The sequence below is a fragment of the Erwinia sp. INIA01 genome, assembly GCF_025947915.1.
In the GTDB taxonomy this organism is placed as follows: domain Bacteria; phylum Pseudomonadota; class Gammaproteobacteria; order Enterobacterales; family Enterobacteriaceae; genus Erwinia; species Erwinia coffeiphila.
Genome location: NZ_JAPDNC010000002.1, coordinates 173014 through 230684, shown reverse-complemented (window position 1 = coordinate 230684; position 57671 = coordinate 173014). Strand labels below are relative to the sequence as shown.

47 protein-coding genes (2 of these 47 only partly in view) are annotated in these 57671 nt (G+C 57.1%); 34 read left to right on the top strand and 13 right to left on the bottom strand.

Going from position 1 to position 57671, the window contains the following annotated elements; all coding sequences use genetic code 11:
- Positions 1 to 656 carry the 3' end of an MFS transporter gene (locus tag OMR58_RS02940; RefSeq protein WP_105592153.1) on the top strand. 763 nt of this gene lie to the left of the window's left edge, so 656 of the gene's 1419 nt are visible here — the last part of the coding sequence; its start codon lies off the left edge, out of view; its stop codon occupies positions 654 to 656.
- Positions 657 to 798: 142 nt separating this feature from the next.
- Entirely contained in the window at positions 799 to 1425 is a 627-nt protein-coding gene (locus tag OMR58_RS02935) for a LysE family translocator (RefSeq protein ID WP_123331769.1), read from the top strand.
- Positions 1426 to 1586: 161 nt separating this feature from the next.
- Here the strand turns inward: OMR58_RS02935 and OMR58_RS02930 are convergent, their stop codons facing one another.
- Both OMR58_RS02930 and OMR58_RS02925 read right to left on the bottom strand, forming a co-directional pair.
- On the bottom strand, positions 1587 to 2132 hold the full coding sequence (locus OMR58_RS02930) for a LeuD/DmdB family oxidoreductase small subunit (RefSeq protein ID WP_105592155.1): 546 nt from the start codon (positions 2130 to 2132) through the stop codon (positions 1587 to 1589).
- On the bottom strand, positions 2129 to 3439 hold the full coding sequence (locus OMR58_RS02925; protein ID WP_264545245.1) for a 3-isopropylmalate dehydratase large subunit: 1311 nt from the start codon (positions 3437 to 3439) through the stop codon (positions 2129 to 2131). The genes OMR58_RS02930 and OMR58_RS02925 overlap by 4 nt, the downstream gene beginning before the upstream one ends.
- A gap of 138 nt (positions 3440 to 3577) precedes the next feature.
- Here OMR58_RS02925 and OMR58_RS02920 point away from each other — a divergent pair, with 138 nt between their 5' ends.
- Complete coding sequence (locus OMR58_RS02920) at positions 3578 to 4474, top strand: LysR family transcriptional regulator (RefSeq protein WP_105592157.1); 897 nt, start codon at positions 3578 to 3580, stop codon at positions 4472 to 4474.
- A 162-nt stretch (positions 4475 to 4636) separates the two neighbouring features.
- Here the strand turns inward: OMR58_RS02920 and OMR58_RS02915 are convergent, their stop codons facing one another.
- The gene (locus OMR58_RS02915) at positions 4637 to 5416 is read right to left on the bottom strand and encodes an L-threonylcarbamoyladenylate synthase (protein WP_105592158.1); all 780 of its coding nucleotides are present in this window, start codon (positions 5414 to 5416) and stop codon (positions 4637 to 4639) included.
- A 365-nt stretch (positions 5417 to 5781) separates the two neighbouring features.
- On the opposite strand from OMR58_RS02915, the gene OMR58_RS02910 reads away from it, so the two are divergent.
- Positions 5782 to 7119 (top strand): MFS transporter, encoded by a 1338-nt coding sequence (locus OMR58_RS02910; protein ID WP_105592159.1) that lies wholly within the window; start codon positions 5782 to 5784, stop codon positions 7117 to 7119.
- A gap of 15 nt (positions 7120 to 7134) precedes the next feature.
- Here the strand turns inward: OMR58_RS02910 and OMR58_RS02905 are convergent, their stop codons facing one another.
- Positions 7135 to 7269, bottom strand: coding sequence for a hypothetical protein (locus OMR58_RS02905; RefSeq protein WP_255569898.1), 135 nt, complete (start codon positions 7267 to 7269; stop codon positions 7135 to 7137).
- The gene (locus OMR58_RS02900) at positions 7262 to 8074 is read right to left on the bottom strand and encodes an IclR family transcriptional regulator (protein WP_105592160.1); all 813 of its coding nucleotides are present in this window, start codon (positions 8072 to 8074) and stop codon (positions 7262 to 7264) included. The genes OMR58_RS02905 and OMR58_RS02900 overlap by 8 nt, the downstream gene beginning before the upstream one ends.
- Before the next feature lie 337 nt (positions 8075 to 8411).
- Between OMR58_RS02900 and OMR58_RS02895 the strand changes: the two genes are divergently transcribed.
- The 11 genes from OMR58_RS02895 to araD all read left to right on the top strand — a co-directional run bounded on the left by OMR58_RS02895 (position 8412) and on the right by araD (position 19810).
- On the top strand, positions 8412 to 9938 hold the full coding sequence (locus tag OMR58_RS02895) for a sugar ABC transporter ATP-binding protein (RefSeq protein WP_200560542.1): 1527 nt from the start codon (positions 8412 to 8414) through the stop codon (positions 9936 to 9938).
- 40 nt (positions 9939 to 9978) lie between these two features.
- Complete coding sequence (locus OMR58_RS02890; RefSeq protein ID WP_264545244.1) at positions 9979 to 11076, top strand: ABC transporter permease; 1098 nt, start codon at positions 9979 to 9981, stop codon at positions 11074 to 11076.
- Positions 11073 to 12173 (top strand): ABC transporter substrate-binding protein, encoded by a 1101-nt coding sequence (locus OMR58_RS02885; RefSeq protein ID WP_264545243.1) that lies wholly within the window; start codon positions 11073 to 11075, stop codon positions 12171 to 12173. The genes OMR58_RS02890 and OMR58_RS02885 overlap by 4 nt, the downstream gene beginning before the upstream one ends.
- A 13-nt stretch (positions 12174 to 12186) precedes the next feature.
- The gene (locus OMR58_RS02880; protein WP_264545242.1) at positions 12187 to 13038 is read left to right on the top strand and encodes an SMP-30/gluconolactonase/LRE family protein; all 852 of its coding nucleotides are present in this window, start codon (positions 12187 to 12189) and stop codon (positions 13036 to 13038) included.
- A 287-nt stretch (positions 13039 to 13325) separates the two neighbouring features.
- Positions 13326 to 14324 (top strand): 3-dehydro-L-gulonate 2-dehydrogenase, encoded by a 999-nt coding sequence (gene yiaK / locus OMR58_RS02875; protein ID WP_264545241.1) that lies wholly within the window; start codon positions 13326 to 13328, stop codon positions 14322 to 14324.
- A gap of 13 nt (positions 14325 to 14337) precedes the next feature.
- Positions 14338 to 14823: a YhcH/YjgK/YiaL family protein gene (locus tag OMR58_RS02870; RefSeq protein WP_264545240.1), complete on the top strand. Its 486-nt coding sequence runs from the start codon at positions 14338 to 14340 to the stop codon at positions 14821 to 14823.
- Complete coding sequence (locus tag OMR58_RS02865) at positions 14820 to 16118, top strand: MFS transporter (protein ID WP_264545239.1); 1299 nt, start codon at positions 14820 to 14822, stop codon at positions 16116 to 16118. Before OMR58_RS02870 ends, OMR58_RS02865 begins: the two co-directional genes overlap by 4 nt.
- Positions 16115 to 17590, top strand: a complete 1476-nt coding sequence (locus OMR58_RS02860) for an FGGY-family carbohydrate kinase (RefSeq protein WP_264545238.1) — start codon at positions 16115 to 16117, stop codon at positions 17588 to 17590. The genes OMR58_RS02865 and OMR58_RS02860 overlap by 4 nt, the downstream gene beginning before the upstream one ends.
- A 3-nt stretch (positions 17591 to 17593) precedes the next feature.
- Complete coding sequence (ulaD, locus tag OMR58_RS02855) at positions 17594 to 18256, top strand: 3-keto-L-gulonate-6-phosphate decarboxylase UlaD (protein WP_105592169.1); 663 nt, start codon at positions 17594 to 17596, stop codon at positions 18254 to 18256.
- A 1-nt stretch (position 18257) separates the two neighbouring features.
- Positions 18258 to 19115 carry an L-ribulose-5-phosphate 3-epimerase gene (locus OMR58_RS02850; protein WP_200560536.1) on the top strand — a complete coding sequence of 286 codons (858 nt, stop codon included), beginning with the start codon at positions 18258 to 18260 and terminating at the stop codon, positions 19113 to 19115.
- Positions 19112 to 19810 (top strand): L-ribulose-5-phosphate 4-epimerase, encoded by a 699-nt coding sequence (araD, locus tag OMR58_RS02845; RefSeq protein WP_200560535.1) that lies wholly within the window; start codon positions 19112 to 19114, stop codon positions 19808 to 19810. Before OMR58_RS02850 ends, araD begins: the two co-directional genes overlap by 4 nt.
- Positions 19811 to 19941: 131 nt before the next feature.
- On the opposite strand, the gene OMR58_RS02840 is transcribed toward araD, so the two are convergent.
- Together OMR58_RS02840 and OMR58_RS02835 are read right to left on the bottom strand one after the other, a co-directional pair.
- Entirely contained in the window at positions 19942 to 21084 is a 1143-nt protein-coding gene (locus tag OMR58_RS02840; protein WP_264545237.1) for a phytanoyl-CoA dioxygenase family protein, read from the bottom strand.
- 9 nt (positions 21085 to 21093) lie between these two features.
- Positions 21094 to 21924 carry an SDR family oxidoreductase gene (locus OMR58_RS02835; protein ID WP_105592173.1) on the bottom strand — a complete coding sequence of 277 codons (831 nt, stop codon included), beginning with the start codon at positions 21922 to 21924 and terminating at the stop codon, positions 21094 to 21096.
- A 119-nt stretch (positions 21925 to 22043) separates the two neighbouring features.
- Here OMR58_RS02835 and OMR58_RS02830 point away from each other — a divergent pair, with 119 nt between their 5' ends.
- Positions 22044 to 23051 (top strand): LacI family DNA-binding transcriptional regulator, encoded by a 1008-nt coding sequence (locus OMR58_RS02830; protein WP_200543208.1) that lies wholly within the window; start codon positions 22044 to 22046, stop codon positions 23049 to 23051.
- Between the two features lie 16 nt (positions 23052 to 23067).
- Here OMR58_RS02830 and OMR58_RS02825 read toward each other — a convergent pair whose 3' ends face one another.
- Positions 23068 to 23562 carry a GNAT family N-acetyltransferase gene (locus tag OMR58_RS02825; RefSeq protein ID WP_264545236.1) on the bottom strand — a complete coding sequence of 165 codons (495 nt, stop codon included), beginning with the start codon at positions 23560 to 23562 and terminating at the stop codon, positions 23068 to 23070.
- A 547-nt stretch (positions 23563 to 24109) separates the two neighbouring features.
- On the opposite strand from OMR58_RS02825, the gene OMR58_RS02820 reads away from it, so the two are divergent.
- The 10 genes from OMR58_RS02820 (at position 24110) to glgP (ending at position 39353) form a co-directional block, all read left to right on the top strand.
- Complete coding sequence (locus OMR58_RS02820) at positions 24110 to 24805, top strand: pirin family protein (protein ID WP_200560533.1); 696 nt, start codon at positions 24110 to 24112, stop codon at positions 24803 to 24805.
- Between the two features lie 113 nt (positions 24806 to 24918).
- A complete protein-coding gene (gene gntR, locus OMR58_RS02815) occupies positions 24919 to 25914 on the top strand; it encodes a gluconate operon transcriptional repressor GntR (protein ID WP_264545235.1) in 996 nt (331 codons plus the stop codon).
- Between the two features lie 192 nt (positions 25915 to 26106).
- A complete protein-coding gene (gene gntK, locus OMR58_RS02810) occupies positions 26107 to 26646 on the top strand; it encodes a gluconokinase (protein ID WP_105592178.1) in 540 nt (179 codons plus the stop codon).
- Positions 26647 to 26656: 10 nt separating this feature from the next.
- Entirely contained in the window at positions 26657 to 27997 is a 1341-nt protein-coding gene (gene gntU / locus OMR58_RS02805) for a gluconate transporter (RefSeq protein WP_105592179.1), read from the top strand.
- A 357-nt stretch (positions 27998 to 28354) separates the two neighbouring features.
- Positions 28355 to 29464, top strand: a complete 1110-nt coding sequence (gene asd, locus OMR58_RS02800; protein ID WP_105592180.1) for an aspartate-semialdehyde dehydrogenase — start codon at positions 28355 to 28357, stop codon at positions 29462 to 29464.
- A gap of 468 nt (positions 29465 to 29932) precedes the next feature.
- Positions 29933 to 32116: a 1,4-alpha-glucan branching enzyme gene (gene glgB, locus OMR58_RS02795; RefSeq protein ID WP_264545234.1), complete on the top strand. Its 2184-nt coding sequence runs from the start codon at positions 29933 to 29935 to the stop codon at positions 32114 to 32116.
- Complete coding sequence (gene glgX / locus OMR58_RS02790) at positions 32116 to 34092, top strand: glycogen debranching protein GlgX (RefSeq protein WP_200560531.1); 1977 nt, start codon at positions 32116 to 32118, stop codon at positions 34090 to 34092. Before glgB ends, glgX begins: the two co-directional genes overlap by 1 nt.
- Before the next feature lie 12 nt (positions 34093 to 34104).
- A complete protein-coding gene (glgC, locus tag OMR58_RS02785; protein ID WP_200543191.1) occupies positions 34105 to 35394 on the top strand; it encodes a glucose-1-phosphate adenylyltransferase in 1290 nt (429 codons plus the stop codon).
- Between the two features lie 57 nt (positions 35395 to 35451).
- Positions 35452 to 36885 carry a glycogen synthase GlgA gene (gene glgA / locus OMR58_RS02780; RefSeq protein ID WP_105592184.1) on the top strand — a complete coding sequence of 478 codons (1434 nt, stop codon included), beginning with the start codon at positions 35452 to 35454 and terminating at the stop codon, positions 36883 to 36885.
- A gap of 20 nt (positions 36886 to 36905) precedes the next feature.
- On the top strand, positions 36906 to 39353 hold the full coding sequence (gene glgP / locus OMR58_RS02775; RefSeq protein ID WP_264545233.1) for a glycogen phosphorylase: 2448 nt from the start codon (positions 36906 to 36908) through the stop codon (positions 39351 to 39353).
- A gap of 60 nt (positions 39354 to 39413) precedes the next feature.
- Here glgP and glpD read toward each other — a convergent pair whose 3' ends face one another.
- Positions 39414 to 40919 (bottom strand): glycerol-3-phosphate dehydrogenase, encoded by a 1506-nt coding sequence (glpD, locus tag OMR58_RS02770; RefSeq protein WP_264545232.1) that lies wholly within the window; start codon positions 40917 to 40919, stop codon positions 39414 to 39416.
- A gap of 236 nt (positions 40920 to 41155) precedes the next feature.
- Between glpD and glpE the strand changes: the two genes are divergently transcribed.
- The 4 genes from glpE to OMR58_RS02750 all read left to right on the top strand — a co-directional run bounded on the left by glpE (position 41156) and on the right by OMR58_RS02750 (position 44795).
- Positions 41156 to 41485, top strand: a complete 330-nt coding sequence (glpE, locus tag OMR58_RS02765) for a thiosulfate sulfurtransferase GlpE (protein WP_105592187.1) — start codon at positions 41156 to 41158, stop codon at positions 41483 to 41485.
- Positions 41486 to 41583: 98 nt separating this feature from the next.
- Positions 41584 to 42414: a rhomboid family intramembrane serine protease GlpG gene (gene glpG / locus OMR58_RS02760; RefSeq protein WP_200560528.1), complete on the top strand. Its 831-nt coding sequence runs from the start codon at positions 41584 to 41586 to the stop codon at positions 42412 to 42414.
- Between the two features lie 13 nt (positions 42415 to 42427).
- Positions 42428 to 43186 carry a DeoR/GlpR family transcriptional regulator gene (locus tag OMR58_RS02755; protein ID WP_200543175.1) on the top strand — a complete coding sequence of 253 codons (759 nt, stop codon included), beginning with the start codon at positions 42428 to 42430 and terminating at the stop codon, positions 43184 to 43186.
- Between the two features lie 193 nt (positions 43187 to 43379).
- The gene (locus OMR58_RS02750) at positions 43380 to 44795 is read left to right on the top strand and encodes an MFS transporter (protein ID WP_264545231.1); all 1416 of its coding nucleotides are present in this window, start codon (positions 43380 to 43382) and stop codon (positions 44793 to 44795) included.
- A gap of 44 nt (positions 44796 to 44839) precedes the next feature.
- On the opposite strand, the gene OMR58_RS02745 is transcribed toward OMR58_RS02750, so the two are convergent.
- Complete coding sequence (locus tag OMR58_RS02745; RefSeq protein WP_264545230.1) at positions 44840 to 46918, bottom strand: sensor domain-containing protein; 2079 nt, start codon at positions 46916 to 46918, stop codon at positions 44840 to 44842.
- Positions 46919 to 47370: 452 nt separating this feature from the next.
- On the opposite strand from OMR58_RS02745, the gene sbmA reads away from it, so the two are divergent.
- Positions 47371 to 48597 carry a peptide antibiotic transporter SbmA gene (gene sbmA, locus OMR58_RS02740; RefSeq protein WP_200560525.1) on the top strand — a complete coding sequence of 409 codons (1227 nt, stop codon included), beginning with the start codon at positions 47371 to 47373 and terminating at the stop codon, positions 48595 to 48597.
- Between the two features lie 123 nt (positions 48598 to 48720).
- Here the strand turns inward: sbmA and OMR58_RS02735 are convergent, their stop codons facing one another.
- Positions 48721 to 50361, bottom strand: coding sequence for a dihydroxyacetone kinase subunit DhaK (locus OMR58_RS02735; protein WP_264545229.1), 1641 nt, complete (start codon positions 50359 to 50361; stop codon positions 48721 to 48723).
- A 691-nt stretch (positions 50362 to 51052) separates the two neighbouring features.
- On the opposite strand from OMR58_RS02735, the gene leuA reads away from it, so the two are divergent.
- The gene (gene leuA, locus OMR58_RS02730; RefSeq protein ID WP_264545228.1) at positions 51053 to 52729 is read left to right on the top strand and encodes a 2-isopropylmalate synthase; all 1677 of its coding nucleotides are present in this window, start codon (positions 51053 to 51055) and stop codon (positions 52727 to 52729) included.
- Here the strand turns inward: leuA and OMR58_RS02725 are convergent.
- Together OMR58_RS02725 and gltP are read right to left on the bottom strand one after the other, a co-directional pair.
- Positions 52708 to 53475 carry an AraC family transcriptional regulator gene (locus OMR58_RS02725; protein WP_105592195.1) on the bottom strand — a complete coding sequence of 256 codons (768 nt, stop codon included), beginning with the start codon at positions 53473 to 53475 and terminating at the stop codon, positions 52708 to 52710. The genes leuA and OMR58_RS02725 overlap by 22 nt on opposite strands.
- Positions 53476 to 53618: 143 nt before the next feature.
- Positions 53619 to 54917: a glutamate/aspartate:proton symporter GltP gene (gltP, locus tag OMR58_RS02720; protein ID WP_105592196.1), complete on the bottom strand. Its 1299-nt coding sequence runs from the start codon at positions 54915 to 54917 to the stop codon at positions 53619 to 53621.
- A gap of 520 nt (positions 54918 to 55437) precedes the next feature.
- Between gltP and acs the strand changes: the two genes are divergently transcribed.
- Positions 55438 to 57393, top strand: a complete 1956-nt coding sequence (acs, locus tag OMR58_RS02715) for an acetate--CoA ligase (protein WP_200560522.1) — start codon at positions 55438 to 55440, stop codon at positions 57391 to 57393.
- A gap of 160 nt (positions 57394 to 57553) precedes the next feature.
- Positions 57554 to 57671: the beginning of a DUF485 domain-containing protein gene (locus OMR58_RS02710; protein WP_105592198.1), read on the top strand. 194 nt of this gene lie beyond the right edge of the window; only the first 118 of its 312 coding nucleotides appear in the window; its start codon is at positions 57554 to 57556; the stop codon falls past the right edge of the window.

The window sequence follows — 57671 nt, the reverse complement described above, 5'->3', positions numbered from 1 at the left end:
GCGCAACAGCCCCGATGCTGCCGCTGGATGCACTCAGCATCAGCTCGTTTCGCAGCACTCTACAGGGCGGCTCGCTGTTTCGTGCCGCTATCAACGCCATTCCGTTCCTGCTGCCGCTGATGTTCCAGGTCAGCTTTGGTCTGTCGGCGATGGAGGCGGGTATTCTGGTGCTGTGGGTGTTTGCCGGTAATCTGGCAATGAAGCCGTTCACCACCGCAGTGATGCGCCGCTGGGGCTTCCGGCAGGTGCTGCTGGTCAACGGCGTCATCAGCACGGCGGCCATCGCCGTCTGCGCCTTTATTACCCCGGCGTTGCCGTACCCGCTGCTGGCGCTGGTGCTGTTTATCGGTGGGCTGTCGCGCTCAATGCAGTTCACCTGCTATAACTCGCTGGGCTTTGCCGACGTGCCGCGCCCGCAGATGAGCGCCGCCTCCACGCTGTTCAGCATGTTCTTCCAGTTCAGCATGAGTGCCGGTATCGCCTTTGCCGCGCTGGCGCTGCGCGCCTCGATGTCTTTACAGACGCACTCGCAGCCGCTGCCGGTAGATTTTTCCTGGGCGTTTATCGCCGTCAGCCTGCTGTCGCTGCTGGCATTACTGGACAATCTGCGACTGAAGGCGGGAACCGGCGAGCACGTTTTACAGCGCCAGCCGTAGCGATAATGGAAAATCTTGCGCATGTGATTTACTTCTCACTGCCGAGAAAATAAACTACCGCTCCTTCGTATTTCAACGAAATCCATTTATCGCTTATCGCTAAAAACCCTCAGGCAGAGGGTTTTCAATGAAAGGACCCTGTATGACGCTCCACCTCTGGTTGGCCTATACCGGCGTGATTGCCGCACTGATTGCCATTCCCGGCCCGTCGGCTTTAATCAGCATGACCCACGGCCTGCGCTTCGGCCGCAAACATGCGCTGGCAACGGTTGTCGGCGGCGTGCTGGCAGCTATGGTTCTGATGACCGCCTCCGCGCTGGGTCTGGGTGCTATTCTGGCCGCCTCCACTACCGCCTTTACCATTCTGAAGGTGGTCGGTGCCGCCTATCTGGTCTGGCTGGGTATTTCCGCATGGCGCGATAACAGTCATGAAACGCCGGTGGCCACCCCAGAAATGGAAGATGCGCCGAGCGCGCTGCGCCTGTTCCGTAAGGGCTTTATGGTCGGCATCAGCAACCCAAAAGATCTGCTGTTCTTCGCCGCGCTGTTCCCGAACTTTATTGATGCCAGCCAGCCGCACGCGTTGCAGTTTGCTACCCTGGCAATCACCTGGGCCGCGCTGGATTTCAGCATTATGTTCAGCTATGCCTGCGCCGGTCGTCGCCTGTCCGGGCTGTTCTCTAACCCGAAACGTCTGCGGATGCTCAACCGCTCAACCGGTAGCCTGTTTGTCTTTGCCGGTGGTGCGCTGGCTATCTCCGCCAAGTAATCCCTCAGGGCCGCCTCACCGCGGCCCTGCTGCTTTATAGCATCAGCATCTCCAGCACATCATTCCTTCCCGGCATCCGCACGACTTTTATCGCCGGCTCCCAGTGCCCGTTCCGTCAGCGCCGTCTATAAAATCGTCACGCCTGGACTACAGCGAAAAGTTCAGGCGCTTTTTATCCGTCCGCTGGCGCGGGCATAGGCAAATAGCCCACCCGCCGCGACGATGTTCGCCAGCTCGCCCGCCGGATCGATGGCCGCCGTTTCACCGCTGTCCAGCAACGTGACGGTCTGCGCGTCGTTGTCGATTTCCACCCGGTCGCCGGTGCGCAGGCGATCGCACAGCCGCGTGGCCGAAGCCAGCGGCAGCACCTCGCCGGTCGCCACGCAGTTGCGGAAGAAAATGCGGGCATAGGACTGCGCCAGTACTGCCTGCACGCCCGCCGCGCCCAGCGCAATCACCGCATGCTCACGTGAAGATCCGCAGCCAAAGTTTTTGCCGGCAACGATAATCGGATGCGCCGTCCGCTGGCCGGAGGCATCCAGAAACGGCAGCGCCCCTTCCGGCAGACCACACATCGCCAGCCCCGCCAACTGCGCGTAGCCCTCCGGGGTCGAGGGATTCACCTTCAGGTATTCGGCGGTCAGGATCTGGTCAGTATCAATGTTGTCGCCCAGTACGTAGACCGTTCCGCTGATGATATTTTTCATGATGGCGTTCCTAACAGCTCAACAGGATTGGTTATGGTGCCGCGCACCGCAGCGGCGGCTACCGCATAAGGGGAGGCCAGATAGATGTTGGCGCGCTTGTGCCCCATACGGCCCACGAAGTTACGGTTGGTGGTGGAGATCACCGAAATCGGCTGATTAATCCGGCCGAAGGTATCGGCGGGCCCGCCGCAGCAGGCCGCACAGCCGGGCTCGGATGAAAGATTCACCCCCGCAGCGGTCAGGATTTCATAGATTGACTGGTTCGCAATGCGGGTGACGATCAACTGATGAAACACCTCTTTGGTGGCCGGAACGGCAAAGGTCGGGATCGCCACTTTGCGGCCCTGCAATACCCGAGCGGCGGCAACAAAATCCGCCAGCTTGCCGCCGGTGCAGGAGCCAATATAGGCCTGTGAGATTTCCACCTGCTGCAAAGTATCGATCGATACCACATTGTCCGGTGAGTGGGGTTTAGCCACCAGCGGCTGCATAGTGCTGACATCAATGTCGACAACGCGGCTGTAAACCGCATCGGCATCGGCCTCCACCACATTAAAAGGCACCGTGGTGCGCGCCGCCAGGTAGTCGAGGGTGGCCTGATTCGGCAACATAATGCCGTTCTTAGCCCCGCACTCCACCACCATATTGCACATGGTCATGCGCTCTTCTATCGGCATTGCGTCAATCACCGGACCGGCAAACTCAATCGCCTCGTAGGTGGCCCCATCCACCGTCAGTTCACGCAGCAGGGCGAGAATCAGGTCTTTCGCCTGCACCTGCTGTGGCTGCTCACCGTGATAGTTCACCCGAATGGTGGTCGGCACCTTCAGCGGGATCTCACCGGTACCCAGCGCATAGGCCGCATCGGTGATCCCCAGACCAATGGCAAAACAGCCAAACGCACCGGCCGTAACCGTATGGGAATCGGTGCCCAGCAGCACTTCCCCCGGGCGCGTATGGCCCCCCTCAGCCAGACCAATATGGCAGACGCCCTTATAGGCGGGTGTGCCCACATCATAGAAATACTTCACGCCCTGCTCGCGGGCAAATTCACGCATCACGCGAATATTCTGATTCGCCTGCAGATCGGCAGAATAAACAAAGTGGTCAGGAATAAGAATAAAACGTTCCGGGTTCCATATTTTCGCCTGTTCGCCAAATTCTTTTTTAAATACGCTGGCCACACCCGGCATACAGGGATCGTGCGACATTAATACATCCACCTTCGCCCAAACTATTTCTCCAGGCGTCACGCTTTCGCACCCGCTTGCTCGGGCGAGTATTTTCTGGTTGATTGTCTGACCCATGTTAATTATCTCTCTGCGCTATTATTTTCCGACTGCTTACATTTGTTTGTAATTACCCTATCTCTTTTCTGTGCGTCGGAAACGTGAAATATGCTAGTATTCTTTATTGTTTCTCCTTAAGAACAATCCGGGATAATAATGAGCGATTTTGAAAACCTGCACGGAATGATTATTTTTGCCAAAGTGGTGGAAACGCTGAGCTACACCGAAGCGGCAAAGGTGCTCGGGCTGGCAAAATCCTCGGTCAGCAAGGAAATTTCGGCGCTGGAAGTGCGTCTGGGGGCGAAGCTGCTAACCCGCACAACACGGCGGATTCAGGTGACGGAAGTCGGCATGACCTATTATCACTACTGCTACCGTATCCTGCACGAGGTGAAAAGCGCCGACCTGTTTATCCGCCAGTTCCACGAAGAGCCCACCGGCAGCCTGCGCGTGGTGGCCCCGGTCACCTTTGGCTGCCAGTGCATCGTGCCGGTACTGAATCGCTTTGTCGCCAGCAATATCCACGTCAGCGTCGATCTTGACCTCACCGACCGCCCGGTCAGCCTTGAGGACGATAATTTCGATCTGGCGGTGGTGATTAAGCGTGAGCTTCCCGGCCACCGAAACTATCGCCCGTTGATGGACATTACCTGGGGGATTTACGCCGCGCCGGATTACCTGCGGCAACACGCTGAGATTACCAGCCCGGACGATCTCACCCGCCATGACTTTATTCTTTTTCGCGGCCCGGCCCACACGATCTCGCTGCCTTTCAGAAAAGAAAAACAGAAAAAAGATATTGAAGTCCGCAGCAGATTTCGTGCCAACAACAGTATTGCGCTGGTGAATTCAGCTATAGCCCAGACCGGCATCGCGTATTTACCCAGCTATATTGCCCAGGAAGCCGTCGATGAGGGTAAATTAGTTCAGGTACTGCCGGACTGGGAAATGGATATTTATAAATCCTACGTTTTGATGAAAACGGACAGCTATATTTCCCCGCGCGTGAGGTTATTTGTTGAGGCACTGCAAAAAGCGCTGAGTGGTAATTAACATTTCGGATTCAGGCCGGGAAATGGCAGTAATTTACGAGCCGGATTCACGCCGGGAGATGACAATAAAAAACGCCCGCATTAGCGGGCGCTGATTGATTTTCGCGTTATTCGCGCCTGAAGATAACAGCATCTGCCATCGTCTCAGGCGCAGAAGCGATAATCAGTAGTAGTTACCGTGACGGTAATCCCAGGTGGTGAAGATGTCAGACAGCATTGACATGATCTTATCCACATCCAGACCTTTACGGATCAGTACCGGGCATGGCGTGATGTTGCGCTCGCCTTTCTGCTCTGGAACCAGCTTACCGTTTTCGTCCACCATCGCGACCATCACACCCTGCTCGTAACGCGTCTTTTCAGATTCGTTAGGCTGGATAGATTTCACGTAGTCGTTTGCCGCAATGATCAGGTCAGCGTGCTGTTCGATACGCTCGCCGATACCTTCTACCAGGCCACGGTTACCTTTACCTGACGGGTTAGCCGAGCTGGCGAAGGAGAACTTGCCGTGGTTTTCCCACAGTTCTTTTGCCAGGTTCTCACCAGGCACACCGAACTTGATGACGAAGCAGCTGGTCTGGCGGCGGTCCATCATCAGGTCTTTAGAACCGTCTTCCGGAATGCGCGCTACGGCTTCTTCTTTCCACGGCAGGATGCAGCCCAGCAGAACGTCTTTGTCCCAGTGCTGCTGATACAGCTCTTCGATTTCCGGGTTCAGCTGAGCCAGCTCTTTCAGCTGCTCCAGCGAGCCGCACAGCACCACGCCTGGCTTGTTACGGTTACGCTGCTTGGCGTCGAACTTACGCTCCAGGCCTTTCGCATCAGAGGTCATGATGATGTAGCCCACTTTGGTAGGACAAACGATCATGCCACCGTCAGCAGACAGGATTTCAACGGCTTCCGGCTGTAAGCCACCATTCCAGTTAACAACTTTATTGCTCATCATGACACCTTCGGATTCGGTTTAAATTAGGAGGGTAATCACCCGTTGAAACCATCCTGCCACAACCAGTTTTTCCTGCAACAATAAACGCACAATCCCGCCTATTGTTTCCAACAGGAAACAATCGTTGCACAATGGAAAGGGTGAAACCGACGATTTGGCGAAAAAAATATTCCACCGATAAACCTGAAGGTGGTATTTCCCTGATTAACTCATTAAAAAGAAGATGGTTTATTCATTTCATTTTCCTCTTCGCAATATTGAGCTGGCTCGCAGTTTGTTAAATTAACCGTCTCTCCCACCGTTGGCGCATTTACAGCCATTAAGCTTAACGAGTCAGGTGAATCACTCGCCGGGGGAAAATCATGGACACACATCACGCTCAAAGTCGCACACACGTTTATCGCAAAAACATGCGCTATCTGCTGCCGCTGCTGGTGGTCTGCTATCTGTTTGCCTTTATCGACCGAACGATCGTAGGTTTTGCCTGGCTGGAGATGGAGGCCGATGTGGGTCTGAGTGCCGCCGCGTTTGGCCTAGGCGCCGGGCTGTTTTTTATCTCTTATGCCTTCTGCGAAGTACCCAGCAATCTGCTGATGCTGAAATTCGGGCCGAAGATCTGGTTTTCCCGCATTCTGGTCACCTGGGGCATCATTACCATTCTGATGGCCTTTGTGCAGGGTCCATGGTCATTTTACGCGCTGCGCTTTTTACTGGGCGTGGCCGAAGCCGGGTTCTATCCGGGCATTATCTACTTCATCACGAAATGGTTCCCGCCTTCGCGCTGCGGTCAGGTCATCGGCATTTTCTTCCTCGCCAATCCGCTGGCGCTGGTGATCGGCAGCCCGCTCTCCGGCCTGATTATGCAGATGGACGGCCTGTATCAACTGGCGGGCTGGCAGTGGCTGTTTATTCTGATGGGCCTGCCGCCGGTGCTGCTGTCGCTGATTGTCCTGCGCTCGCTGCCGAATACGCCGCAGCAGGCGCACTGGCTGAACGACCAGGAGCGCAGCCAGATCGCCAGCGATATTCAGCAGGAGCAGCAGCAAAACGGCGTCACCGATGCGCCCGGTCAGCATCAGCACCCGCTGCGGGTGATGAAGGATCGCCGCATCATGATGCTGATTGCCTTCCTGATGTGCTATCCGATTGTCGGCTACGGCCTGATGCTGTGGCTGCCGAGCATTATCAATAAGTTCAGTACCTCAGTGATGATGACCGGGCTGCTCTCCGCCCTGCCTTGGCTGGCGGCGGCCGTGGCGGTGATCGTGGTGCCGCGATCGGCAGCCAGGCACAACACACCGTTTTTACATATTGGGGTGACGCTGGCGCTTAGCGTGGCCGGGCTAATCCTCAGCGTGGTATTTAACGATCCGCTGTGGCGCATGCTGGCACTGTGCCTCGCCGCCTTTGGTATTTTCGCTGGTCAGCCGATTTTCTGGAGCTTCCCGGCGAGGCTGCTGAAAGGTACCGATGCGGCGGTCGGCATCGCGTGGATTAACGCCTTCGGCATTGTAGGTGGCTTTATCGGCCCGTACGGGTTTGGCGTGGTGGCACAGCTAACCGGCAGCAATGAAAACGGGCTGGTATGGTTTATTGGCTGGGGTATTTACGGCCTGCTGATGCTCTACCCGCTGCGGCGGATGATGCGCCGCCAGCGCGGGATGAGCGGGGAAGCGGCAGCGGTTCCGCATCATCCGTAACTCCGCACGTCACGATTACGCGCAGGACGGCGGCAGAAGCCGGGTCGGTTGAACAAACGGCAGAATCGGCAGGGCCATCGCCCCTTTTGCTGCCTTCTCAACCTCAACAACCGGCGAACATGGCGATCCGGCCATGCCGGGATCAGCCATTAAACCCCAGCTCGGCGGAGATGGCTCTGGCGGTGGCCACCACCGGTGCCATCAGCTTTTTCACCCCAACCTGCTGTAGCTTGGCGGTCGGCAACGACACCGAAACGGCAAACGGCACCCGCTGCTGAATATCAAACACCGGTGCCGCCAGGCAGGACACGCCCAGCTCGTTCTCTTCCCTGTCCATCGCGGTTTGCTGCTGGCGAATCACCTTCAGCTCGTCCAGCATCTCCGGCAGCGTGGTGATGGTATTTTTTGTCAGCTGCTGGATTGTGTCCTGATGCGTTTCCCAGTAGTGCGCCGGATACTCTTCACTGCCCCAGGCCATAAAGATTTTACCCATCGCCGAGCAGTACAGCGGCATATGCTGGCCGATATACGCTCGGGTTCGCAGCATACCGGTCGTCGGCTCCAGCTTGTAAATCAGAATCACATGATCGTCTTCACGGCTGGAGAAATTTACCGTTTCACCCACTTCCAGATTGAGTTTTTCCAGATGCGGGGCCGCAACGTGAATGATGTTCAGCGACGACAGCGCCTTCTGCCCCACCGAAATAAACTTAGTAGTCAGTCGGTAGCTGCCGGGCGACGGCGCCTGGGTGACATAGCCGCTGCTGTGCAGCCCCTGCAACAGCCGGTGAACGGTACTCTTATTCATCCCGGACAGTTCTGACAGATTCGCCAGCGGGCAACCGTTGGGGTAATTACTCAATATCTCAATCAGCTGCAGGCCACGAAACAGACTCTGGGTGCCAGCCGGCTGATCCTTTTTATCGTCCTTTGCGGTATCCGCCTTTACGCTCATTCACGCTTCCTCTTAATGTCCCGCACACCCTTTACGGGGCTTTGTCTGATGGTAACTCATGCCTCTGCGGCTGTGAATATGGAACGACGTTTCAACACTGACAATGCTCCATATTAGACGGTTAAAAGCGCAAAAGCGAAGTGAGCGATTCATCACAGTTCTATAACATTAAAAATAACCATCTGATTTATATAAATAAATAAAACTTCCTCACCTTTGCTTTCCGCCCTCAGTAAGAATACTATTTTTGAAACTTGATTTCGCATGTTGGAACAAGCGGTGTTTTTATTAAGCTGTCGCCGCCGCTGATACTTGTCTGTTGTTGCAGGAGACTGTTATGCAGAATACACCCGGGGCAGCGGTTCTGACGCTGAGCCATATCACTAAACGCTTTGGCGGCAACATCGCCGTCAACGACGTCAGCCTGGAGGTTCATCCCGGTGAAGTCCTGGCGCTGCTGGGCGAAAACGGTGCCGGAAAATCCACGCTGATCAAAGTCCTCGCCGGGGTTTACCCACGCGACGGCGGCGATATCCGCTTCCACGACGACACCATTACCTCCGCCGCCGCGCTGAAAACCGCCCAGCGCCAGCCCATCGCCTTTATTCATCAGGACCTCGGACTGATCGAGTGGATGACGGTGGCCGAAAATATGGCGCTGGTGATGGGCTTTACCCGTCGGCTGGGGCTGATTGACTGGCGAGCGGTGCGCGAGCGCTCCCGCCAGGCGCTGGAAGAGGTCGGTATCGCCCTCGACCCGGACTCACGCGTGTTCGAACTGTCGCGCACCGAAAAGTCTCTACTGGCTATCGCCCGTGCGGTGGCCGTCAATGCCGAAGTGCTGGTGCTGGATGAGCCCACCGCTTCGCTGCCTGCCAACGACGTCCGCCATCTGTTCAGCGTCATCGAACGCCTGAAAAGTAAAAAAGTGGGGATGATTTACGTCACCCACCGCCTGGACGAAGTGATCGAAATTGCCGACCGCGTCTGCGTAATGCGCGACGGGAAACGCGTAGCGGGCGGCTTCACCCGCGACTACAGCCTGCGCAACCTGGTGGAAATGATCGTCGGCGAAGCGGTAGAGGGCAACCAGCGCGAGCCGCTGCCGGAAAAAGCCGATCCGGTTCTGGCCTTCGACAGCGTCTGCATTGATGAAGTGGGCCCCGTATCCTTCAACCTGCAGCCCGGCGAGATGCTGGCGCTGGCCGGGCTGCGCGGTGCCGGGCAGGAAGAGATTGGCCGCCTGCTGTTCGGCCTGCGTCAGCGTACCGGCGGCAGCATTACCTTCCGCAAGCAACACTATCAGGCCAGCTCGCCGCAGCAGGCGATGGCGGCGGGCGTGTCGCTGGTGGCCGGGGATCGCACCGGCGAAAGCCTGGTGATGTCGATGAGCGTGCGTGAAAACCTGTTTATCAACCCCTGCGCCAGCGGTCACCGCCTGCTGTCGCACTACGGACGCCGCGCCGAGCTGGGGGCCAGCTGGTGGAAAATGCAGCTGTTTGACGTCCGCCCGAAGGACGTCAGCCTGGATATCAGCGCCCTCTCCGGCGGCAACCAGCAAAAGGTGGTGATGGCGCGCTGGATGCACCTCAATGCGCCGCTGCTGATCCTGGAAGATCCGACTGCGGGCGTCGACGTGGGCGCACGTGAAGAGATCTATCACCTGCTGAACAAAGCGCTGGCAGAAGGCGTGGCTGTGCTGGTGATCTCCAGCGACTTCGAGGAGATCGCCCATATCTGCAACCGGGCGCTGGTCTTCAACCGCGGGCAGATCGTCGGCGAATTGAAAAACGATCGCGTCAGCTTTGCCAACCTACTTGAGCTGGCCTCCGCCAGCAGCGAATCCACCGTCGCCACCGTGTGAAATTTAACGCCACCCCGCAGGCGGTGGCAGGAGAAGATCTATGTCTAAAACGTCCGTCAAATCGACCGCGCTGGAGCAGCGGGTCAGTCTCAGCCAGCACGGTGCAGGCCCGTGGTCGATGCAAATCGTCACCCGCTACGGCCTGCTGCTGCTGTGCGTTCTGCTGGTGGCGATGTTCTCGGCGCTGTCGCCGTCGTTCGCCAGTATGCTGACCCTCCAGGCGATCCTCTCCAGCAAGGCCAAGATCGCCCTGCTGGCGCTGGCCGCAACGATCCCGATGATCGTCGGAAAAATCGATCTTAATGTCGGTTTCGGTATCGTACTGTGGCACATCCTCGCCATTACGTTACAGGTGCAGTACGGCTTCTCCTGGCAGATGGCGGTACTGACGGTGCTGGCCATCTCCGCGCTGTACGGCCTGCTGAATGGCATTCTGGTGGCGCTGGCGGATATCGACAGCTTCGTCGCCACGCTGGGTTCCGGCACCGTGCTGTACGCCATCGCGCTGTGGCACTCCGGCGGCCGTCAGATCGTCGGCGATCTGCTCGACGCCTTCACTGCCCTGCACTACACCGAAATTTTCGGCATCCCGATTGGCGCGTTCTACGTGCTGGCGGTGGCCATTGTCCTGTGGCTGATCACCGAACACACCCCGCTTGGCCGCTGCATGTACGCGGTGGGCGGTAACCCGGCGGCGGCGCGGCTGAACGGCATTGCCGTTAATAAATTCACCATCGGCGCGTTTATCGCCTCCAGCGTGCTGACCGGCTTCAGCGGCGTGCTGATCGCCGCCGAACAGGGCGTCGGCCAGGCCAGCGTGGGGATGGACTACCTGCTGCCCGCGCTGGTTGGTGCGTTCCTCGGCAGTACCACTATTCGCCCGGGACGGGTCAACGTCTGGGGTACGGTGGTCGGGATTGCCATTCTGGCGATTGGTATCGCCGGTATTCAGCAGTTTGGCGGTGAGTTCTGGGTTGAACCGCTGTTCAACGGTGCCACCCTGCTGCTCTCCATTAGTCTTGCCGGCTACGCCCAGCGCCGCCGGATGTTAAACCAGAAAGCCGTCGTTCGCAGCCAGAGCGCCCCGGCAACGCCTCCTGACAATAACCAAAACGCCACTACAGGAAGTCAGCTATGAAAATTCACGTTCTTGCCTTAACCCTCAGTACTCTGCTGGCCGCCGCCCTACCGGCACACGCCGACAGTTATCTCGACCAGGCCACAGCGGCAGTGACTAAAGCCACCGCCAGCGTGACCGAATGGGACGGACCGACCACCGGCCCTAAGCTACAGGCGAATAAAAAGGTGATTTTCATCGCCTCCGATATGAAAAACGGCGGCGTGCAGGGCGTGCAGCAGGGGCTGAGCGAAGCCGCGAAGGCGGCAGGCTGGAAGCTCGATACCCTGGACGGCGGCGGCTCGGTAAAAGATCAGCTAGCCGCGCTGAATCAGGCGATTGCCCAGCGCCCGGACGGCATCGTGATCGGCGGCTGGAACCCGAACGTGGCGAAGGTGCTGCTGAAGAAGGCCGCGCAGCAAAAAATCGTGCTGATGGCCTGGCACGCGGTGCCGCAGCCGGGGCCGATTCCGCAGTACGGCGTCACCACCAACATCACCTCGGATTCAACCGAGGTGGCGCGTCTGACCGCGCAGTATGCGGTGGTGCATTCCGGCGGCAAGGCCAGCGTGCTGATCTTCACCGATTCGCTGTATCAAATCGCGCTGGATAAGGCGAATACCATGAAGCAGGAGATCGAGAAGTGCAGCGGCTGTCAGGTCGTGGAGTTTATCGATACGCCGCTGGCCGACACCGCCAACCGCATGCCGTCAATGACCTTCAGCCTGCTGCAAAAATATGGCGATAAGTTCCAGTACGCGCTGGCGATTAACGATCTCTACTTCGACTTTATGGCCCCGGCGCTGAAAACCGCCGGTAAAGGCGGCAGCAACGCGCCGTTTAACGTCTCCGCCGGTGACGGATCGGTTTCCGCATTCCAGCGCATTCGCAGCGGCGATAGCCAGATCGGCACCGTCGCCGAGCCGCTGAAGCTGCACGGCTGGCAGCTGCTGGACGAATTTAACCGCGCCTTTGCCGGGCAGCCGCCGTCAGGCTACGTCACCCCCGCGCACCTGATCACCAAAGAGAATATCGGCAGCGACGGCGGTCCGCAGAACCATTACGACCCGCAGAACGACTATCAGGGCCACTACAAAACCATCTGGGGCGTGAAGTAACGGAGGCAGAACAATGGCAATCACCGACGATTTGGTTATTGAGACGCTTTGCTCCCCGGCGATCTGGGCGGAAGGGCCGGTATGGCTGCCGCAGCAGGATGCGGTGGTGTTCAGCGACGTTAAGGGCAACCGCATGTTTCGCTGGCAGCGCAACGGCGAGCTGGAGGTATGGCGTTCACCTTCCAACTTCGCCAACGGCAACGCACGCGATGCCGAGGGGCGGGTGATCAGCTGCGAGCACGGCCGACGCGGCATCAGCCGTACCGAGCACGACGGCAGCGTCACTATGCTGGTGGAGAAGGTGGACGGCAGGCGCTTTAACTCGCCTAACGACGTGGTGGTGCGCTCGGACGGCACCATCTGGTTTACCGATCCGCCGTACGGCATCACCAGCGATGACGAAGGCTATCACGCACACAGTCAGGTGATCGGCTGCTATCTCTACTGCTTCGATCCGGCCAGCGGCAAACTGACCATCGCCGCCAGCGATTTGCAGCGTCCTAACGGGCTGGCTTTCTCGCCCGACGAAAGCCTGATGTACGTGGCGGATATGTCGGTGATTGATTTTCCCACGCTCGGCCGCCGCGAGCTGCGGGTGTACCAGGTCGAGGAAGATCGGCTGAGCCACGGCAGATGGTTTGCCGAAGTCGCTCCCGGAATTCCGGACGGTTTCTGCGTGGACCGCCGGGGCAACGTCTGGTGCAGCTGTGCCGACGGGGTGATCGCCTTCGACAGCAGCGGTAACCGCATCGGCAAGATCCCGCTGCCGGAGTGCGTGTCTAACTGCACGTTCGGCGGCCCGGACGGTGACGAGCTGTATATCACCGCCACCCGCTCGCTGTACCGGGTACGTATCAGGCTGTAAGGGGGAAACGGTGGCGCTTACCGAATCACTGGCTGTACCGGCCGCGCCGCAGACCTCAGTCATCATCACGTAGCCGACGGCAGAGGAAACTTTGCTGTCGGCTTTGCCATGCCCGTTTTTGACCGGGTGTGGCGACGATCACAGAAGCTGACATTAATTTTATCTATCTGTTTTTTAACACTAAATTCACCCCCCGTTTTTTTGACTTCATTCCGATAACCTCATAGGATTTATTTGGAACGACATTCCACATATTGAAATACACACCAGCGGGGAGTAACAGCAGCATGAGAATCAGCTACCAGCAGTTAAAGCAGGAGTTCCTGCGCGTTTTACTGGCGCGCGGCGTGGCGGCGGAGAAGGCCGAAGCCTGTGCCACCCTGTTTGCCGATACCAGTGAAAGCGGCGTTTACTCCCACGGCGTGAACCGCTTCCCCCGCTTTATTCAGCAGCTGGATGCCGGGCATATCGTGCCGACGGCAACCCCGGAAAAAATTCTCTCACTGGGCGCGATTGAACAGTGGGATGCACATCGCGCTATCGGCAACCTGACCGCCACCGACATGATGGATCGCGCGATGGAGCTGGCCGACAGCCACGGCATCGGCCTGGTGGCGCTGCGTAACGCAAACCACTGGATGCGCGGCGGCAGCTACGGCTGGCAGGCGGCAGAGAAAGGCTATGTTGGCATCTGCTGGACCAACTCGATTGCGGTGATGCCGCCGTGGGGCGCAAAAAACTGTGCTATCGGCACCAACCCGCTGATCGTTGCCGTACCGGGCGAGCCGATCACCATGGTAGATATGTCGATGTCGATGTTCTCCTACGGCATGCTGGAAATTAACCGTCTGGCGGGCAAAACCCTGCCGGTGGACGGCGGCTTTGATAACGACGGCAACTACACCCGCGACCCGGCCACCATTGAGGAAAACCGCCGCATTCTGCCGATGGGCTACTGGAAAGGCTCCGCGCTCTCCATCGTGCTGGATATGCTGGCCACCCTGCTCTCTAACGGCTCATCGGTCACCGAAGTGACCCAGGACAACGGCGACGAATTCGGTATTTCCCAGGTATTTATCGCCATTGACGTCGACCGACTGATCGACGGGCCAACCCGCGACGCCAAGCTGGCACGCATTATTGAATCCATCAGCGGTGCCGAACGCGCCAACGGCGAGCAGGCCATCCGCCTGCCGGGCCATAAATTCCCCGGCATCCGCGCTGAAAACCAGCAGCAGGGCATTCCGGTCGACGAGCGCGTCTGGGCACGTATTCAGGCGCTGTAACAGGAGCAACGCGATGATTTTTGGACATATCAACAATACCGAAGCGCACCACTACCCTGTCGCCGTTGCCCGTGCCGTGGACTATCTGGCCCGCCACGATCTGCGGGCGATGGCCGCCGGACGCTATCAGCACGATAAAACCGGCTGGGTCGTACAGGTGCTGGATTTACAGACCGGCCCGCACAGCGAGAGCTTCCCGGAAGCCCATCGCCACTTTGTTGACGTGCAGTTTCTGGTGGACGGTGAGGAGCTGATTGGCGTGGCGACGGAAAAAGCCGAGCTGGCCATCCACCAGCCGTACAACGCCGATCGCGACATTATTTTTTATCGCGATGCGCCAAACGAAACCCTGTTGCTGATGAAGCCCGGCAATTTCGCCGTGTTCTTCCCGCAGGATCTTCATCGGCCAAACCTGATGATCGACGGCCCGCAGGCGATCCGCAAAGTGGTAGTCAAGATCCCTCTTACCGAGTTCGTTAATTCCGGGAGTTCGCTATGAGCCTGACCTCAAGTTCTGTGGCATCCCGCGCGTCCATTCCTAACACGCGCTGGCTGCGTATTATTCCGCCGATCCTGATCACCTGCATTATCTCCTATATGGACCGCGTGAATATCGCCTTTGCTATGCCGGGCGGTATGGATGACGAGCTGGGTATCAGCGCCTCAATGGCCGGTCTGGCGGGCGGGATCTTCTTTATCGGTTATCTGTTCCTGCAGGTTCCCGGCGGCAAGCTGGCGGTCTACGGCAACGGTAAACGTTTTATCGGCTGGTCGCTGCTGGCCTGGGCGGTTATCTCCGTCCTCACCGGTATGGCCACCAACCAGTATCAGCTGCTGGGGCTGCGCTTCCTGCTGGGTGTGTCCGAAGGGGGCATGCTGCCGGTGGTGCTGACAATGATCGGCAACTGGTTCCCCGATTCTGAACGCGGCCGCGCCAATGCGATTGTGATCATGTTCGTGCCGATCGCCGGGATCCTCACCGCCCCGCTTTCCGGCTGGATCATTACCAGCTGGGACTGGCGCATGCTGTTCTTTGTCGAGGGCGTGCTGTCGCTGGTGGTGATGGCGCTGTGGTGCTTCACCATCAGCAACCGCCCACAGGAGGCGAAGTGGATATCCGAGGCCGAAAAGAACTATCTGATCAAAACGCTGCATGATGAACAGCTGCAAATCAAAGGTAAAAATACCCGTAAGGCCTCGCTGCGCCAGGTAATGCGTGAACCGGTGATGTGGCGACTGATTATGGTCAACTTCTTCTATCAGACCGGGATCTACGGCTATACCCTGTGGCTGCCGACCATCCTGAAAGGGCTGACCAACGGCAATATCGAACAGGTGGGCTGGCTGGCGATCCTGCCGTACGTTGGCGCGATCTTCGGCATGTTTATCTTCTCGTCGCTGTCCGATGCCACCGGGCGCCGCAAGCTGTTTGTGGCGCTGCCGCTGGCCGGGTTTGCTATTTGCATGGCGCTGTCGGTATTGCTGAAAGCGCATATCTGGTGGTCCTACGCCGCGCTGGTCGGCTGCGGGGTGTTTATTCAGTCAGCGGCCGGGGTGTTCTGGAGTATTCCGCCACGCCTGTTTAACGCTGAAGTGGCGGGCGGCGCACGCGGCGTGATTAACGCGCTGGGCAACCTTGGCGGCTTCTGTGGTCCATATATGGTCGGCGTGCTGATTGCCGAATTCAGTAAAGACGCCGGCGTTTACAGCCTGGCGATCTCACTGGCGATTGCTTCGGTACTGGCGCTGACCCTGCCTGCACGCTGCGATGCACCGCAGAAGGGGGCCGCATGAGTTACTGGCTGGGGCTGGACTGCGGCGGCACCTTTATTAAGGCCGGGCTGTATGACGCATCAGGCCGTGAACAGGCGGTGGCGCGGCAAAACCTTGCGGTACTGGTGCCGGAACCGGGCCGTGCGGAACGCGATATGAACCAGCTGTGGCAGGTTGCCGCCACGGTGATCCGTCAGGTGCTGGAAAACGGCAATATCGCTGCCGCAGACGTGCGCGGCATGGGGATCTCCGCTCAGGGTAAGGGCCTGTTTATGCTGGATAAGCAGGGCCAGCCTCTGGGCAACGGTATTCTCTCCTCCGACCGCCGCGCGCTGGAGCTGGTTCAGCGCTGGCAGCGCGAAGGCGTACCGCAGGCGCTCTATCCGGTCACCCGTCAGACGCTGTGGACCGGTCATCCGGTTTCGCTGCTGCGCTGGGTCAAGGATCACGAGCCGGAACGCTATGCGGCGATCGGCAGCGTGATGATGGCGCACGACTATCTGCGCTTCTGCCTGACCGGCGAACGGGCCTGCGAAGAAACCAATATTTCTGAATCCAATCTCTATGACATGCAGCAGGGCGACTGGTCGCCCGCACTGGCGGAGATGCTGGAGATTGCGGAGATCCTGCCCGCCCTGCCGCCAATCGTCGGCTCCAGCGACGTTGCCGGGCACATTACGGCCGCCGCCGCCGCGCAGTGTGGGCTGGCGGAAGGCACGCCGGTGGTGGGCGGACTGTTTGACGTGGTATCCACCGCGCTGTGCGCCGGACTGTACGACGACACGCGGCTCAACGCGGTGATGGGCACCTGGTCGGTGACCAGCGGCATTACCGACCGCCTGAGCGACGAGGTGGATTATCCCTTCGTGTATGGCCGCTACGCCATTGACGGCCAGTACATCGTTCACGAAGCCAGCCCGACCTCCGCCGCTAATCTGGAGTGGTTCTGCCAGCAGTGGGGCATTGACGACTACGCGCAGCTGAATCAGTGGGTGGCGGAGCTGCCCCCGGCAGCCAGCTCGCTGCTGTTCGTGCCGTTCCTCTACGGCAACAACGCCGGGGCCAACCTGCACGCCAGTTTCTACGGTTTGCAGGCCGGCCACCAGCGCGGGCATCTGGTGCAGGCAATTTATGAAGGCGTGGTGTTCTCGCATCTGACCCACCTGAACCGCATTCTCAAACGCTTCCCCAACGTCAGCGCCCTGCGCCTGACCGGCGGGCCGACGCGCTCGGCCGAGTGGATGCAGATGTTTGCCGATATCAGCGGCCTGCCGGTGGAAATCCCGCAGATTGAAGAGAGCGGCTGCCTGGGCGCGGCGCTGGTGGCGATGACCGGAACCGGCGCGCAACCGTCGCTACAGCAGGCGCAGCGGGCGCTGGACCCGGCGATCGTCAGCTATCAGCCAAACGCCGAAAACCACGCGCTTTACCAGAAAAAATACCATCGCTATCAGAAATTTATTACGGCGCTGATTGCCGCCAACCAGGAGTAAACCATGAGCCGTTCCTCTGTTCCTCAACTGCAGCTGGCGCTGGATCATACCCGGCTGGATGCCGCTCTTGATGCCGCCGATCGTCTGCACGAGCACGTCGATATCGTGGAAGCCGGCACCATTCTGTGTTTCAGCGCGGGCGTGGACGCGGTGCGCCAGCTGCGCCAGCGCCTGCCGGAGAAAACTCTGGTGGCCGATTTTAAAGTCGCCGATGCCGGATCGACGCTGGCCGAACTGGCGTTTGAGGCCGGGGCTAACTGGATGACGGTGATCTGCGCCGCGCCGCTGGCCACCTTTGCCAGTGCCCATGAGGTGGCGCAGCGCTACCAGGGCGAGATCCAGATTGAGCTGTTCGGCAACTGGACGATGGACGACGCCCGCAGCTGGCGCGCCCTCGGCCTGAAGCAGGCGATTTACCACCGTGGCCGCGATGCGCAGGCGCAGGGGCAGCGCTGGAGCCAGCAGGATCTCGACGCGATGAAGGCGCTTTCCGACCTCGGCTTCGGGCTGTCGGTGACCGGCGGGATCACCCCGCAGGAGCTGCCGCAGTTCAAAGAGATCGACGTGCGCGCCTTTATCGTCGGCCGCGCGCTGACCGAAAGCGCCAACGGGCTGGCCACCGCCGCCGAGTTCCATCAGGCCATCGACAGCATCTGGGGGAAATAACATGCGTCAGCACCCGTTAGGTATTTATGAAAAAGCCCTGCCCGCGCACCTGAGCTGGCCGGAACGTCTGGCGCTGGCGAAAGCCTGCGGCTTTGACTTTGTTGAGATGTCGGTGGATGAAACCGATGCCCGCCTGGCGCGCCTGGACTGGACCAAAGCACAGCGCCTGTCGCTGGTGGACGCGATGATTGAAACCGGGGTCAACATTCCGTCGATGTGCCTGTCCGGCCATCGCCGCTTCCCGTTTGGCAGCCGCGATCCGGCCGTTCGCCAGCAGGCGTACGATCTGATGGATCGCGCCATCCAGTTGGCAAAAGACACCGGCATCCGCACCATCCAGCTGGCGGGCTACGACGTTTATTACGAATCGCACGATGAAGGCACCGTGACCCGCTTCGCCGAAGGGCTGGCCTGGGCGGTGGAACGCGCGGCGGCAGCGCAGGTGATGCTGGCGGTGGAAATCATGGACACCGAGTTTATGAACTCCATCAGCAAGTGGAAGCACTGGGATCGCCAGCTGGCCTCGCCGTGGTTCACCGTCTACCCGGACGTTGGCAACCTCAGCGCCTGGGGCAACGACGTCAGCGCCGAGCTGGCGCTGGGCATCGATCGCATCGCTGCGATCCATCTGAAGGACACCCTGCCGGTTACCAGTGACTCGCCGGGCCAGTTCCGCGACGTGCCGTTTGGCGAAGGCTGCGTCGATTTTGTCAGCGTGTTCCGCACGCTGAAGCAGATTAACTATCGCGGCGCGTTCCTGATTGAAATGTGGACCGAAAAAGCCGAAGAGCCGGTGGCCGAGATCGTACAGGCGCGGCGCTGGATTGAACAAAAAATGCAGGAAGGAGGATTACTGTGAGCTTAACGTCTCTGAAAGAACAGGTGTTCGAGGCCAACCTCGCCCTGCCGCGCCATAATCTGGTGACCTTTACCTGGGGCAACGTTAGCGCAATTGACCGCGCCAGCGGCCGCGTGGCGATCAAGCCTTCCGGCGTGGATTACGATGTGATGACGGTGGACGATATCGTGGTGGTGGATCTGGAGAGCGGCCGCGTGGTGGAAGGCAGCAAGAAGCCCTCTTCCGATACGGCAACGCATCTGGCCCTGTATCGTGCCTTTGAAACCATCGGCGGCATCGTGCATACCCACTCGCGCCACGCCACCATCTGGGCGCAGTCCGGGCTGGATCTGCCCGCCTGGGGCACCACCCATGCCGACTATTTCTACGGCAAAATTCCCTGCACGCGGCTGATGACGGCGCAGGAAATTGCCAGGGATTACGAGCACAATACCGGCGAAGTGATTATTGAAACCTTCCGCTCGCGCGATATCAGTCCGGCAGCCGTTCCGGCGGTGCTGGTCAACGCCCACGGCCCGTTTGCCTGGGGCAGCGATGCGGATAACGCGGTGCACAATGCGGTGGTGCTGGAGGAAGTCGCCTATATGGGTATCTTCTCGCGGCAGCTGATGCCGGGGATTACTGATATGCAGCAGGTGCTGCTGGATAAGCACTATTTACGTAAGCACGGGGCAAATGCGTATTACGGGCAGTGAGTGACGGTTGCAGGATCGTGCCCCGTTATACGTTACGGGGCGCGATCGATTGAAGCACCGCTGTCAGATCAGCACGGCAAAGAGCAGGCGAATGTCAAAATCAGCACAGTCCTTCGTTTCCTCATCCGACATCATGCCTGACGTTTCTGCGTATGCTCTGCCAGCTGCTGGTTGAAATGTACCGGCGTCCACTTCTCTCGCAGCGCCTGTAACAACAGGGCCTGCTGGGTCTGCGGCACCAGCCCGCCCAGCGGCGGATCGGTATCCAGATTGGTTGGAAATGAGTAGCCCTCCGCAGCGGATGCAATAACGGCACTGAGCTTATCTTCCGGCAGCTCCCGCTGAAGCAGGGCCGGATAAATACTTTGCAGCACCTTGATATGGTTAACCTTCTCCATCGTTTTGCCAAAGCTGGATGACACCTGCAGCAGGTTGGCGGTGCGCACGCGATCCTGCGTGACGTTATTACCCGCCGCATGGAACAGCGCCGGGTTGAAGAACAGCCCGTCGCCTTTGTGCAGCGGCAGCTGGATGGCATGCTGCTGGAAATAGGTAATAAACTCCGGGTCCCGCCAGGCCAGATAGCCCGCCTGATACTGCTGCGACCACGGCAGCAGCTGGGTCGGTCCGGACTCAATCGGCATATCGGTGTGCGCCACCGCGCCCTGCAACGTCAGATACTGCGACAGAATTTGCAGCGGCAGCGGGAACTGTTCGACCACCTCATTACTCTGGAAGCCCAGATGGTAGTCACGATGCGGCTGCTGCGCCTTGCCGCCGGGGCGCACCTGGTTCACCTGAGCGGTTATCTCGTAGCCCGGCCCCAGCCAGCTTTCACAAATTATCGACAGTAACGGATTGTCGTAATAATCAATAAAAGCGTCGGCATCGCGCTCCGCGACTTTTTGCAGCGCGTTCCAGATGCGGCCGTTGCTGCCCGCTTTGGCGAAGTGATCGCCGCCGCCGCCCGCTGCGGCTTCATCTTTCAGGATCGCTTCAAACAGCTGGCTACTGCGGTCCACCGCGGCCAGGTTGTCATACAGTCCTTTCACCACAAATACGCCGGGGCCGGAAGAGAGTGCGCGGTGCAGCTCGCTCAGTACCGCTTTCCGATCGTCACGCGCGGCGCTTAACAGCGAGTCGGCGCGGTAAATCAGCACGTTAAGCTCGCTGCTTGCCGCCAACGGATAATCATCCTGGCGCAGCGTCTGGCGGCAAACCGCCGCAAATTCATCAACCTTCAGCTGCTTTTCCTGCAGATAGATAGCGTTCATCTCGGCTCCTTACAGGCTCAGCGGCTGCTGGGGTTTTGGTGCGCCGTCATCGCCGCAGCCCACCACGTTCTGGTCGAAATCAATCACCGCGCCGGTCATCATCCCGGACTCTTCAGAGAGTAAAAACGCCACGCCGCGCGCCACTTCCCGCGGCTTCAGCAGGCGGCCAAATGGCTGTTCGCGCTCGGCTTTTTCCAGCCAGTCGTCGGAAGCCTGGTGATACTGCTTTTGAATATCATCTTCGTGCGGGGTGTCCATCCAGCCAATGTTCAGGCCGTTGACCCGGATGCGGTTGCGCATGGCGCTGAAGGCGACGTTTTTCGTCAGCGTGACCAGCGCGCCTTTGGAGGCGGCATAGGTGGTGAGGAAACTCTGACCGCCGTGGGAAGTCATGGTGATGATATTAACGATGCTGCCTTCCGTGCCGTTCGCCACCATCAGTTTGATTGCCGCCTGCATCAGGAAGAACGGCGCGCGGACGTTAACGGCGAAAATGGCGTCAAACAGCTCCGGAGTGGTGTTAAGGATGGTGCCACGATCGGACATCCCGGCGCAGTTCACCAGGCCATGCAGCACGCCAAAGCGGCTTTCCGCTGCCGCGATCACCTGCTCGCAGGAGTGCGGATCGGTCAGGTCGGCGGCGACAAAGCCGGCATCGCAGCCCAGCGCACGCAGTTTTGCCACCTGCTCTTCACCTGCCCGCGCGTTACGACCGCAGATAATCAGGCCGCGCGCGCCGCGTTCTGCCAGCAGCTCGGCCACCGCCGCGCCCAGGCCCTGGGTACCGCCGGTCACCACATACACTTTGTTCTTAAACTGATTGTTGAAATCTGAACTCATGATTAAGCGCCTTTCTTGTTTTTTGTCGGATACAGGGTGAGGAACATTTGCTCTTAACCACCTTATCACTTACATTTTTTTAACAACACGCACCGATAACCTCAAAAAGACCTCAAATAATGAAGTTCTCCATTAAACAGATTGCCGCGCAGTCGGGCGTCAGCAAGGCGACGGTGGATCGCGCGCTGCACAAACGCGGCAGCGTGCATCCGCAAACCGACCGGCGGATTGCCGCCGCAATCCGCGATCTTGAGCTACAGCAGCGGGTGAATCTGGCCAGCGGTAGAACGCTGAATATTGACGTGGTGCTGCATACCCCCGAGCGCTTCAGCTCGCTGGTCAGCGCCGCCCTACTCAGCCAGCTCGGCAGCCTGGCACCGTTCCGCCTGATGCTGCGTTTTCACGTCTTTGAACAGATCGATGCGAAGGCCCTCCAGCAGTTACTTTTGCGCTGCGGCAGCGACAGCTACGGCGTCATTCTCAAGGTCAGTGATGAGTCAGCGCTGAACGCCAGCGTGGAAGAACTGCTGCGCCAGCGGGTGCCGGTCGTCACGCTGGTGACCGATCTGCCCGACAGCGCGCGTATTCGCTACGTGGGCATGGATAACGGCAGCGCCGGGCGCACGGCGGCCTATCTATTGTCACGCTGGTTGGGGCCGCAGCCCCACTCGGTGGCGGTGGTGCTGAGCAGCGCCGGATTTCGCGGCGAAGAGGAGCGGGTTGCGGGCTTTGCCGAAGGGCTGCACCAGCTTGCACCGCAGCATAAAGTGGTGCGCATCAGTGAAGGCTACGGCGTCGACAGCCTGACGTTTGAGCGGGTGAGCCAGGTGCTGGATCGCGATCCGGCTATCAGCGCAGTTTACTGTGTTGGCGGTGGTAATCGGGCCATCTTCCGCGCGTTTACCAGCCAGCAGCGCCCGCTGCGGGCGTTTATTGCCCACGATCTGGACGAGGAAAACCGTGAAATGCTGGCCGCACGGCAGCTGGATGCGGTTATCGATCACGATCTGCGCGCCGATGCCCGCAGTGCGTTGCAGGCAATCCTGCGCTTTCACGGCTTTTTACCGCCGGAAGAGGAAATCGGGGAGTTTTCGCGGGTCAACGTGGTGACGCCTTTTAATCTGTAGGCGTCACCCGCTGGATTCAGTCTTTCAGTCGGGCCATAAATAGCGCATCGACCTGCACGCCGTTACGCAGGCCAAAGCGAACGCCGCGCCCTTCGGTCACGAAGCCAAATTTCTCATACAGAGCAATGGCCGCCTGATTATCGGCGTAAACGGTAAGTTCAATGCGATCCACCTGTAGCCAGTTATCGCAGAGATCGACTATCGCCGTCATCATCGCCTTCGCCACGCCCTTACCGCGATGGCGAATGTCCACGCCCAGGCCAAATGTCGCCGTATGGCGGCGGCGCGCCGGGGTATTCAGCGCCACGAAACACTGACCGACAATCTGGCTATCGATGCAGGCCACCAGCATATGCTGCCCGTCCGGCGTATTTTTTAGCTTCTCCTGCCAGCGCTGTAGTGAAGGATAAGGGAGCTGAAGCGTATCGCTGTAGGTTTCCGGCTGGCTGTACATCTGATGCAGCGCCGCAGCGTCATCAGGCTCGGCGTGTCGAACGATAATCTCACTCACCTTTACTCTCCTTAGTGTTAGAAAACCTCTTTAAAATCATGGTTTTTTATCATCAAATCAAGTAAAAAATAATCAGAAAAGAGCTTTACAAGTGCGAATGATAATGATTATTATTGCTATGCGTTTTCAGCAGAGCTCTGCTACTGGCTGAGAAGGCACGACATTGCTCACATTGCTTCCAGTGTTTCTTAGCCAGCTCGGGTGCTGGCTTTTTTTTTGCCTGCGTTTTGCCCGGCCCTCTAACTCTTCACCAGTTATCCATTCCATCGTTTCACACCGATTACCCCACTGCTGCGATATCCACTGCCGCCGTGACTACCGCGGTCATTTTTACCGTTGCGGGTGCCGCCCTCACTTTCGATACTGCTGTCACTTTTCTCCATGAAGCCTTTCCCTCCTGAAAGACCGGGTTGTCACGCAACCCCAAGCTGACTGATGCATCCGCCACTGTTTCATCGAATAATTTGAACAGAGGAGACAATTTTCTCCGCTATCAACGTGGGCTGTTCGGGCGCAGACTACGTTAAAACATTGAGGAGAATTGAATATGATCTACTTACGTAAAGCACAGGATCGGGGCCATGCAAACCACGGCTGGCTGGACAGCTATCACACGTTCTCTTTCGCTAACTATTATGATGCCAACTTTATGGGCTTCTCCGCGCTGCGGGTGATTAACGAAGACGTGATCGATGGCGGCCAGGGCTTTGGCACCCATCCGCATAAAGATATGGAGATCCTGACCTACGTGCTTTCCGGCACCGTGGAGCATCAGGACAGCATGGGCAACAAAGAACAGATCCCGGCGGGTGAGTTCCAGATTATGAGTGCGGGCACCGGCGTTCGTCATTCCGAGTACAACGCCAGCAAGGACGTGCCGCTGCATCTGTATCAGATCTGGATTATCCCAGAAAGAACCGGCATTGAGCCGCGCTACGCGCAGCGTCGCTTTGATGATGTCCAGGGCCGTCAACTGGTGCTGTCGCCGGATGCGCGCGACGGTTCACTGAAGGTTTACCAGGATATGACACTGTCCCGCTGGGCGTTTAAAGCAGGCGAACAGGGTACAGCAGAGGTCGCCGAAGGCCGCAAAATCTGGATTCAGGTAGTGAAAGGCGATGTCACCGTGAACGGTGAAGCCGCCACGACCAGCGATGCGTTTGCCATCTGGGATGAAGCGGCTCTGGAGATTACCGCCAGCAGCGACGCGGAGATCCTGCTGTTCGATCTGCCGCCGGTTTAAGGCCTGCGAAGATAGCTGCATCACACTTTGGGCGCGGGAAACCGCGCCCTTTCTCTTTTTCCCGCCCAGATTTGTTACACTCAGCCGGATACCGTCCAACCAGCTGAAGCCAAATGAAGAAAAAAAGACCGGTACTTCAGGATGTTGCCGATCGTATCGGCATCACCAAAATGACCGTCAGCCGCTATCTGCGTAACCCCGAGCAGGTTTCCGCCGCGCTACAGGGCAAAATTGCCGCCGCGCTGGACGAGCTGGGCTACATTCCCAACCGTGCCCCGGATATGCTCTCCAACGCCACCAGCCGGGCGATTGGCGTGCTGCTACCGTCGCTGACCAACCAGGTGTTTGCCGACGTGCTGCGCGGCATTGAAACCGTTACCGATGCGGCGGGCTACCAGACGCTGGTCGGCCACTTCGGCTACAGCCCGGAGAAAGAGGAGCTACAGCTGCGCTCCCTGCTGGGCTGGAATATCGACGGCCTGATCCTGACCGAACGCACCCACACCGCCGCCAGCCTGCGGATGATCGAAACCGCCGGCATTCCGGTAATTGAGATGATGGACAGCGTTTCCCCCTGCCTGGATATGGCGGTGGGATTCGATAACGTTGAGGCCGCGCGGCAAATGACCCAGGCCATTTTGCAGCGCGGCCATCGACACACGGTTTACCTCGGCGCGCGGCTGGACGAACGAACGCTGCAAAAAGAGCGCGGCTATGCGCAGGCGATGCGCGAGGCCGGACTGGAGCCAAAAACCGTGATGATGGAAGCGGCCTCGTCGTTTACCGCCGGTGCGATGCTACTGCGCGAGGCGCAGAAGCGCTATCCGCAGACCGACAGCCTGTTCTGCACCAACGATGACCTGGCGGTGGGCGCGATGTTTGAGTGCCAGCGGCAGGGGCTGCGGGTGCCGGAGCAGATGGCGATCGCCGGTTTTCACGGCCACGATATTTCAAAGGCCACCACCCCGCAGCTGGCTACCGTGCAGACCCCGCGTGAGCAGATGGGCCAGGAAGCGGCGTCAATGCTGCTGGCGCGTATTCGCGGTGAAGCGGTCAATTGTGGGCCGCTGGATATCGGCTTTACGCTCTCCATCGGCGAAAGTATTTAACCCCGACGGGCGCATTCGCGTCCGTTATCTCTTTGTGCCTCCCTCACGCTGTTTTTGCCGTTTTTTTGAAGTCCCTCACATTTACCAGCTTTTCCCGCCGCAGCTGTTGCCATAATTTGTACAGCACCAGACAATGTTACCGATAACAAATTGCCGTTCACACCTGCTATTGACTCTGACGGAGCAAAAATAATGACCTCATCTACCCCGTCCAATCACGTATTCGTACTGATGGGCGTATCCGGCAGCGGCAAATCTGCCGTGGCTAATGCCGTAGCACATGAACTGAAAGCCGCTTTCCTTGACGGTGACTTCCTGCACCCGCGCGCCAACATTGAAAAAATGGCCGGTGGTCATCCGCTGGACGACGCCGACCGCAAGCCGTGGCTGAAGGCGATTAACGACGCCGCGTTCGCCATGCAGCGCACCAATGACGTATCGCTGATCGTTTGCTCGGCGCTGAAAAAGCACTACCGCGACATCCTGCGCGAAGGCAATCAGAACCTCTCCTTCGTCTACCTGAAGGGCGATTTCGATACCATTGAATCCCGCCTGCGCGCGCGCAAAGGCCATTTCTTCAAGCCGCAGATGCTGGTTACCCAGTTCGCTACCCTGGAAGAACCGGGCAGCGAAGAAAAAGATGTGCTGGTTGTGGATATTAATCAGTCCCTTGATGACGTCATTGCCTCAACGCTGAAAGCCATTGACGGTGCCATCAACAAGACGAAGTAAGTAGGGTGTAATGAGTACTGCAACACTGGTTTTGACCGCAGCAGGTTCGGTATTACTGCTGCTGTTTTTAGTAATGAAGGCGCGTATGCACGCCTTTGTGGCGCTGATGTTAGTGTCAATTGGTGCCGGTCTGTTCTCCGGCATGCCGCTGGATAAAATCGCTCAGACGATGGAAAAAGGGATGGGCGGCACGCTCGGCTTTCTTGCCATCGTTGTGGCGCTGGGGGCGATGTTTGGCAAGATCCTGCATGAAACCGGCGCGGTCGATCAGATCGCCATCCGCATGCTGAAAGCCTTCGGTGAAAGCCGTGCGCATTACGCGATGGGCATTGCCGGACTGATCTGCGCGCTGCCGCTGTTCTTCGAAGTAGCGGTCGTACTGCTGATCAGCATCGCCTTCGCCGTGGCGCGCCGCACCGGGGATAACCTGGTGAAGCTGGTGATTCCACTGTTTGCCGGGGTTGCGGCAGCGGCGGCGTTCCTGCTGCCGGGGCCTGCGCCGATGCTGCTGGCTTCGCAGATGCATGCCGATTTCGGCTGGATGATCCTGCTGGGGCTGTGTGCGGCGATCCCGGGCATGCTGATTGCCGGTCCGCTGTTTGGCCGCTTTATCAGCCAGCACGTGCAGTTCACGCCACCGGCGGAAAGCGAACATCCCGAATTTGATGAGAGCAAGCTGCCGTCGTTTGGCTTCAGCCTGTCGCTGATCCTGTTCCCGCTGGTGCTGGTGGGGCTGAAAACCATCGGCGCGCGCTTTACCGAACCCGGCTCCCGCCTGTATGAATGGCTGGAGTTTATCGGTCACCCGTTTACCGCAATTCTGCTGGCCTGCCTGGTGGCGATTTACGGCCTGGCGTACCGCCAGGGCATGGACAAAGAGCGCGTGATGCAGATCTGCGGCGCGGCCCTACAGCCAGCGGGAATTATCCTGCTGGTGATCGGTGCCGGTGGCGTGTTTAAGCAGGTTCTGGTGGATTCCGGCGTCGGCCCGGCACTGGGCAACGCCCTGACCGGCGCGGGGCTGCCGGTTGCGCTGGCCTGCTTCGTGCTGTCCGGCGCAGTGCGCATTATTCAGGGTTCGGCGACCGTCGCCTGCCTGACCGCTGTGGGGCTGATTATGCCGGTGATTGAACCGCTGCATTATTCCGGTGCTCAGCTGGCCGCGCTGTCGATCTGTATTGCCGGTGGCTCGATTATCTTCAGCCACGTCAACGACGCCGGTTTCTGGCTGTTTGGCCGCTTTACCGGCGCAACGGAAGGACAAACCCTGAAGACCTGGACGATGATGGAAACCATCCTCGGCACGGTTGGGGCGGTGATTGGCATGATTGCGTTCGAACTGCTGTCGTAATAAATCAGAAGGGGCGGCGGAAACTGCCCTGCCCCTTCTTCGATTCTGTATATTACCGCTCTATGACGATGTTTCGGCTCCTGATACGCAAAACCCCCTATAATCATCGGTAAAACCCGCTTTAGTCGCCAATTTAACAACGATAATAGGGCTTCCGCCGTTATCATAGACTCGCGTTAATCCTCCTGTTTCACACCGCCTGGCGTGGATTATTAGTCCTTCTGCTAAAAAAATTCTCTCAATCGATTTAATTCACTTGCCACTTTTGCTGCACCTTGTAGATTTGGACAGAGTACATTCCGGTGATTTTAACTGAATTACGGGCGTTATCAGTGCGGGCCCGAGGTAAAGGTAGATATGAAAACTGTAGGACTTGTCGGTTGGCGTGGCATGGTTGGTTCCGTGCTGATGCAGCGTATGATCGAAGAGCGTGACTTTGACGTTGTACGCCCGGTGTTTTTCTCCACTTCCCAGCACGGCCAGGCCGCGCCGGAGTTTGGCGGCCGCTCTGCCGGTACGCTGCAGGATGCGTTTGATATCGATGCGCTGAGCGCGCTGGATATCATCATCACCTGCCAGGGTGGAGATTACACCAGCGAAGTCTATCCAAAACTGCGTGCCGCTGGCTGGCAGGGTTACTGGATTGACGCTGCTTCCACGCTGCGCATGAAGGACGATGCGATTATCATCCTCGACCCGGTCAACCACCAGGTTATCCACGACGGCCTGAACAACGGCATTAAAACCTTCGTTGGCGGTAACTGCACCGTCAGCCTGATGCTGATGTCGCTGGGCGGTCTGTTTGCTAACGACCTGGTGGAGTGGGCTTCCGTTGCCACCTATCAGGCGGCATCCGGCGGCGGCGCGCGCCATATGCGTGAACTGCTGGCTCAGATGGGCATGCTGCATGACCACGTAGCAAAAGAGCTGCACAACCCGGCATCGGCCATTCTCGATATCGAGCGCCGCGTGACCGAGCTGACCCGCAGCGGCACCCTGCCAACCGATAACTTCGGCGTACCGCTGGCCGGTAGCCTGATCCCGTGGATCGATAAGCAGCTGGAAAACGGCCAGAGCCGCGAAGAGTGGAAAGGTCAGGCGGAAACCAACAAAATCCTGCGTACCGACAGCGTGATTCCGGTTGACGGTCTGTGCGTGCGCGTCGGTGCACTGCGCTGCCACAGCCAGGCGTTTACGCTGAAGCTGAAAAAAGACGTGCCGCTGGATGAGGTCACTCAGCTGCTGGCTTCCCACAACGAGTGGGTGAAAGTGGTACCAAACGATCGTGAGCTGACCATGCGTGAGCTGACGCCTGCGGCGGTCACCGGCACGCTGAATACTCCGGTGGGTCGTCTGCGCAAGCTGAATATGGGGCCGGAATATCTTTCTGCCTTCACCGTTGGCGATCAGCTGCTGTGGGGTGCGGCTGAACCGCTGCGCCGTATGCTGCGCCTGCTGGTAGGCTAAACGGCTCGCTTTCCCCTGTCGCCTGCGGCAGGGGAAAGTATCTGTTTGTTATATTCTGATTCAGTAATTATCACTAACGGCATCACCCGCTATTACCCGTTTTTCTGAATACCCGATCCACCGTTTTGAGTTTTTCCGCCTGATTCGGGGCTTTCCCCAACTGGCGCTTAAGAAGCTTCTGACGTTCCTGCCTTATGCCCTAACAGCAGTACAGTTTGATGTGAAAGAAATATTTTTACGCTTTCGTACCTGGCTATTGTTGTCACCTGGCTATGCTTAAATCAGTCATTGTTCCATCAGCAAATAAAAGTTTCGCTTAAGGGTTTATTATCGCGTGCTGCGGTGGTTTTTCCAGCGGATGGTCACCTCCCCGACAGCATGCCATTAAGCTCAATGAAGAGCAGAGTATGTCCCGGGCGTTGTTAAAACATCCGGCCATCGCCTGCCGTCTATCATGGGAAGAAAGTCATGTCAGAGCTTGCCGATCGTCGTGAGATTAATGCTTTACTTTCTGGTCACCTCGCGGACCCTTTTTCGCTATTGGGCATGCATCAAACCGCTAAAGGCCTGGTGGTTCGTGCCCTGCTACCGGACGCCAGCGAAGTCTGGGTGATTGAAACCAGCACCGGGCGTAAATGCGCGCAGCTGGAGTGCCTGGACGGGCGCGGTTTTTTTCAGGCGGTCGTTCCCCGGCGTAAAAATCTGTTTCGCTATCAGCTGGCGGTCACCTGGCACGGCCAGCAAAACCTGATTGATGATGCCTACCGTTTTGGCCCGCTGCTGCCTGAAATGGACAGCTGGCTTCTGGCGGAGGGCACGCACCTGCGGCCCTATGAAAAAATGGGCGCGCATGCCGACGTCATTGATAACGTTATCGGCACACGCTTTTCAGTATGGGCACCGAATGCCCAGCGCGTTTCCGTCGTGGGCGAGTTTAACTATTGGGACGGCCGCCGCCATCCAATGCGCTTCCGTCGCGAACTGGGCGTATGGGAGCTGTTTATTCCGGCCGCCCGGCCCGGCCAGCTGTACAAATTCGAAATCGTTGATGCCCACGGCCAGCTGCGGCTGAAAGCCGACCCGTATTCCTTTGAAGCCCAGATGCGCCCTCAAACGGCCTCGATGATCTGCGGCCTGCCGGAAAAAACCGAAATCGCCCCCGAGCGCCAGCGAGCCAACGGCTTTGACGCCCCCATCTCAATTTATGAAGTGCATCTGGGTTCATGGCGACGCCATACCGATAACAATTTCTGGCTGAGCTATAAAGAGCTGGAGGAGCAGCTGGTTCCCTACGCCAAAGAGATGGGCTTTACCCATCTGGAGCTGATGCCGATTAATGAGCATCCGTTTGATGGCAGCTGGGGCTATCAGCCGCTGGGCCTCTATGCGCCCACCCGGCGTTTTGGTACGCGAGACGAATTCCGTTCGTTTATCGCGGCAGCGCACAACGCCGGGCTTAACGTGCTGCTCGACTGGGTGCCCGGCCACTTCCCCTCTGATGAATTTGGCCTGTCGAATTTTGACGGCACCAATCTGTACGAACACAGCGACCCGCGTGAAGGTTATCACCAGGACTGGAATACCCTGATTTACAACTTTGGCCGCCGGGAAGTGAGCAACTACCTGGCGGGCAATGCGCTGTACTGGATCGAACGCTTTGGCATTGACGGCCTGCGCGTGGATGCCGTGGCCTCGATGATTTATCGCGACTACAGCCGCGCCGAAGGTGAATGGGTGCCGAACTACTACGGCGGGCGGGAAAATCTGGAGGCTATCTCCTTCCTGCGCTACACCAACCGCACGCTGGGCCATGCCGCGCCGGGTTCGATCACCATCGCTGAAGAGTCCACGGATTTTAACGGCGTCTCGCGCCCGCCGGAAATGGGCGGCCTGGGCTTCTGGTTCAAGTGGAACCTTGGCTGGATGCACGACACGCTCGACTACATGAAACTGGACCCGGTGCATCGCCGCTATCATCACGATCTGATGACCTTCGGCATGCTTTACAACTACACCGAGAATTTCGTGCTGCCGCTGTCGCACGATGAAGTGGTTCACGGTAAACGTTCGATTCTCGACCGTATGCCGGGCGATGCCTGGCAGAAATTCGCCAACCTGCGCGCCTACTACGGCTGGATGTTCGGTTTCCCCGGCAAGAAACTGCTGTTTATGGGTAACGAGTTTGCACAGGGGCGCGAGTGGAATCATGACAGCAGCCTGGACTGGCACCTGTTGGAAGGGGCAGACAGCTGGCATAACGGCGTGCAGCGGCTGGTCCGCGATCTCAACCATACCTATCGCGCTCATCCGGCGCTCTACCAGCTCGACTTCGAACCCGCCGGTTTTGAGTGGCTGGTGGTGGATGACTTTGAAAACTCGGTGTTTGTCTACGTGCGCCGCGACCGCGACGGCAACGAGCTGATCGTCGCCAGTAATTTCACCCCGGTGCCGCGCTATGACTACCGTTTTGGCGTGTCGCAGGGCGGGCGCTGGCGTGAAGTGCTGAACACCGATTCCGGCCACTATCACGGTAGTAATCTCGGTAACTGCGGCACTATCGATAGCGACGACTGGGGAAGCCACGGCCGCAGCCACTCGCTGAGCCTGACGCTGCCGCCCCTTTCCACTCTGTGGCTGGTTCGGGAGGCGTAATGGCACCGATACGTTCGGGTAAACCGCAGCCCCTCGGGGCCAGCTACGACGGCAAAGGCGTTAACTTTACGCTGTTCTCTCAGCATGCGGAGCGCGTAGAGCTGTGCCTGTTTGATGAGAAAGGCCGTGAGAAACGTATCGATCTGCCCGCACGCAGCGGCGATATCTGGCACGGTTATCTGCCTGCCATCCATCCGGGCCAACGCTACGGTTATCGGGTACACGGTCCGTGGGCACCGGCGCAGGGTAAACGTTTTAACCCGGCGAAGCTGCTGGTCGACCCCTGCGCGCATCAGGTAGAGGGTGAAGTCTGTGACGACCCGCGCTTCCAGTGCGGCGAAGAAATCCCGGACGCGGCAGATAACGCCAGCATCGCGCCTAAATGTGTGGTGCTGGCCGATGACTTCGACTGGGAAGACGACGCCGCGCCGCGTGTCCCCTGGGGTAGCACGGTAATTTATGAGGCCCACGTTCGCGGCCTGACCTGCCAGCACCCCGATCTGCCGCCGGAAATTCGCGGCACCTACGCCGCGCTGGGGCATCCGGTGATGATTCACTATTTTCAGCAGTTGGGGATCACCAGCCTTGAGCTGCTGCCGGTGGCCTGCTTTGCCAGCGAACCGCGCCTGCTGCGCATGGGGCTGACCAACTACTGGGGCTATAACCCGCTGGCCTGCTACGCACTGGATACCCGCTATGCCGCCAGCCAGAACGCGCGGGAAGAGTTCCAGCTTGCCGTCAAAGCGCTGCATCAGGCAGGAATAGAGGTAATTCTGGACGTGGTGTTTAACCACACCGCGGAGCTGGAAGAAACCGGTCCGATGCTGTCGATGCGCGGCATTGATAACCAGAGTTATTACTGGCTGACAGAACGGGGCGAGTACCAGAACTGGACCGGCTGCGGTAATACGCAAAACCTCAGCCACCCGCAGGTGATGGCCTGGGCACTCGACTGCCTGCGCTACTGGGTAGAGGTCTGCCACGTTGACGGTTTCCGCTTCGATCTGGCCACGGTACTGGGCCGCACGCCGGACTATCAGCGCGATGCGCCACTGTTCCAGGCGATTGCCGCCGATCCGCTGCTGTCAAAATGCAAACTGATCGCCGAACCCTGGGATATCGGGCCGGGTGGCTATCAGGTGGGGGATTTCCCCTGGCCGTTTGCCGAATGGAATGACCACTTTCGCGATGCCGCCCGCCGCTACTGGCTGCACGGAGATCTCTCCAACGGCGAGTTTGCCCGGCGGTTTGCCGCTTCCAGCGATGTTTTTCAACGTGACGGGCGGCCACCTTCCAGCAGTATTAACCTGATCACCGCGCACGACGGTTTTACCCTGCGCGACGTGGTCAGCTTTAACCAAAAACACAATGAGGCCAACGGTGAAGATAACCGTGACGGCAGCAGCAGCAATTTCAGCCATAACCACGGCGTGGAAGGGCTGCACGCACCGCTGTTGGTTACGGAACATCGCCGCCGCAGTGCGCATGCGCTGCTAACCACGCTGTTGCTGGCACAGGGAACGCCGATGCTGCTGGCAGGCGATGAGCACGGCCACAGCCAGCACGGAAATAATAATGCCTATTGCCAGGATAACCCGTTGACCTGGCTCGACTGGCTGCACTGTGATAGTGGGTTATTTTCCTTCACTGCCGCGTTAATCCATCTGCGCCGCCGCATCCCGGCGCTGCAAAGCGATCGCTGGTGGCAGGAAGGTGATGGAAACGTTGAATGGCTGAACCAGCAGGGTAAGCCGCTCAGCGCCAGTGAGTGGCAGCAGGGAGCACATCGTTTGCAAATCCGGCTTTCGCAACACTGGCTCATCGTGCTCAACGCCACCGAAGAAGTGTGTGACCTGATTTTACCTCAGGGAAATTGGCACGCCATCCCTCCCTTTGCCGGGGACGATAATCCGATCCGGTCAACTGTCTGGCATGGTGCAGCGCACGGCGTGTGCGTGTTCCAGGAAAAAACATAACAGGAGTCAGGCATGGCCAAATTTAATAAGAACGATTCCCTGATGCTGGCAAGACAGCTGCCAACGCAAACTGTGGCCCTGATCCTCGCCGGTGGGCGCGGTACGCGGCTGCGCGATCTCACCGCCAAGCGCGCCAAACCGGCGGTTCACTTCGGCGGTAAGTTTCGTATTATCGACTTCGCACTCTCTAACTGCCTGAATTCAGGCATCCGCCGCATCGCGGTGATCACCCAGTATCAGTCGCACACGCTGGTTCAGCATATTCAGCGAGGCTGGTCGTTCCTGAATGAAGAGATGAATGAGTTCGTCGATCTTCTGCCTGCCCAGCAGCGGCTGTCGACCGAGCACTGGTATCGCGGGACTGCCGATGCGGTCACGCAGAACCTCGATATCATCCGGCGCTACCGCGCGCAGTACATCGTTATTCTGGCAGGCGATCACATCTATAAGATGGACTACTCCCGCATGCTGCTCGACCACGTCGAAAACGACGCGCGCTGTACCATTGCCTGCCTGCCGGTACCGCTGGAAGAAGCCAGTTCGTTTGGCGTAATGAAGGTGGATGAAAACAATCGCGTGGTCGAGTTCCTGGAGAAACCGGCCGATCCGCCATCGATGCCCGGGGATAGCAGCAAGGCGCTGGCCAGTATGGGTATCTACGTCTTTGATGCGCACTATCTTTATAGCCTGCTGGAAGCCGACCAGGAGCTGCCGGAATCCGACCACGATTTCGGCAAGGATCTGTTACCGAAAATCGTGGCCAGCGGAGAAGCGCTGGCTCACTCCTTCAGTCTGTCCTGCGTACAAAGTGGGGAAGCCGTTGAGCCCTACTGGCGTGACGTCGGCACGCTGGAAGCCTACTGGAAGGCAAACCTCGATCTGGCTTCGGTCACCCCGGAGCTGGATATGTACGACAGTACCTGGCCAATTCGCACCCATATGGAGCCGCTGCCGCCGGCGAAATTCGTTCAGGACCGTTCTGGCAGCCATGGTATGACAATGAATTCACTGGTGTCGGGAGGCTGCATTATCTCCGGCTCGGTGGTAGTGAACTCGGTGCTGTTCTCCCGCGTTCGAATCAACTCCTTCTGCAATATTGAGTCGTCGGTATTACTGCCGGATGTGGAGGTGGGACGCTCCTGCCGCCTGCGCCGCTGCGTGATTGACCGCGCCTGCGTGCTGCCAGAAGGGACGGTGATTGGCGAAAACCCGGATGATGATGCCCGGCGTTTCCACCGATCGGAAGAGGGAATTGTTCTGGTCACAAGGACCATGCTGGCGAAGCTCGGCTGGATCAGCTAGGCGTAACGACGTGATGACCTGACAGCATCACGTTCTGGCACTGTTAAGGAGCCGATAATGCAGGTGTTACATGTCTGTTCAGAGATTTTCCCGCTGCTGAAAACCGGCGGGCTTGCTGATGTTGTTGGGGCATTACCGGCGGCGCAAATTGCGGAAGGAATGGATACACGCGTATTACTTCCGGCATTCCCCGATTTGAAAAAGGGAATTACCGATGCGGTTGTGGTGGCGAAACTGCAAACTTTTGCCGGCTATGTCGAATTACTGTTTGGGCACTATGACGGCGTGGGAATTTATCTGATCGATGCGCCGGGTCTTTACGATCGCCCAGGCAGTCCGTATCACGATGAATCGCAGTTCGCCTATACCGATAACTATCTGCGCTTCGCGCTGCTGGGCTGGATGGGCTGCGAAATGGCCTGCGGGCTTGATACCTTCTGGCGTCCGGATGTGGTTCATGCGCACGACTGGCATGCCGGGCTGGCCTGTGCCTATCTGGCCGCGCGCGGTCGTCCGGCGAAGTCGGTGTTTACCGTGCATAACCTGGCATATCAGGGACTGTTTAACGCGCACCACCTGGAGCAGATCCAGCTGCCGCGCTCGTTTTTCAATATGTACGGGCTGGAGTTTTACGGCCAGATCTCCTACCTGAAAGCGGGCCTGTATTACGCCGACCATATAACGGCAGTCAGTCCCACCTACGCCCAGGAGATCACCCAGCCGGAGTTTGGCTACGGTATGGAAGACCTGCTCAAACAGCGTCAGCTGGAAGGCAGGCTGAGCGGTATTCTGAACGGCGTCGACCCGGCCATCTGGGACCCGCAGCATGATCCGCTGCTGACGGCCCGCTATAACCGTGATGTTCTGGACACCAAAGTTGAGAACAAGCGCCAGCTGCAAATTGCGATGGGGCTAAAAATTGATGAAAAAGCGCCGATCTTTGCCGTGGTCAGCCGCCTGACCAAACAGAAAGGTTTGGATCTGGTGCTGGAAGCCCTGCCAGGCCTGCTGGAACAGGGGGGGCAACTGGTGCTGTTGGGTGCCGGAGATGCGGTTCTTCAACAGGGATTCCTGGCCGCCGCCGCCGAGTATCCGGGCCAGGTCGGCGTGCAGATTGGCTACCACGAGGCGTTTTCCCACCGCATTATGGGCGGTGCAGATGTGATTCTCGTACCCAGCCGCTTTGAGCCCTGCGGCCTGACCCAGCTCTACGGCCTGAAATACGGCACCCTGCCGCTGGTGCGACGCACCGGTGGGCTGGCCGATACGGTAAATGATTGTTCGCTGGAAAACCTCGCAGACGGTATCGCCAGCGGTTTTGTGTTCGAAGATAGCAACGCGTGGTCACTGCTGCGTGCTATCCGACGTGCTTTCGTCCTCTGGTCCCGTCCTTCACTCTGGCGCTATGTTCAGCGGCAGGCTATGGGGATGGATTTTAGCTGGCAGGTAGCGGCTGTTGCCTACCGCGATCTCTATCAACGTTTGTTGTAACCTGACGATGGGAAACTGATATGAACGCACCTTTCTCCTATGCCTCACCGACGCTCAGCGTGGATGCCCTTAAGCATTCGATAGCCTACAAGCTGATGTTTACCATTGGTAAAGATCCGTCCATTGCGAATAAACACGAGTGGCTGAACGCCACGTTACTGGCGGTACGCGATCGTATGGTAGAGCGCTGGCTGCGTTCAAATCGTGCCCAGCTGTCGCAGGATGTCCGGCAGGTTTACTACCTGTCGATGGAGTTTCTGGTTGGCCGCACCCTCTCCAATGCCCTGCTGGCAATGGGAATTTATGAGGATGCGCAGACGGCGCTGGAAGAGATGGGCTTCGACCTTGAGGAACTGATCGAAGAAGAGAACGACCCGGGGCTGGGCAACGGCGGCCTGGGGCGCCTGGCGGCCTGCTTCCTGGATTCCCTCGCCACGCTCGGCCTGCCGGGGCGCGGTTACGGCATCCGTTACGACTACGGTATGTTTAAGCAGAATATCGTCGACGGCCAGCAGGCGGAATCACCGGACTACTGGCTGGAATACGGCAACCCGTGGGAGTTTCAGCGCTTCAACACCCGCTATAAGGTGCGTTTCGGCGGCCGTATCCAGCAGGAAGGCAGCCGTGCACGCTGGGTAGAAACGGAAGAAGTGCTGGCAATGGCCTACGATCAGATCATTCCAGGGTTTGATACCGATGCCACCAACACCCTGCGACTGTGGGGCGCTCAGGCCAGTAACGAAATCAACCTCGGTAAATTTAACCAGGGCGATTACTTCGCGGCGGTGGAAGATAAAAACCATTCGGAAAACGTGTCCCGCGTGCTGTATCCCGACGACTCGACCTATTCAGGCCGTGAGCTGCGCCTGCGTCAGGAGTACTTCCTGGTCTCATCCACGGTGCAGGATATCCTTCATCGCCACTGGGCGATGCACCAGACCTTTGACAACCTGGCGGATAAAATCGCCATCCACCTGAATGATACCCATCCGGTACTGGCCATTCCCGAGCTGATGCGGGTACTGATCGATGAAAGCAAATTTAGCTGGGATGATGCGTTTACCGTAGCCTGCCAGGTGTTCTCTTACACCAACCACACGCTAATGCAGGAAGCACTGGAAACATGGCCGGTGGATATGATCGGCAAAATTCTGCCGCGCCATCTGCAAATTATTTTTGAGATCAACGACTACTTCCTGAAAACCATCCAGGAGCAGTATCCGGAAGACTGGGAACTGCTGTCGCGTATCTCGATCATTGATGAAAATAACGGCCGTAAAGTCCGTATGGCCTGGCTGGCGGTAGTAGTCAGCCACAAGGTTAACGGCGTGTCGGAGCTACACTCGAATCTGATGGTGCAGTCGCTGTTTGCTGATTTTGCTAGACTCTTCCCCGGCCGCTTCTGTAATAAAACCAACGGCGTTACGCCACGCCGCTGGCTGGCGCTGGCTAACCCGTCGTTATCCGGCGTGCTGGACGAGGCGATTGGCCGCACCTGGCGCACGCAGCTCAGCCAGTTGGATGAGCTAAAGCAGCATATTGATTATCCTAATTTTATTAGCAAAATCAGCGATGCAAAACTGGCAAACAAAAAGCGCCTGGCAATCTATATCGCGCAGAAACTTGATATCGTGGTCGACCCGCATGCGATGTTCGACGTACAGATTAAGCGCATCCATGAATACAAGCGCCAGCTACTGAACGTGCTGCACGTGATCACCCGCTACAACCGTATCAAAGCCGATCCGGATGCAGAATGGGTGCCGCGCGTGTGTATCTTCGCCGGTAAAGCCGCTTCGGCCTACTATATGGCTAAGCACATTATCCATTTAATCAACGATGTCGCGAAGGTGATCAACAGCGATCCGCAGGTGAAGAACCGGCTGAAAGTGGTGTTTATTCCCAACTATGGTGTCAGCCTTGCACAGATTATTATTCCGGCGGCCGACCTCTCCGAGCAGATCTCGCTGGCCGGGACGGAAGCCTCGGGCACCAGTAATATGAAGTTCGCGCTGAACGGTGCGCTGACCATCGGCACACTGGATGGGGCAAACGTTGAGATGCTGGAGCACGTGGGTGAAGAAAATATCTTTATTTTCGGCAACACCACGCCGCAGGTCGAGGAACTGCGCAGCAATGGCTACAGCTCGCATAAGTATTACGAGCAGGATGCGGAACTGCATCAGGTGCTGACGCAGATCGCCACCGGGGTGTTCAGCCCGCAGGAGCCGGGCCGCTACCGTAATATTTTTGATTCGCTGGTGAACCTGGGCGATCACTATCAGCTGCTGGCGGACTATCGCAGCTATGTCGATACTCAGGACAAGGTAGACAAGCTTTATCGTAATAAAGGTGAGTGGACGCGACGGGCACTGATTAATATCGCCAATATGGGCTATTTCTCCTCGGACCGCACCATTCAGGAATATGCGGATGAAATCTGGGGTATCCAGCCCATCCGCCTGTAGGCTATCCAGGAAGTAAAAAGGGCGACCGCTGTCTGGCGGTCGCCCTTTTATTTACGGCGATCAGGATGCCAGCGACAGTACCGGTTTCGCGTGCTGAACCAGCCACTCGGCAACACGCGCCTGCTGCTGCTCATTCAGCCACATACCCTCTTTGGTACGGCGCCAGATGGCATCCTCTTTCGTGCGAACCCACTCTTTCTGCACCAGATAACGCAGCTCCGCCTCGTAGAAGTGGTGACCAAACAGTTCACCTAAATCATCCAGGCTTTTCGCCTCTTTCAGGAACAGTTCGCTGCTGCTGCCGTAGGTGCGGGCATAGTGGCGAGCCATATCTTCGGTGATAAACGGATAGCGGCGGCGCAGGCTGGCCGCGTAATCTTCGCGGCTTCCGGCAAAATCACCGCCCGGCAGCACGCAGGTTTTCGTCCATGCCGCGCCGATACCCGGATAATATTTGCTGAGTTTTTCCATCGCATGCTCGGCCAGCTTACGATAGGTGGTCAGCTTGCCGCCGAACACCGACAGCAGCGGTGCCTGACCCTGCTCGTCGTGCACGTCCAGCGTGTAGTCGCGGGTAATCGCCTGCGGAGAGTCGGACTCGTCATCGCACAGCGGACGCACACCGGAATAGGTCCAGACAATGTCGTCCTTCGCCAGCGTTTTCTTGAAGTGGGTGTTATAGACATTCAGCAGATAGTCGATCTCTTTATCGTCAATCTTGACGTCTTTCGGATCGCCTTTGTACTCCACGTCGGTGGTGCCGATAATCGAGAACTCATCCATCCACGGAATAACAAACACAATACGGTGATCTTCGTTCTGCAGAATGTAGGCTTGTTTCTGGGTATGCACACGCGGCACGACGATATGGCTGCCTTTAATCAGGCGAATACCGTATGGGGATTTCAGCTTCAGTCCGTCATCAAACAGCTGCTTAACCCACGGACCTGCAGCATTGACCAGGCCTTTCGCCTGCCAGGTATACACTTTACCGCTGTCGATATCTTCGGCTTCAACGGTCCACAGGCCGTTTTCACGCCAGGCTTTGGTCACGCGGGTACGGGTGCGCACTTCGCCACCGCGCTTTTCAATTTCCTGCGCGTTAAGTACCACCAGGCGCGCATCGTCCACCCAGCAGTCGGAATATTCGAAACCGCGCACGATTTCAGGTTTAAGTACTGAGTCTGTGCCAAAACGCAAACCTTTACTTCCCGGCAGGCTGGTGCGTTTGCCGAGATGATCGTACATAAACAGACCGATACGGATCATCCAGGCCGGGCGAAGATGCGGGCGGTGCGGCAGGCGGAAACGCATAGGGAAAGCAATGTGCGGTGCCATTTTTAACAGCACTTCACGCTCGGCCAGCGCCTCGCTAACCAGGCGGAATTCGTAGTGTTCCAGATAGCGTAAGCCACCGTGGATTAATTTAGAACTAGCGGAAGAGGTGGCGCAGGCGAGGTCTTGAGCCTCCAGCATCAGCACCGACAATCCACGTCCGGCTGCATCGGCCGCAATACCAGCGCCGTTAATACCGCCGCCGATTACGATCAGGTCTTTGATTTCCACGTCATCTCCTCCGATGTTCGGAATCGTTCAATAATGTTCGTTTTCGAGCATTATATTAATCGTAAACCAACATTGATGCCAGCGTTAACCGGATAAAAACATTTATGCGTGATGCAGGTAACATATTTTCTTTAATCATTACGCAAATTACTCCGCCCAGCTCTGGTTAAACCCTACCCGCTTCAGGCTACAATAGGATTTAACTGACGACTTTTGACTGTTAACGAGACCCCACCATGGAACAATTTGAGTGTATCAACGTCCAGGAAGCCCGACAGAAACTGGCAGACGGGCAAACCCTACTGGTTGATATCCGCGATCCGCAAAGCTTCTCTGCGGCTCATGCCACCGGTGCATTTCATCTGACCAATGACTCGCTGCCGGCCCTGATGGCCAGCGCTGACCTGAGCGGCTCGGTGCTGGTCATGTGCTACCACGGTAACAGCAGTAAAGGTGCAGCCCAGTATCTGCTGAACCAGGGGTTTGCGGCGGCCTACAGCATCGACGGCGGCTTTGATGCCTGGTACGCTGCATTCCCGCAGCAGGTAGAATCCGGCGCTCGCTGACCGGCGTACGGCAGTGGAAGCCTTTGATCCTGCAAGCTTCGATGTGACGGGGTATACTGCCGCTCTCGTTTTAATCTACAGGGAATCAGCCTTCTATTATGCGCATCACCCAATTTACCCATCTGCGCATGGCGCAGGCGTTTGTTGACTATATGGCGACGCGCGGCATTACGCTGCGCATTGAGCAGGAAGGCAACTACACGCTATGGCTGGATGATGAATCTCAGTTAAGCGTGGTCGAAAACGAACTTAACCAGTTTATACGCGAACCGGATCACCCGCGTTATCAGGCAGCCAGCTGGAAAACTGAAAATACCGACAGCGGCATCAAGTACGTCAGTCCTGCTGGCCCATCGCTAAAGGTAAGAATGAAGGAGATGGCCGGGCCACTGACGATAGGGGTCAGTATTGCATCCATACTGGTCTACCTGCTGATTGCGCTGGGCGGTTATGCACAGGCGATTGCCTGGCTCGGCTGGCCGAAAGACAGCATGCAGCATTTCCAGGTGTGGCGCTGGTTCAGCCACGTGCTGATGAACTTCTCGCTGCTGGCACTGCTGATTAACCTGCTGTGGTGGTTTTATATTGGCGGGCGCATCGAAAAACAGCTCGGCAGCGGTAAGCTGTTTACCATCGCGCTGATCTCCGCGCTACTGTGCGGTTTTGCACAGTCCCGGTTTAACGGTTTCTGGTTCGGCGGGCTGTCTGGCGTTGACCATGCGCTGGTTGCGTATGCCTGGCTGCACGCGATGCGTGACGAGCGCAGTCCGCTGAATATTGGCGGCGGGCTGATGGGGATTTTTGTAGTGTGGGTGGTACTGGAAGCCACGGGCGTCTTCGGTGCGAACACCGGTCTGCCAAGCCACGTTGCCGGACTGCTGGTTGGACTGGCCATGGCGTTTGTCGACACCCGCCAGAAAAAACGATAACAGGGGAACTCTTTTGAAGCAGACACAGCGTCATGACGCGATTATCGATCTGGTACGTCGCCAGGGATATGTCAGTACTGAAGAGCTGGTGGAGCATTTTGCGGTCAGTCCGCAAACTATCCGCCGCGATTTAAACGATCTGGCAGAGCAGAATAAAATTCATCGCCATCACGGTGGCGCAGCGCTGCCGTCCAGCTCGGAGAATACCGCCTGGCAGGACCGTAAAATGATGTGGTCTGCGGAAAAAGCGCGTATCGCCCAGCGGGTTGCCAGCCAAATCCCCGACGGGGCTTCACTGTTTATTGATATCGGCACCACGCCGGAAGCGGTGGCCCACGCATTGATGAACCACAATAACCTGCGCATTGTGACCAACAATCTGAACGTGGCGGTGCTGCTCATGGCCAAGCCGGATTTCCGCCTGATCCTTGCCGGGGGAGAAGTACGCACCCGCGATGGCGGGATTATGGGCGAGGCCACGCTCGACTATATTTCTCAGTTCCGCCTGGATTACGGCATTCTGGGCATCAGCGGTATCGATCTGGATGGTTCACTGCTGGACTTCGACTACCACGAAGTGCGCACCAAGCGGGCAATTATTGAGAACTCTCGCTGTGTGATGCTGGTGGCAGACCATTCTAAGTTTGGCCGCAATGCAATGGTCAATCTGGGCAGCATGAGTCTGATTGACTATCTGTTTACCGATGAAGCGCCGCCGCCGGAAATTATGAAAACCATTGAGCAGCATGAGGTACATCTGGAGCTGTGCTAACGGTTTTTACTGAGCAGCCAGGCGCGGAATCTACCGCTGCCTGGCCAATAAGAAATAAATAGCAAAAAAATAACTATAAGCGTTTTTTATGCTTATTTTTCTTCATAGCGGATACAATTCAAAATTTAAATTTTGCTGCTAACTATTAGCATGAAAAGTTATTGTCCTCTGCTATCAAGGTCTGCAAAGAAAAATGAGTGAAGCCTGCGCGCCGGGAATTCCTTCCCCGCAAAATAACCCTATAAAATATAATAAATTATCCGATCGTCTCGATGCCCTACCCGCTACCGCCGGGCTGTGGCGTTTTATTGCCTTACTCTCGCTGGGTGGTTTCTTTGAACTCTATGATTTATTCCAGACGGGATATATTAGTTCAGGTTTAATCAGCGAGAACATATTTCATCTTGGTGAACTCGGCGTATTTGGAATATCTGACCAGGCCGCATTTGCCTCCGCGACTTTCCTCGGCCTGTTTATCGGTGCCAGCCTGTTGGCCCCTCATGCTGACCGTTTTGGCCGCCGGATGACCTTTATGTTCGCGCTGGCTTGGTACGGCTGCTTCTCCATGCTGATGGCGTTCCAGAACCAGGCAGAGTGGATTATTTTCTGCCGCTTTCTGGTGGGCGTCGGTCTGGGTATTGAACTGGTGACCATCGATACCTACCTCAGCGAATGCGTTCCGTCACGGCTGCGCAGTAAAGCCTTTGCCTTCGCCTTCTTTGTGCAGTTCCTTTCAGTACCCGCTGTCGCGCTGATGTCCTGGTGGCTGGTACCGCAGACCATTTTGGGCCTGACCGGCTGGCGCTGGGTGGTGATTGCCGGGGCCGTCTGCTCGATGGTTATCTGGCTGGTGCGGAAAAATCTGCCGGAGTCGCCGCGCTGGCTGGCACAGCAGGGTCGGCATCAGGAAGCCCATCAGGTGGTCAGCGGTCTGGAAATCCGCTGCGGCGTGCCGGTGACCGCCCCGAGTCCGGCAGAGATGGAAACGGCAGCCACGCAGAAACCGCAGGGGCGCTTTCGTGATATCTGGCGGCCGGAGTATCGCCAGCGCACGCTGATGCTGGTGGTGATGAATATCTTCCAGGCAATTGGCTTCTTCGGCTTTGGCAACTGGTTGCCCGCACTGCTTTCAGGTAAAGGTGCCAGCATCACCCACAGTCTGCTGTATGCCTTTTTTATCACCCTCGCCTACCCGCTGGGCTCACTGATTTGCAGCCGCTACGCGGATAAAATCGAGAACAAATGGCAGATCGTCCTGTCGTCGCTGATGACGGTGGTTTTCGGTACGCTGTTCGCCCTGCAGACCAATCCGCTGATGTTAATCATCTGCGGCTTCTGCATCACCTACTCTAACGCCTGGCTGACCTTCAGCTATCACGCCTATCAGACCGAGGTGTTTCCTACCTTTATCCGTGCGCGTGCCGTCGGATTCTGTTATTCGTTCAGCCGCCTTTCAACGGTGTTCAGCAGCATTATTATCGGGATGATTTTGCAGGTGGCGGGCACCCAGGGTGTGGTGGCCTTTATCGTCGTCAGCATGCTGATTGTGATGCTGACCATCGGCATCTTCGGGCCGAAGACGCGCGGCATTAATCTGGATGATATCTGATTCAGATGCAGGGGCGGCAAACGTCGCCCCTGCCATTTATCCGCTTAGAACTCTTTCAAACGATCTTCAGAGGGCTGCGGGCGGCCAAAATAGTAGCCCTGGAACAGGGTACAGCCCTCTTCCTTCAGTCGTTCAAACTGCTCGTTGCTTTCCACGCCTTCGGCGGTGATCTGAATATCCAGACTGCGGCTCATTCCGGTAATTGCCCGGATAATCGCCAGCGCCTCGCGGCTGTCTTTCATATCGTTAATAAACGATTTATCGATTTTGATCTTGTCGAACGGGAACGAGCGCAGATAGCTCAGCGATGAGTAGCCGGTGCCGAAATCATCCAGCGCAATACGCACGCCCAGTGCCTTGAGCTTCTGCAGGATATCGATATTCACCGAGGTATTATCCAGCAGTACCGACTCGGTGATCTCCACCTCAAGGCGATGCGGAGCCAGGCCGGACTCTTTCAGCGCCGCTTCCACTACCGACACCAGCGCGCTGTTTTTAAACTGCATCGGCGACAGGTTCACTGCCACACTCTGCCCGTCCTGCCAGCTGGCGGCTTCACGACAGGCCTCGTGCAGCGCATAAGCGCCCAGGCTGTGGATTAACCCGGTTTCCTCGGCAATCGGAATAAAGTCCATCGGCATAATCATGCCTTTTTCCGGGTGGTGCCAGCGCATCAGCGCCTCATAGCCAATAATATGCTGATGCTGGTTATTGGTAATCGGCTGGTAGTACAGCTTCAGCTGGCGGCAGCTAATCGCTTCGCGCAGATCGTTTTCAATCATCCGCCGCTTCGCCGCCAGCTCGCCCATCTGCTCGGTGAAGTATTCGAAGCGGTTACGCCCGTTACGTTTGGCTTCATACAGCGCCATATCGGCGCAGCGCAGCAGGTGCTCCGGCGTACTGATCCCGCGCTCGGCAATGGCGATTCCAATGCTCAGACCGACGGAAAGATTATGCCCGTCAACGTTGAACGGTGGGCGAATGGTTTCAATCAGACGGCTGGCAACGATTTCCGCCTCTTCCGCCTGCTTCAGGCCCGGCAGCACAATAGAGAACTCATCGCCACCGGTACGCGCCAGCGTATCCTGCTCGCGCAGCACGCTGCGCAGCCGTACCGCCACGGTGCGCAACAGATCGTCGCCCACCTGATGGCCCAGCGCATCGTTAACGTTTTTGAAGTTGTCCAGATCGAGGCACAGCGTGGCGGTAATTTTCCGCTCTTCACGATCGGCACGCAGCGCATCATTAAGCCGCTGACTGAACAGTACGCGATTTGGCAGGCTGGTCAGATTATCGTGATGCGCCATATGGTGAATGCGCGCATCGGCGGCGCGTTGATCGGTAACGTCGTCGGCGATCAGCAGCACATAATTATGGGTGGCGTCGTTACCGCGAATAATTGACGCAGTGGCATTGATAATGCGATCGCGCCCGCGGCTATCCAGCAGACGCTCGCTGCGGTGCATCCCCCCTTTGCGCTGTGCGGCGTCGGAAAGCTGCATAAAGTATTCGCCCATTTCCACCGTCATACACTGCGAAAGCTTCTTGCCGACAAAGTCTTCCTGCACGCCGCCGAGCAGCTGTTGCGCTTTATTGTTAATCAGCAGGATTTCACGGGTGACGACATCTTCCACGATGACGCTGGACGGAATATTGGTCACGATGGTGTCGAGGAAGGTCGACAGCGCAGCCATTTTCTCACTGTGCCGCTCGGCCAGTTCACGGGCTTCGCGCATCTGCTCTTCATACTCGCGCAGTTCAGTGCAGTCACGGGTGATTTTAGCGAAGCCCAGCAGCTCGCCGCTGTCGGTACGAATAGCATCAATGATCACGTGCGCCCAAAAGGCAGTGCCGTCTTTGCGATAGCGCCAGCCTTTACTTTCGTAACGACCGGTGTCGCGGGCAATGCCCAGTCCGTGCTGTGGTAAACCTTTTTTCTGATCCTGGTCACTGTAAAAACAGCTAAAATTTTTGCCGATGATCTCGTCCGGCAGGTACCCTTTGGCCCGCTGGGCACCCGCATTCCAGTTCGCGACGGTACCGTCTGGTTTGAGCATATAAATGGCGTAGTCAACCACGCTCTGAACCAGAAGCCGATACATTACATCTGAGTTTTCATTCATTATTATTTTCACCCGGTTGCTGACAGCTATTTCTCTTCAATGGAAAGATACTGCCGGCATGCAATCAATACGCCATCGGATGGCGCACACGCTGATCCTGCCCACATCCTGTGGGAACACAACTCCTGTCGTGCCTGTGACGGACAGTCTCCTGGGGAGGGACGAAAACCGCTGCGTGCTCAGGCAGGTTCGCCTGTCGCCCCGTCGGCGTTCATTATCTGCTTTGTTGAATAAACATTCAAAATGCAAATCGCGTTTTTTCGTTAATCTGACTTCATTTGTTAGTAAATAGTGGGCTTCAGGCAGGGAAAATAGAGTAGCCAGGTAAAAATTCAGCATAAACGATAATTTTTCGCCCTGAGAAACGGCCTGGAAATTAATGGAAACACTGTTAGCGAGATTCCTCACAAACAATCACGGTATAACCGTTACAAATTCGCAGTGGAGTTTCTATGTTTAAATCCTTTTTCCCCCGGCCTCTGCTGTTCTTCAGCAGCGCGGCGCTGTGGAGCCTGATGGCTATTCTGTTCTGGTTCGGTTTTGCCGGTAGCCACCTCGCGCACCTGATGCAGTTCTCTCCGGTTGCCCTCGGCCCGTTGCCGAACAACGCCCTGTGCTTTATTGCCCCCAGCGAACTCGGTTTCTATAGCTACTATTTGCTTGCAGCGCTGCTGTTTGCCGGTTTCTGGGCGCTGTTCAGCCCGCATCCCTGGCAGCGCTGGTCGGTACTCGGCAGTGCGCTGATTATTTTTGTCACCTGGTTTTCCGTGCAGGTTGGCGTGGCGATCAACCGCTGGTATGAACCTTTTTATGACCTCGTACAGCGGGCGATGGCGCATCCGAATACGGTAAAAATCGACACGCTCTATGGCCAGATTGGCGGCTTCCTCAGCATCGCGCTGATTGCCGTAGTGATTGATGTGCTGAATCTGTTTTTTATCAGCCACTACGTTTTCCGCTGGCGTTCAGCGATGAACCACTACTATATGTCCCACTGGCCGCGCCTGCGCGGTATTGAGGGTGCAGCGCAACGCGTGCAGGAAGATACCATGCGCTTTGCCTCCACGCTGGAAGATATGGGGGTGAGCTTTATTAACGCCATAATGACGCTGATTGCTTTCCTGCCGGTGCTGGTCGCCCTGTCGGTGCACGTCAAAACCGTGCCGATTATCGGCAGTGTCCCCTACGCGTTAGTGATTGCCGCCGTCACGTGGTCAATTCTCGGCACCGGCCTGCTGGCAGTCGTGGGTATCAAGCTGCCGGGGCTATCCTTCCGCAATCAGCGGGTGGAAGCGGCCTATCGTAAAGAGCTGGTGTATGGCGAAGACGACCCCCAGCGTGCGCAGCCACCTACGGTCAAGACATTGTTTCATAACGTGCGGGTCAATTACTTCCGCCTCTATTTCCATTATCTCTACTTTAATATCGTGCGTATTTTCTACATCCAGCTGGATGCGGTATTCAGTATTTTTGTCCTGTTCCCATCGATTGTCAGCGGAGCCATTACCCTCGGGCTGTTAACGCAGATCACCAACGTCTTCGACCAGGTTCGCGGTTCGTTCCAGTATCTGATTAACTCGTGGACAACGCTGGTTGAACTGCTGTCGATCTACAAACGTCTGCGCAGCTTTGAGCATACGCTGGATACGCTGCCAGAGACGGAAAGCAGCGCTATCTGATGGAATGCTGGAGTCTGGAGTCTGGAGTCTGGAGTCTGGAGTCTGGAGTCTGGAGTCTGGAGTCTGGAGTCTGGAGTCTGGAGTAATGGCCGCCGCCCGGGGCGGCCATCGTCAACAATCAGGCTATTTTCCGGCCAGCGCGGCGAACACTTTTTCTACCGCGTAAGCGCCGGGATCTTTCACACCGTCCAGGCTTTCTGCATTCAAATAGGAAGCGCGCCCTGCTCCGGCGCTGCGCATCAGACTGGTGCTCTCGGCCCCTTCATGCGCGGCTTGTGCAACGGCAGCCAGATCTTTCCCCTCAGCCAAAGCGTTAAACGCAGGGTCCAATGCATCAATCATCGTACGCTGCCCGACCCGCGCACCGCCGTAATGCTGCATACGCTCCAGACCGTATTGCAGCGCCTGCGGCAGCGGCTCGCCCTCTTCCAGGCGCTGACCGGCGGCAGTGAACATAATCGACATCAGCACGCCCGATGAGCCTCCCATCACCGTCGCCAGCTTTTCGCCAATAACGTTTAGCAACTGCCCGGTCCGATCGAGCGGCAGCGACTGCTCTTCGCAGGCCTTGAGGAGGCTTCTGGCGCCGGCGGCAAATGTTGAACCGGTATCGCCATCGCCCACTTTCGCATCCAGATTGTTTAACTCGCTTTCCTCAGCAATCAGCGTCCGGCAAAGGGTTGTCAACAGTGCGGCCACTTTATCGTTAGAGGAAGGCGTAAAGGTCGGCTGTCGATCGAGGGTCTTCGCCGGTGCTTCCACCAGCGTTGACGGTGAGACAGCCTCTGTCCAGCCCGCCGCTTCCACTTTCGCCAGCAGCGCCTTCTCAAACTCATCATCCAGCCGCAGAACAGACAGCGAGAATCCTTTCATATCCAGCGCGCTGACCAGCGTTGCCGGCCCCAGCAGCAGCCGAACCTGCCTGCCAATCGGCGAGCGCAGCACTTCCCGCGTCAGTACCGCCATCTCCAGCATCGAAAAACCGCCGAGATTATTGATTAACAGCGCCAGCGGTCGATCGCCTGTGTGAGCGGCAAGGCGCTGCACCATTTGAGCGACGATCTCCACACTGTTCTGAGTTTTCAAGGTCGATGCACCCGGCTCGCCGTGAATCCCCATCCCTAACTCGCAGGTTCCGGGCTTAACGCGGTCATCACGTGCTTCTCCCGGAATATGGCAGCTGCTGAAGGCAACGCCGATGGAGGCGGTCTGCTCAATGGCTTTCTGCGCTAATGCGGTGACATCGGCCAGGCTCTTCCCCTGTTCAGCGGCATAACCGGCAATTTTATGCACCAGCGCCGTACCCGCAATGCCACGAGGCTGAGGGTTGTCCGGCAGCGCGATATCATCCTGCACCATCACCATTTCCACCCGATACCCCAGCTGTTTGGCTTTCTCCGCCGCCAGACCAAAGTTCAGCCGATCGCCGGTGTAGTTCTTGACGATAAGCAGGCAGCCTGCCTCACCGGTTACGTTAATAATGGCGTGCAACACGGCATCCACACTGGGTGAAGCAAAAACATCACCGCACACCGCGGCACTCAGCATTCCTTTGCCGACAAAGCCGATGTGGGCAGGTTCGTGGCCGGAACCGCCGCCGGAAATCAGCGCAACTTTCGATCGGTCCCAGTCACTGCGCACGACAATACGCAAATCTGCTCCCAGCGCGAGACGGCTAAGATTATGAAAAGGCGTACTTAACAGCGAGCCTTCTATCGCCTCGTTGACCAGATGTTGCTTGTCGTTCATAAAAAACTGACTCATCTTATCTCCTTAACTCGGGCATACACTCTGCACAGGTGGCAACCTGCACGATGCTATAACTGTAGTAAAAATCCCTAAAGCAATCGTTACGCAAACGGCGCAATACGTTTCCAGCGCTTTAAAAGCATTGAAATAATTTTTTCCTTCACCCGTTAGTAGAAAACTTATCAACTCTGATTAGTTATCTAAGTAATAATGTCGGCGTAAATTTAAATATCTTCATGGTAAGTTTATTCAGAATTATTTTATTCATAGTTAATTACAATGTTTAACCAAAAATAAAGACTGAGAGATTGAAACTCATACGGGTGTGCACCTTATTCATCCTTATTCACTTTTTGCATACGCGAAATACCATTTTAAATTGCAGCATCAATCACAATTTCGGTTAATTAAGATGAAAAATAATCTAAAAGAGTCTACAAATAATGACAGGTGTCCGAATAAGATTGTTATCAACCTGGCAAATTATTTAACTAAGCCGCCGGTTTACCGCAGAAAAAGGCAGATAATATTCGGAAAGGGCATCGTATATAAACGCTAACACCAGGGCGTCAAAAGGGGCAGATGATGTGATCTGTTCCTTTTTTTTTCGGCCTGTCACTTTTCAGCATCAGGTTGTCAGCTTTGCGTCGGTCAATACCGGCGCTCCCCACGCAGAATAGAGCCTCTATCACAAGGAGGAATGACTATGCTGCAACAACCCAACGACAAATATCGCGCTTTTCCCCCGGTGGCACTGAACGATCGTCAGTGGCCAGGTAAAACGCTGGCCCAGGCACCGCGCTGGCTCTCTACCGATCTGCGCGATGGCAACCAGTCGCTGGCCGAGCCAATGGACAGCACACGTAAAAAGCTGTTCTGGCAGCTGCTGTTGCAGTGTGGTTTTAAGGAAATTGAAGTGGCTTTCCCTTCCGCTTCACAGACCGATTTCAATTTCGTTCGCGAGCTGATCGAACAGCGGATGATCCCGGATGACGTATCAATACAGGTACTGACCCAGGCTCGTAGCGATCTGATCGACCGCACCTTTTTATCCCTTGAAGGGGCAAAAAATGCCACGGTACACCTTTATAACGCCACCGCGCCGGTCTTCCGTCGACTGGTATTCCGCCAGAGCAAAGAGCAGATTATCGAACTGGCGGTGAATGCGACGCGCCTGATCCGTCAGCGCTGCGAGGAACAGCCGCAGACTAACTGGACCTTTGAATATTCACCGGAAACGTTCTGCTTTACCGAACTCGACTTCGCGCTGGAAATCTGCGAGGCGGTTGCCGCCGTCTGGCAGCCCTGCGCGGAAAGGCCGATGATCGTCAACCTGCCCGCCACGGTGGAGGTCAGCACGCCTAATGTCTATGCCGATCAGATTGAGTACTTCTGCCGCCATTTCTCCTGGCGTCCTGAGGTTTGCATCAGCGTCCACCCACACAACGATCGCGGCACCGGCATCGCTGCCGCCGAACTGGCCCTGCTGGCCGGAGCAGACCGGGTGGAAGGCTGCCTGTTTGGCAACGGGGAACGCACCGGTAATGTCGATTTGGTGACCATGGCGCTGAACTTTTATACCCAGGGCATCAATCCAGGGCTTGATTTCAGCCAGATGAAACAGGTGGTAGACCTGGTTGAGCAGTGCAACCAGCTGCCGGTTCACCCACGCCATCCTTACGCCGGGGAGCTGGTGTTTACCGCCTTCTCCGGTTCACACCAGGATGCAATTAAAAAAGGCTTTGCTGCCCGCAAAGAGCAGCAGGATAACGTCTGGGAAGTGCCTTATCTGCCGCTGGACCCGGCGGACATCGGCTGTAACTATGAGGCGGTGATCCGCGTTAACAGCCAGTCAGGGAAAAGTGGCGCGGCCTGGATGATCGAGCAAAATCACGGACTGGTCCTGCCACGAGCACTTCAGCAGGATTTCAGCCAGCGGGTACAGCAGGTCACCGACGGCGAAGGCAAAGAGATGACCCAGGCCGCTATCTGGCAGCTGTTCCGCCAGGCGTATGGCCTGACCGCACCAGAGCTGCAGCTGGGGGAATATCGCAGCCAGAGCGACAGCCATGGACAGCTGCAGTTTGAGGCCAGCGTACAGCAGGATAACCACCCCTACGCTGTGGCAGGTCGGGGGAACGGGCTGCTGTCGGCGGCGGTCGACGCGCTGCGCCAGGCGTTTGACGTCTCCTTTACCATTCAGGATTATCATGAGCACACTCTGGGTCAGCGCAGCGACAGCCGCTCAGTCGCCTATCTTCACTGCACCTTTGCCGGCAATCACAGTGCCTGGGGGGTGGGTATCGACAGTGACGTTTCCCGTGCTTCGCTGCAGGCGCTGCTGAACGCGCTGGCGCAGGGTCAGCTGGCGGGTGGGAAGTAGTCGCTGGGAGCCACGCCCATAATGCGACGGAACATTGCGCTGAACGCACTCTGGCTTTCGTAGCCCAAATCGAGTGATACCGTCAGCACCGAGTCTCCCCGTGCTAAACGCGCCAGCGCTTCCATCAGCCTGGCGCGCCTTACCCAATCGCTGAACTGCAGCCCGGTTTCCTGATAGAAACGGCGTGCAAGCGTACGGCTGCTGACGTTAATGCGCCGGGCGCTGTTCTCCAGCGTCCAGCTCTCTCCCGGTTCGGCCCTCAGGGCATCACACAGCGAAATCAGCGCCTCGCTCTGCGGCTCCGGCAGGCTGAACGGCAGTTCGGTCATGACACGGATCTCATCCAGTATCAGCTCATAAATTCGCTCCGCCCGGCTGGCGGGGGCATAGGATTCCGGCAGTGCCAGCGCGCTGACAATCAGCTCGCGCAACAACGGGGATACCTGCACTACCTGACAACTGGCTGGCAGATCGGCACGCGCCAGCGGATCGACAAACAGCGTTCGCGCCGCCACGTTACCGGTCATTTGCAGCGCATGAGGTACGCCCGCAGGCAGCCAGACGCCGCGACCCGGCGGCACAATCCAGTGGCCCAGATCCGTTTCAATACGCACCACGCCGCTCAGCGTATGGACCAGCTGTGCGCAGTTATGATGATGCCTCGGCTCACTGTCGCCATGGCGATAATCATGCGCGTATGGCACCAGCGGGCGGGTAGCAAACGAAAAATCAACGGAAGATGACATAGGATTCCCGGAGGTGAGCAGGAATTTAAGCTTAACAAAGACTCGGGCAGAAAGCGGGAAAAAGAGAAGGCGGGCGGAGAGGCAGCGGCGAACAAGGAAGGAAATCAGGCGGGCCGCGATCGGCCCGCCTGATAAGGACACTATCAGGAATGAACGGCTTTCAGCTGCGCCTCGTAGGCAGAGGCCTGCTTCGTATCAAACTGATGCTCCCACTTGGCGACAACCAGCACCGCCAGCGCATTACCCACTACGTTCAGTGCGGTACGTGCCATATCGAGGATACGGTCAACGCCGGCAATAAATGCCAGTCCTTCAAGCGGGATGCCCACGCTGCCCAGCGTCGCCAGCAGCACCACGAAAGAGACGCCCGGTACGCCAGCGATCCCTTTCGACGTCACCATCAACGTCAGCACCAGAATGATTTCGTCGCCCAGCGACAGGTTGATGCCGTACAGCTGCGCGATAAAGATCGCCGCAATACTCTGGTACAGCGTTGAACCGTCGAGGTTAAACGAATAGCCGGTTGGTACCACGAAGCTGGTGATCGACTTCGGCGCGCCGTAGGCTTCCATCTTCTCCATAATACGCGGCAGCACGGTTTCCGAACTGGCGGTGGAGTAAGCCAGAATCAGCTCATCTTTCAGAATGCGGAACAGCACGGTGATACGCAGCTTACAGATACGCGCAACGGCTCCCAGCACCACAAAGGCGAAGAAGGCGATAGCGGCGTACACCAGAATCACCAGCTTGGCCAGCGGCCACAGCGAAGCAAAACCAAAGTTAGCCACGGTCACCGAGATCAGCGCAAATACCCCAACCGGCGCATAACGCATAATCATGCTAGTCACTTTAAACATCGCTTCTGAGGTGGAACGGAACACTTTCACCAGCGGGTCACGATGTTCAGACGGCAGCGACGAGAGGCCCAGACCAAACAGCACCGAGAAGAAGATAATCGGCAGCATGTCACCTTTGGCGATAGCAGCGAAAATATTCTGCGGAATCAGCGACAGAATGGTGGTGACCAGGCTGTGAGGCTGGCCCTGAACCTGTGCCGTTGTGGCTTCATATTTAGAGATGTCCACCGTTGCCAGCGTCGACATATCAATGCCGGAACCGGGTTGGAATACATTCGCCAGAGTAATACCTGTCACAATGGCAATGGTGGTAATCACTTCAAAATAAACAATCGTTTTAACGCCAATACGTCCGAGTTTCTTGGCATCCCCGACGCCGGCGATGCCAACAATCAGCGTGGAGATAACGATCGGTACAACAATCATTTTGATCAGGTGAATAAAGATGTCACCGGCAGGGCTGAGAATGTTAGTGACTAACCATTCACGTTCCCCTGGTTGATTATGCAGAACCGCCCCAACGACGATCCCCAGTACCAACGCAATCAATATTTGCCAGGCAAGGCTGAGTTTTATTGCTTTCATAACGAGTCTTTTCCTTAACATAACCTGCTTTCCGCGCGGAGCTTGCGGAGTGAATGACACTCAAGGGAGGCAGACCGAAACCGGTCAATTCACAGGTAATGGATGGTTGATACCTGTATTCAGGCGCGTAATCAGTACCATTTTAAGCGCCATTAATGCAAGCCTGAGAAAGATGTATCTATTTTGTTAATTTCCGGCAGGATAAAGCTCTGATTTTAACCGCGCCAGACTAAGTTATTGTTATAGTTAACAATATTAAATCATTAAAACAACATAACTATGCACAGCCCTGCTATTAGTCGTGTCAAACTAACGGTCTGCTTGCGCTTTTTTTGTACACTACACCGCCGTAAATTCGCCTTTTTCCTATCGCTTCCTTCTCTTTATGACAATATCTCATCCCGGTTTCATTACGCTGGGTTATGGCGTGATCTGCCGCTCAAAAAGAAAACAAAGCCTTGCAGGCATCTTCACTTAACCATTGATTGACATATTATTAACATCTTCAAGGAGGCCAGCCATGAGCCAAATACATACGTACCCTGTTCCCGCGAATATTGCGGAAAATACCCTGATTAATGCTCAGCAGTACCAGTCGATGTACCAGCAATCAGTGCAGGACCCCGATGCATTCTGGGGTGAGCAAGGCAAAATACTTGACTGGATCAAGCCTTACAGTACGGTGAAAAATACCTCTTTCGCCCCGGGTAATATTTCGATTCGCTGGTTTGAAGATGGCACCCTGAATCTGGCTGCCAACTGCCTGGATCGCCACCTGCAAACGCGCGGTGACCATCCGGCCATCATCTGGGAAGGCGATGACGCCAGCGAAAGTAAAACCCTCACCTATCGTGAACTCCATCGCGACGTGTGCCGCTTCGCCAATGTGCTGCAGGGGCTGGGCATCAATAAAGGCGACGTCGTAGCGATTTATATGCCGATGGTGCCGGAAGCAGCGGTTGCCATGCTGGCCTGTGCCCGCATTGGTGCCATTCATTCGGTCATTTTCGGCGGTTTCTCGCCGGAAGCCGTCGCCGGACGTATTATCGACAGCAACGCCAGACTGGTGATTACCGCCGATGAAGGTGTTCGTGCGGGTCGTAGCATCCCGCTGAAGAAGAACGTCGATGACGCGCTGAATAACCCTGCGGTGACCAGCGTGAAAAACGTGGTGGTATTTCGCCGCACAGGTCGCGATGGCGGCTGGAACAGCCAGCGCGACCTGTGGTGGCACGAACTGGTAGCCAACGCCAGCAGCGAGCACCAGCCGGTTGAAATGAACGCCGAAGATCCGCTGTTTATCCTCTACACCTCCGGTTCTACCGGCAAGCCGAAAGGCGTGCTGCACACCACCGGTGGCTATCTGGTGTATGCCGCCACCACCTTTAAGTACGTGTTTGATTACCATCCGGAAGATATTTACTGGTGTACCGCCGATGTCGGCTGGGTCACCGGCCACAGCTATCTGCTCTACGGGCCGCTGGCCTGCGGGGCAACCACGCTGATGTTCGAGGGCGTGCCAAACTGGCCAAAACCAAGCCGCATGGCGGAAGTGGTTGATAAGCATAAGGTGACAATTCTCTATACGGCACCGACGGCGGTCCGTGCGCTGATGGCCGAAGGCGATAAGGCGATTGAGGGTACCGATCGCTCTTCCCTGCGTATTCTGGGGTCAGTCGGCGAGCCGATTAACCCGGAAGCCTGGGAATGGTTCCACAAGAAAATTGGTAACGGGCGCTGCCCGATCTCGGATACCTGGTGGCAGACCGAAACCGGTGGCTTTATGATCACCCCACTGCCCGGAGCAACCACCCTGAAACCGGGTTCGGCCACCAAACCGTTCTTTGGCGTTCAGCCTGCGCTGGTCGACAACGAAGGCCACCCGCAGGAAGGTGCAACCGAAGGCAATCTGGTGATAACCGATTCATGGCCAGGCCAGGCGCGAACGCTGTTCGGCGATCATGAACGTTTTGAACAGACCTATTTCTCAACGTTTAAGAATATGTATTTCAGCGGTGACGGCGCGCGCCGTGACGCCGATGGCGACTACTGGATCACCGGCCGCGTTGACGATGTGCTGAACGTTTCCGGCCACCGCCTGGGTACCGCAGAGATCGAATCCGCGCTGGTATCGCACCCGAAAATTGCCGAAGCTGCCGTGGTTGGCATTCCTCACAGCCTGAAGGGCCAGGCGATTTATGCCTATATCACCCTGAACCACGGTGAGGAACCCTCGCCGGAACTGTACACCGAAGTGCGTAATTGGGTGCGTAAAGAGATTGGCCCAATTGCCACGCCGGATGTACTGCACTGGACCGATTCCCTGCCGAAAACCCGCTCCGGCAAGATCATGCGACGTATTCTGCGCAAAATCGCCACCGGGGATACCAGCAATCTTGGAGACACCTCAACGCTTGCCGATCCGGGCGTGGTGGAGAAACTGCTGGAAGAGAAACAAGCCATTAAAATGCCGTAAATCTGATGGGGGCCTCAGTGCCCCCATTGCGTAACTGCCGCAGAGCAGCCCGTCGTCTTTCGTCTTAATTTTCAGCACCATGAAGTTATAACAAGAAAACCAGGCCGTCGAAGCCATGCTTCTGCTATCCCGGTATAACTCTACCTCTGGAGACGCTGTGATGAACGATGTCATTTATCAACGCATAGAAAAAAGCGCCCGATTTAAAGAACTGGTCAGAAAACGCCAGAGCTTTGCCACCCTGCTGTCCCTGATTATGCTGGTGCTCTACGTCGGTT

What these genes read in the sequence shown, in the direction of transcription:
- OMR58_RS02745 (WP_264545230.1), bottom strand. Translation starts at nt 46,918, where the DNA reads ATGAATGAAAACTCAGATGTAATGTATCGGCTTCTGGTTCAGAGCGTG.
- glpG (WP_200560528.1), top strand. Translation starts at nt 41,584, where the DNA reads ATGCGCATCACCCAATTTACCCATCTGCGCATGGCGCAGGCGTTTGTT.
- OMR58_RS02900 (WP_105592160.1), bottom strand. Translation starts at nt 8,074, where the DNA reads ATGAGCGTAAAGGCGGATACCGCAAAGGACGATAAAAAGGATCAGCCG.
- OMR58_RS02870 (WP_264545240.1), top strand. Translation starts at nt 14,338, where the DNA reads ATGATTTTTGGACATATCAACAATACCGAAGCGCACCACTACCCTGTC.
- OMR58_RS02865 (WP_264545239.1), top strand. Translation starts at nt 14,820, where the DNA reads ATGAGCCTGACCTCAAGTTCTGTGGCATCCCGCGCGTCCATTCCTAAC.
- OMR58_RS02935 (WP_123331769.1), top strand. Translation starts at nt 799, where the DNA reads ATGACGCTCCACCTCTGGTTGGCCTATACCGGCGTGATTGCCGCACTG.
- OMR58_RS02860 (WP_264545238.1), top strand. Translation starts at nt 16,115, where the DNA reads ATGAGTTACTGGCTGGGGCTGGACTGCGGCGGCACCTTTATTAAGGCC.
- OMR58_RS02925 (WP_264545245.1), bottom strand. Translation starts at nt 3,439, where the DNA reads ATGGGTCAGACAATCAACCAGAAAATACTCGCCCGAGCAAGCGGGTGC.
- OMR58_RS02920 (WP_105592157.1), top strand. Translation starts at nt 3,578, where the DNA reads ATGAGCGATTTTGAAAACCTGCACGGAATGATTATTTTTGCCAAAGTG.
- OMR58_RS02930 (WP_105592155.1), bottom strand. Translation starts at nt 2,132, where the DNA reads ATGAAAAATATCATCAGCGGAACGGTCTACGTACTGGGCGACAACATT.
- gntK (WP_105592178.1), top strand. Translation starts at nt 26,107, where the DNA reads ATGACCTCATCTACCCCGTCCAATCACGTATTCGTACTGATGGGCGTA.
- acs (WP_200560522.1), top strand. Translation starts at nt 55,438, where the DNA reads ATGAGCCAAATACATACGTACCCTGTTCCCGCGAATATTGCGGAAAAT.
- OMR58_RS02735 (WP_264545229.1), bottom strand. Translation starts at nt 50,361, where the DNA reads ATGAGTCAGTTTTTTATGAACGACAAGCAACATCTGGTCAACGAGGCG.
- glgX (WP_200560531.1), top strand. Translation starts at nt 32,116, where the DNA reads ATGGCACCGATACGTTCGGGTAAACCGCAGCCCCTCGGGGCCAGCTAC.
- leuA (WP_264545228.1), top strand. Translation starts at nt 51,053, where the DNA reads ATGCTGCAACAACCCAACGACAAATATCGCGCTTTTCCCCCGGTGGCA.
- glgP (WP_264545233.1), top strand. Translation starts at nt 36,906, where the DNA reads ATGAACGCACCTTTCTCCTATGCCTCACCGACGCTCAGCGTGGATGCC.
- glgB (WP_264545234.1), top strand. Translation starts at nt 29,933, where the DNA reads ATGTCAGAGCTTGCCGATCGTCGTGAGATTAATGCTTTACTTTCTGGT.
- OMR58_RS02750 (WP_264545231.1), top strand. Translation starts at nt 43,380, where the DNA reads ATGAGTGAAGCCTGCGCGCCGGGAATTCCTTCCCCGCAAAATAACCCT.
- gntR (WP_264545235.1), top strand. Translation starts at nt 24,919, where the DNA reads ATGAAGAAAAAAAGACCGGTACTTCAGGATGTTGCCGATCGTATCGGC.
- OMR58_RS02725 (WP_105592195.1), bottom strand. Translation starts at nt 53,475, where the DNA reads ATGTCATCTTCCGTTGATTTTTCGTTTGCTACCCGCCCGCTGGTGCCA.
- OMR58_RS02880 (WP_264545242.1), top strand. Translation starts at nt 12,187, where the DNA reads ATGGCAATCACCGACGATTTGGTTATTGAGACGCTTTGCTCCCCGGCG.
- OMR58_RS02840 (WP_264545237.1), bottom strand. Translation starts at nt 21,084, where the DNA reads ATGAACGCTATCTATCTGCAGGAAAAGCAGCTGAAGGTTGATGAATTT.
- gltP (WP_105592196.1), bottom strand. Translation starts at nt 54,917, where the DNA reads ATGAAAGCAATAAAACTCAGCCTTGCCTGGCAAATATTGATTGCGTTG.
- OMR58_RS02895 (WP_200560542.1), top strand. Translation starts at nt 8,412, where the DNA reads ATGCAGAATACACCCGGGGCAGCGGTTCTGACGCTGAGCCATATCACT.
- ulaD (WP_105592169.1), top strand. Translation starts at nt 17,594, where the DNA reads ATGAGCCGTTCCTCTGTTCCTCAACTGCAGCTGGCGCTGGATCATACC.
- OMR58_RS02885 (WP_264545243.1), top strand. Translation starts at nt 11,073, where the DNA reads ATGAAAATTCACGTTCTTGCCTTAACCCTCAGTACTCTGCTGGCCGCC.
- OMR58_RS02820 (WP_200560533.1), top strand. Translation starts at nt 24,110, where the DNA reads ATGATCTACTTACGTAAAGCACAGGATCGGGGCCATGCAAACCACGGC.
- OMR58_RS02905 (WP_255569898.1), bottom strand. Translation starts at nt 7,269, where the DNA reads ATGGCTGATCCCGGCATGGCCGGATCGCCATGTTCGCCGGTTGTTGAG.
- yiaK (WP_264545241.1), top strand. Translation starts at nt 13,326, where the DNA reads ATGAGAATCAGCTACCAGCAGTTAAAGCAGGAGTTCCTGCGCGTTTTA.
- OMR58_RS02915 (WP_105592158.1), bottom strand. Translation starts at nt 5,416, where the DNA reads ATGAGCAATAAAGTTGTTAACTGGAATGGTGGCTTACAGCCGGAAGCC.
- glpE (WP_105592187.1), top strand. Translation starts at nt 41,156, where the DNA reads ATGGAACAATTTGAGTGTATCAACGTCCAGGAAGCCCGACAGAAACTG.
- glgA (WP_105592184.1), top strand. Translation starts at nt 35,452, where the DNA reads ATGCAGGTGTTACATGTCTGTTCAGAGATTTTCCCGCTGCTGAAAACC.
- asd (WP_105592180.1), top strand. Translation starts at nt 28,355, where the DNA reads ATGAAAACTGTAGGACTTGTCGGTTGGCGTGGCATGGTTGGTTCCGTG.
- OMR58_RS02890 (WP_264545244.1), top strand. Translation starts at nt 9,979, where the DNA reads ATGTCTAAAACGTCCGTCAAATCGACCGCGCTGGAGCAGCGGGTCAGT.
- sbmA (WP_200560525.1), top strand. Translation starts at nt 47,371, where the DNA reads ATGTTTAAATCCTTTTTCCCCCGGCCTCTGCTGTTCTTCAGCAGCGCG.
- OMR58_RS02835 (WP_105592173.1), bottom strand. Translation starts at nt 21,924, where the DNA reads ATGAGTTCAGATTTCAACAATCAGTTTAAGAACAAAGTGTATGTGGTG.
- OMR58_RS02910 (WP_105592159.1), top strand. Translation starts at nt 5,782, where the DNA reads ATGGACACACATCACGCTCAAAGTCGCACACACGTTTATCGCAAAAAC.
- OMR58_RS02830 (WP_200543208.1), top strand. Translation starts at nt 22,044, where the DNA reads ATGAAGTTCTCCATTAAACAGATTGCCGCGCAGTCGGGCGTCAGCAAG.
- OMR58_RS02850 (WP_200560536.1), top strand. Translation starts at nt 18,258, where the DNA reads ATGCGTCAGCACCCGTTAGGTATTTATGAAAAAGCCCTGCCCGCGCAC.
- gntU (WP_105592179.1), top strand. Translation starts at nt 26,657, where the DNA reads ATGAGTACTGCAACACTGGTTTTGACCGCAGCAGGTTCGGTATTACTG.
- glgC (WP_200543191.1), top strand. Translation starts at nt 34,105, where the DNA reads ATGGCCAAATTTAATAAGAACGATTCCCTGATGCTGGCAAGACAGCTG.